Genomic DNA, 42,326 nt, shown 5'->3' with positions numbered 1-42,326 from the left:
CAAAAAGATGCTGTTGGGTTGTCTGAACAAAGTTATGGGTTGGTTTCAGGCTTTCTTTAAAATATGTATGGGCTATCTTGTTGTAATTTATTGAATTACAGTGTTGGAGTGTTGTTTTTGTTATGGGTAACCGCCTTAAAAATTAATCTTTGAATCTGTATGGATTTTTTTTTCTAAAAAACTTTATATTATTCAATCCTTGTAAAATATTTTAATTACACTTCTTCATATTTAGCAAAAAATCGAAAAAATTACGGATCGCAATACAAATAATAAGGCATATACCCGAAAAAGCCGTAAATTCGAAAATCGAATTCAAAATAAATTAATAGATATCCGCAGTATGCTTGATAATAAGAACCCATATAAAACTTCAATTTCAGAATATGGTGAATTTGGACTGATCGAACATCTTACTCAAAATTTCAAACCCAAACATCCCTCTACTCTACAAGGAGTTGGAGACGATGCCGCCGTGTTGGATCCAAAAGATAAAAAGGTGTTAGTTTCTACCGATATGCTATTGGAAAATATTCATTTCAATTTGGCTTATACCCCTTTAAAACATCTAGGTTATAAGTCAGTAGTTATCGGACTCAGCGATTTAGTTGCCATGAACGCCGTTCCGGAACAAATACTGATTTCCATAGCCGTTTCTAATCGTTTTCCGGTAGAAGCATTGGAAGAAATATACACCGGAATCCACCTGGCGTGTAAACACTATTCTATAGATTTAGTCGGAGGAGATACCACTTCATCCAACCTGGGATTGGTAATAAATATTTCTACCGTGGGATATGCTCATAAAGACGAGATTGTCTACCGAAAAGGAGCAAAACCCAATGACCTTTTGGTTGTCAGCGGTGATTTGGGCGGTGCTTACTTCGGATTACAAGTATTGGAACGTGAAAATTCTGTTTTTAAAGTTAACCCAAACCTTCAACCGGATTTATCGGGGTATACTTATATTTTGGAAAGGCAATTAAAACCTGAAGCACGTACGGAAATTAAAGCCTTACTTAAAGAAATGGACGTACATCCTACTTCTATGATTGATATTTCCGACGGGTTGGCCTCTGAAATCATTCATCTTTCCCAACAAAGTAACGTTGGCTTCTCCATTTATGAAGAAAAAATCCCGATGGACAGCCAGGTAATTACTACAGCGGAAGAATTCGGTATCAATCCCGTAACAGGGGTACTAAACGGGGGAGAAGATTATGAAATTTTATTTACCATTCCTATTGAAGATCATGATAAGATCAAACATAATCCTAACTTCACCATTATCGGTCATGCTACCGAAACGGTTGAAAATGTTTTGATAACCAAAGGAAATACACAGCGCATTCCGTTGAATGCTCAAGGCTGGGATGCTCATTTTTCCAAGAAAAACTAAGAGTATAAAACGATAATTTGTACGCAAAAATTTGCAGCAATAGTAAAACAAGTAGTATATTTGCAAACTTAACTAATAACGGGACGGGATCCCAAAATAAAAAATTATGGCAGTAAAAATTAGATTACAAAGACACGGTAAAAAAGGAAAACCGGTTTTTCACATTGTTGTAGCAGATTCTAGAGCTAAAAGAGATGGTAAAAACATCGAAAAATTAGGAATTTACGTTCCTACGACCAACCCTGCAACCATTGAATTAAATGTTGACAGAGCAGTGAGCTGGTTAGAAAAAGGAGCTCAACCATCAGATACAGCAAAATCTATCCTTTCTTACAAAGGTGCTTTATTAAAAAAGCATTTGAACGGAGGGGTTAAAAAAGGAGCTTTTTCGGCTGAAGAAGCAGAGAAAAAATTCCAAGCTTGGTTGGAAGACAAAGAAAAAGCTATTCAAGCGAAAAAAGACAAATTGGCTTCTTCTAAGCAACAAGCGAAAAAAGAAAAGCTTGAAGCTGAAAGAAAAGTAAATGAAAGCCGTATCGCTGCTCAACAAAAAGCAGAAGAAGCAGAAGCTAACGATGCAGAAGAAGTAGTAGAAGCAATCATCGCAGAAGATGAAGCAGCTACTGATGCTCAGGCTGAAACTAATGAAGAACCTAAAGCCTAATTAGATTCATGCAATTAGAAGATTGTTACTACCTAGGCACAATCACTAAAACTCATGGTTTGAAAGGTCATCTGATTGTTAAACTAGACACAGATGAACCGGAGGCTTACAATAATTTGGAATCGGTATTTATTAATATCAATGAAATGCCGGTTCCTTTTTTTCTAAATGAATGTCAACTCTATAATAAAGATTCATTACGTGTAAAATTTGAAGATACTTCTATCAATTCACAAGACTTAATAGGAACGCAGCTGTACCTTCCTTTAAATACATTACCTAAATTAAAAGGAAAACAATTTTATTATCATGAAGTTATACACTTTTCTTTAGTAGACGAAAACCTACAAAAGATTGGAGAAATTACTGAAATAAACGATAACAGCGCACAAGCTCTTTTTATTATAAAACTATCTAAAAATGATAAATTTATTTACATTCCTATTATTAATGATTGGATTATTGAAGTAAACAGAAATGATCATTACATTTCAATGACTTTACCTGAAGGAATTTTGGATTTATAATTCATTGGAAATTTATTTTTGAAAATACCATTTCTAAGTAGTTTCAAAAATGAGAATTTAATTTGATTTATTTAAAAGTTAGTATATTTAGTCACTAATACTCATAAAATGGAATATTTAGATTTTGAATTGCCTATAAAAGAATTAGAAGACCAGCTTAAAAAATGGATCGAGCTTGGTAAAGAAAGCGGAGTAGATATCAATTCTACTTGCAAAGAAATCGAAAAGAAAATCGAACAAACCAAACATCAAATATACGATAACCTTACCCCTTGGCAAACCGTTCAATTATCCAGACATCCCTCTCGTCCTTATTCGTTAGACTATTGCAGTGCCATCACTGATAATACATTTATTGAATTACACGGAGACCGCAACTATGGCGATGACAAAGCCATGATTGGAGGATTGGGAAGAATTGACGGTAAAACTTTTATGATTATCGGTCAACAAAAAGGTAAAAATACCAAAGAAAGACAATACCGTCGTTTTGGTATGCCCAATCCAGACGGCTACCGAAAAGCGTTACGCTTGATGAGGGTTGCTGAAAAGTTTAACATTCCTATTCTAACCTTAATAGACACTCCGGGAGCCTATCCTGGACTAGATGCCGAAGAAAGAGGGCAAGGAGAAGCCATCGCGTATAATATCGCTCAGATGTGCCAAATTAAAGTTCCGATTATTTGCGTAGTTATTGGTGAAGGTGCCAGTGGCGGTGCGTTGGGAATCGGTGTAGGAAATAAGGTTTACATGATGGAAAATACCTGGTATTCCGTAATTTCCCCGGAAAGTTGTTCCTCAATTTTATTCAGAAGCTGGGAATACAAAGAAGTTGCTGCCGAAAATCTTCGTTTAACCCCTAAAAATTCTTTGGAATTAGGCATTATTGACGGAATAATTAAGGAGCCGCTTGGCGGTGCTCATTACAACCCGGAAGGAGCCTTTATGTCTTTAAAAAATCAAGTTTTAGAGGCCTATAATGAGCTTTCTAAAATGTCTCCTGATGAGTTGGTGGAACACAGACAAAATAAATTTATAAATATGGGTGTATATAGCGAATAGTTATCTACTTACATTTACCATATTAAAAATAATACAAGCCCCTGTTTTTTATAAAGGGGCTTTTTCTTTTTTATCCTTCCATTTCAATACTTTCAATTGAAGTGGAAAAGTCCAATTCAATATCTTTATACCTCTCTAATATAATAAAAGGGCTGTTAAATTTTTGAACTTATATTTATATAATTCTTATTAAAATTCTATATTTAAGCATGGAATTAGACCAATCAATATTAATCATTCGTGGTTATATAAAAAATAAACATTCTTCGGATAAAAGTGGACATGATTATTGGCATATAGAGCGAGTAGTAACCAACGCCCAAAATATTCTCCTTCACGAAAAGGCTGATCGTTCTAAAGTTTTATTGGCAGCCTGGCTTCACGATGTCGGAGATTATAAACTCCATAATGGAACGGACCGTACTGAAGAACTCGTATTTCCATTACTGTCTTCTTTATCATATCCGAAAAGTTTCGTTGAAGATATCATTAAAATTATTAACGAAGTTTCGTATAAGGGTGGACATAATCCTCCTCCTACTTCACTTGAAGCAAAAATTGTTCAAGATGCCGATCGATTGGATGCAATAGGTGCTGTAGGAATAGCTCGAGCATTTGCTTATGGTGGTACCAAAGGTCGAGATTTGTTTGATCCGAACGAAAAACCGACCGAATATACGGAAAGTGCTTCTTATCAAAAAAGTACCTCATGTACGATCAATCATTTTTATGAAAAGCTATTGAAGCTGAAAGACTTGATGAATACCGATATTGCTAAAGAAATGGCTGAAGAAAGGCATTTATTTATGCTGAAATTTTTGGAAGAATTTTATAAAGAAATCGGATATCCTAGATAACAAAACCGAATTAATAAATACACACTATACTGAAAAACCACCGGGCACGAAGATCGTTACTTTGCCATATAATCGGCGAATAGAATAAATATTTAGTTTATGTTTAGTTTAAATTAGTTTAAACAATCAGAACTGCCACAGTGGTTATTTCAGTATATATATTTTTAGACTCTAAGATCGGAATTTATTCCTAGTAGATGTTCATATTTTAGTAAAATAGGATTTACTTCCTGATCTAAAAACTCTTCTGTTTGTTCCGGAGCAAATCCGATGAAATTGGATGGATTAATCAATTTCATCAATTTTTCTTTGTCTATATTTATTTTTTCATCTTTGATAATTCGTTCGATTAAATCATTAGGCTTTCCTTCCATTTTTACTTTTTTGGCTGCTTCCATAGAATGTTGACGAATGATTTCATGAAGTTCCTGTCGGTCTCCTCCGTTTTTAACTCCTTCCATAATGATGTATTCGGTTGCCATAAAGGGCAGTTCTTCATTAATATGCTTTTCAATCATTTTAGGATATACGACCAATCCGTCCAAGATATTATTCCAGATTAATAAGATGGCATCTATGGCTAAAAATGCTTGAGGTATGCTCAACCTTTTATTTGCGGAATCGTCTAATGTTCTTTCAAACCATTGAGTGGACGCAACCATTGCAGGAGAAGTTGCTAAAGAGATTACGAATTTAGCTAATGAAGCAATTCTTTCAGATCGCATCGGATTACGCTTATAAGCCATGGCGCTGGAACCTATCTGATTCTTTTCAAACGGTTCTTCTATTTCTTTTAAGCTTTGCAACAAGCGCAAATCGTTCGTAAACTTATGTGCAGATTGTGCAATATTGGAAAGTACTTCTAGTGCCTGAGCATCTATCTTTCGGTCATAAGTTTGTCCACTTACTTTAAAAACTTTTTTAAAGCCGAAACGTTCTGATAATTTCCGGTCCAATTCCTTGACTTTTGAAAAGTCCCCGTCAAACAATTCTTTAAAACTGGCAGCCGTTCCGGTAGTACCTTTAACTCCTCTGAAGCGCAACGTTTCCAAACGATATTCTAAATCTTCCAAATCTAATAAAACCGATTGCAACCAAAGAGTAGCTCGTTTACCAATCGTTGTTAATTGCGCCGGTTGAAAATGAGTAAACCCTAAGGTAGGATGGTCTTTATACTTAAGTGCAAACGAATGCAATCCTTTAATTACATTAATCAATTTTTTCTTCACCAGTTCGAAACCGTCACGTATTTGAATAAGATCCGTATTATCCCCTACAAAGGCAGAAGTTGCCCCTAAATGAATAATGGGACGTGCAGCCGGTGCTGCATCTCCATATGCATGTACATGGGCCATAACATCATGACGAAATTTTTTTTCATATTCGTCTGCTTTCTTAAAATCTATTTTCGATACTTGCTCTCTAAGCTCTTTTATTTGCTCATCCGAAATATCTAAACCAAGCTCTTTTTGTATTTCTGCCAGGGCTAACCATAATTTTCTCCAAGTAGTAAATTTTTTTTCAGGAGAAAAATTGTACAACATTTCATCACTGCAATAGCGGCTTTCCAACGGATTTTGATACGTATTCATTTTATCTTCTTGGTTAAATGGATTAAATCAGCTCAAAAATAAGGATTTAATTAAGATGCTCCTTTAAAAATTTTAAATTATGAAAGTTTACTAACTCACTTTGCTTTTTGTAATTATTAAAAATATCATTTTTTGGAAAGATTCTATTGTTAAAAAATGAAAAGGTGAATTACTTAAAATTCACCTTTTCCAGCTAAGTGAATTAGTATTTAAATGATACTAATTTTACTTAACAATAAACAGCTAAAACAAATATGAGTGTAAATTTACTCCTGATTCATGCCGAAAAAAGTTAAGGTAATTTTAGTTCCTTTGTTTTCTTCGGATTCTATGGTATATTCTATATGGTTTTTTTCTAAAATACGAAGGGCAATGGAAAGCCCTATCCCCGATCCAGATACTTTTTCAGCATTTGGGGCTCGATAAAACGGACGACTTATTTCGCTTAATTGCATTTTGGGAATTCCAATCCCATGATCTTGTATCAAAAGATGTAATTTTCCTTCACGTTCATACAGTTGAATACGTACTAATTTTCTTTGTGAGAATTTAACCGCATTTTCAATTAGATTGAATAAGGCTATAAATAATTGTGTTTTATCTATATTAATGTAAAGCAACTCTATATTTTCCGAAGTAACATCTAAAGTATAATCTATGATCTCACTGCAGTCGGAATATTTATCTGAAACTCGTTTAATAATTTCAAATATGAGTTCGTCAATACGTATTTGTTCTGAAATGTCTGTATTTTTTCGCAAATCGGAAACAATGAGTAAAATATCTAATATTTCTTGAAGCCGGTCTATTTCCTCCATCAATGTTTGGGCTAGGGCTTGATATTCTTCGGGTGAACGGTTTTTCATGGAAAATACCTCCAAATTTCCTTGAATCGCTGCCAAAGGTGTCTTGAATTCATGTGAAACATAGCTCACAAAATTTTGTTGTATTTTAATTGAATCGGAAATTTTTTTTAGCAATTCATTAAAGGTTTCAGTAAGATCGTACAATTCGTCTTTAACTGTATTTCGGCTCGTCTTCAATTCCATGGAATCGCCCGGAGTCATTTGTTTTACTTGATTGATTGCTTCTCTTATGGGACGATAGGCTATATGGGCTATCCAACGGTTTAGCAATATGGTAGCCAATAACCCGACAATAAAGGCGGATACTAATATTCCTATAAGGGGATTGATGTATTGATACACATCCTGTTTATTTTCCTTTGCAATGATTACGAAATTGCCTTCGTTGTCATTATAATACATTCCATAACATAAAAAGTTATCGGTGGTAAAGGATAATTTCTTTTGATAGCGTATTTCATTAATTACCGATTCGGGAACATCTTGTATATTTCCATATTTTAATTGATTCAGATCGTCGTAAATTTCAAAATAGGGATTGTTTATTTTTTCGTATTGCTTTTTTATTTTTTGAAATTCTTTTGCGCTTATTTCATCTTCTTCAAAAAAATAATAGCCGATAATTTGAGCGGTCTTTTGTAAATTCCTGTAAACGGAGTTTTCAATGCTCCTTTTGTAGAAGCTGAATATCAGAAGCGCTACGGCTATAAAGACAATTCCCCAAAAACCGGAGCTTAGTAAACTTAATCTTGTCTGTATTTTCATTATTCAGCTAATAAAGATTTAATACGATATCCCCTTCCTTTTATGGTTTCAATAATTTTTGTTTCAAACTCGCCATCAATTTTATTTCGTAAGTAAGAAATATATACTTCTACTATATTGGTATTTATATCATGGTTAATTCCCCAAACACTGGTTAGAATTTGGGTTCTTGAAACAACTTTATTTTTATTTTCCATTAAGAATTTTAATAATTTAAATTCAAGATGGGTTAGAACTATTTCAATATCTCCTCTAAGAATTTTATGCTCATCCAAATACATTTTTAAATCTCCGCATACCAATACATTGGAAGAAGAATCATAATTCATTTTCCTTCTTCTGTCCAATGCATGAATTCGTGCTACCAATTCTTTAAAATGAAAAGGCTTGGTCAGATAATCATCTGCACCGTAACTAAGGGCTTTCACTTTATCATCGGGATCTCCTAAAGCACTGATTACTAAAACAGGAGTGGTTATTTTTTTATAGCGGATATACTGCAACAACTCCATTCCGTCAATATCAGGCAGCATAATATCCAATAAGATCATATTCCAATTAGTATCATTTAAACGACTTCTCGCATCCACACCATTCTCAACCAAAGTGACTGAAAAACCGCTTTCTTCTAATCCTTTGATCATGAACTCACTGATTTTTTTATTATCTTCTACCAATAACAACTCCATATTTTACTTTTTGCTTTATAAAGTTACTATTTTATGATTTAATTTTTCTTTTCTTGCGGTAAGCAAAGTAAAAAACTTGCGGTAAAATAGTAAATGATAAAAGCATACAGGTGATTATACCCCCAACTATCATAATTGCTAAAGGCTTTTGAACTTCAGAACCCATTCCATTGGACATGGCGGCCGGTAATAATCCCATCGATCCCATAAGGGCTATCATGAGCACCGGACGTATCCTGCTTTTAACTGCACTATCTATGGCTAATCTTAAATTTCCGGTTGAATTCATCTTTTTCTTCATCAAAGCAATCAACAAAATGCTGTCAATAGCGGTAATTCCAAATAGTATAATAAATCCTATTCCTGCAGAAATTCCAAAAGTGGTACCGGTTATCCACAGGGAAATAAAACCACCGATAAAGGCATAAGGCATGGCACTTGCTGCAATTAAAGTGTCTTTGATGGTCCTGAAATTCATATAGAGTAAAAATAAGATCAATAATAAGGCACAAGGAACAATAATCATCAATCGTTGTGTTGCTCTTTGTTGGCTTTCAAATTCTCCTGCCCATACCATGCGATTTCCTCGACCTAGTTTAACCTCTTTATTTACTTTTTCTTGAGCTTCTTTAATAGTAGACCCTAAATCACGGTCGCGAACACTAAACCCAACTCCGATGTATCTGCTGCTTCCATCTCTATAGATAAACGTCGGGCCGGTTACAAATTTGATATCGGCAATTTCTTTTAACGGAACATGTTTTCCATCCATGGTAGGTATTAGAATTTCTCCGATCTTATCTTCATTATCTCTGTATTCTTTTTGAAATCGTACTCTGACATCAAATATTTTTTCGCCTTCATAAAATTGGGTGGCAGCTTTACCTCCTATTGCCATTTCCACTACTGCTTGAGCATCTGCCATAGATACCGCATAACGGGCCATACGATCTTCGGATAAACGGATTTGTAATTCAGGTAAACCGATACTTCGGAACACATTTACATCTTCTACTCCTTTCACTTTTTGTATGATAGAAGCTGCATGATCTGCCATTTGTTCCAACTTTTGTAGATCATCTCCGTATATTTTAATTACTAAGGAACTTTTTACTCCTGCTACATATTCTTCTACATTATCTTGTATGGGTTGGCTAAAGCCGAAAACTGTTCCGGGATAAATGTCTAAAGAATCTTTCATTTCTCGGATAAGCTCTTCTTTTTTAACTTTTTTCTTCCATTGATTTTCCGGCTTCAACTGGGCATGGAATTCTATGTTAAAAAACCCGGTTGGATCTGTTCCGTCATTCGGACGTCCGGTCTGTGACAATACAAATTGTACTTCATCAAAACTCCTCAACTTCTTTTTCATTTGTTGAGTGATTTTTACTGATTCGTCCAAATTAATGCTGTTAGGTAAGGTAGCACGTATATAAATTGCTCCTTCGTTCATACTGGGTATAAATTCCGTACCCCAAAAACTAAATCTTGCGATGCAAAGCAGTAAGAGTATACAGAAGGTTATAATACTTCCTTTACGATGACGGGATGCAAATAGAAAAATTTTATATAAATGGGAGGAAAAGAATCTGCTTATTGCATTTGATTTTTCTTTAACCGGTTTGGTAAGCAAAATTTTACACATAACCGGCACATAGGTAAGAGATAAAATTAATGATCCCATTAATGCATATCCTAAAGTAAATGCCAACGGGGAAAACATTTTACCTTCCACTTTTTGAAATGAAAAGATAGGAAATAAGGCAACGACCAAAATAATCTGAGCAAAAAATATGTGAGAAGCAACTCCTCCGGCACTTTTTTTAATTAATCCCCCTTTAGACGATTTTATAAATCGTTCTCCTCCCAACTCTTCCGTTCTCTTTACCATCGAGACAAATATGATTTCAACGATAACCAATGTTCCCTCGAGCAACAATCCAAAGTCTAGCGCTCCCATTGAAATAAGGTTCGCCGGAAGTCCTTGTATTCGAAGCATAATAATGGCAAATAAGAAAGAAAGCGGGATAACCGTAGCCACAATCAAGGTGGTTCTCCAGTTAAACAGGAAAATAAATACTACAATGGAAACCAACACAATACCCTCGATCAGGTTTTTCATTACGGTATGGACAGTAGCATCTACTAAGGTTGTTCGATCTAAAAAAGGTACGATTTTTACGTTTTCTGGTAATATACGATCATTTAAATCGGCTATTTTAACCTTTAAATTTTTAATCACGTCTCCCGGATTTTGTCCTCTAAGCATTACCACAATTCCCTGTACAACATCATCTCTATCATCTAACCCTACTTGTCCCAAACGTGGTTTTGAAGAAACAGAAACGTTGGCAACTTGTTTTACTCGTATAGGTGTGCTACCTTTTACTTCAATAAGTATATTTTCAATATCTTTAATATTGTCCAATAAGCCAACTCCGCGTACTACATAGGCTTGACTTCCTTTTTGTATGACATCTCCGCCTACATTTATATTACTTTTTGAAATAGCTTCGTAAACCTCCAAAGGCGAAAGTCCGTAATTTGCTAATTCTGTAGGATTTACTTTTATTTCATAGCATTTTTCTTCTCCACCGAAACTTACAATACTGGCTACTCCGGGAACCGATAAGAGCTCACGCTCTACTACCCATTCGTTAAGAGCAGATATTTCGCGAACAGGAAGGTCACTTTTAATAGTATAACGGTATATTTCACCGGTAGCACCGGAAGGCGGTTCTATCGATGGATCGGCTCCTTCCGGAAGATCCATATCCTGCATACGATTTGAAGCATATTGCTGAGCAAAGAAATCATCTACTCCATCTTCAAAAATTACGGTTACCACCGAAAGACCAAAGAGAGAAGTAGAACGTACTTCCGTTTTTCTGGGAATGGTATTCATTTCCTTCATTATAGGAAGTGTAACAAATTTTTCAATTTCTTCCGCACTTCTTCCCGGCCATTGGGTTATAATTCGTACTCTTGTGTTAGTTACGTCGGGATAGGCCTCAATAGGTGTGTTTAGATAACATACAATTCCGCCGATAAATAAGAGTACGCTAAGAAATAGTATTAGTATGTGATTCCTTAATGAAAAGGCAATACATTTTTCAACAAACTTATGCATGTTTTGTTATTTGTTTTTTAAAGCTGAATAAATTAGTAATTGATTGTTAACCACAACATTTTCTCCTTCGGAAAGACCGGAAAGGATATATGCGGTTTCTTCGTTGTGACCTTGAAGTTGAACTTCTTTTACTTTGAAATTTTCTTTGGATTCTTCAACGATTACATAATATTTATCGTCATCGAAAATGAGTGCGTTTACCGGAATTGACACATGGGTATTTTCTGTATTGTTTTTTAGTTTGATGGTCATGGACATTTCGGGCTTAAATTTCAAATCTGCATTTTCCATAACTATTCTTGCTTTCAAAACTCTTTCTTCAGAATCAAAAACTTGAGAAATGGATTGTATGGTTCCGTTAAATATTTCACCCGGATAGGATAAAGAACTCATTTCTACGGGCATTCCTACTTTTACAAATTGTAAATTACTCGCGTATACATTGGCTATCACCCATACTTTACTTAGGTCTGCAACCGTAAATATAGACTCAGCATCCGGAGATATGGTACTGCCTGATGTTATATTTTTGTTTATAATATACCCGGTCATAGGAGAAACGATGGAAGAGCTGCCGCTTCCGTTGGATCCTACCACAGACATATCCGTATGTACCCTTGCTAAAGAAGCCTCAGCTTGTTTTACTTTAGCTCTTGCTTCAACTAATTCGCTTTCGGATAGCATGTTGTCTTTATACATGGATTCCGCACTTTTTAGTTCTCTTCTAGCGACTTCCAATTCAGATTGTAACCCGGATTTTTCGGAATGTAAAGAGTTTACTTCTAAACTTCGAACATTTGCTAATACTTGTCCTTGTTTTACTTGGTCTCCTAATGAAAAATAGGTTTTTGTTACCACCCCATTAATTAACGGAACATAATTAACGATCTTATCCGGATCATATTCTACTTTACCTGTAAGTGTTAACTCCTCTTCTTGTGGCTTTAATTCCGCTTTTATGGTTTTTACATGTTTAAAAAACGACTGGTTTATTACAGCTTCTTCCTGAGTTTTTGATTGGTTATCTTTTACATGGGTGCAAGATAGGGCAAGTGCCAGAACGGAAAGTATGTATATATTTTTTTTCATGGGATTTATCTTATTTATTTTCCAACAGTATATTGTAACTCTTCAAATTGTGTATAAAGATTTTTTTGGGTATTTAATAGGGTCTCTTTATTGGTTTTATAGGCATCCATGAAATCTATAAATTCCAACATGCTTATGTTTCTTTTCATCAGGTTTCTGGTATAAGCATCTAACATATAGTCCAAATCTTCGGAAATATTTTCTTTTTGTATATCTTTAAACAGGTGGTAGGTGTTGGAATAGTTAGTATAAGCTTCGGTAATTTCATGCTGTGCGGTAGTTACTGCTTGTTTTGCTTGATATTTGCTTTGCTCTTTGTTAACTTGGGCTAACTTTATATTTCCTTGATTTCTATTGAAAAAGGGCAAATCAAAGCTTACGCCGAACCCTATAAAATCTTTCCATGGGGCACTTATACGATCATAATTGACAGCAAAGGTTAAATCGGGTACTTTTTGTGCTTTTTCATATAATAAATCTTTATCAAAATAATCAATTTGAAGGTTAGCAATTTTGATATCAGGTCTGCTTTCAGATGCTTCTTCTAAAATTTTTGGTAATAAGATATCATCCGGATTTTTTACTTCATTATCTTCTTCGAGTATTTCAACCGTATTCAGGGGAGGAATATTCAATAAAGATTTTATAATTTTCTGTTGTTCGTTATAATTATTTTTAACCTCGTATATTTCTCCATTAAGCTCTAGTTGTGAGGATTGCAAACGAATTAAATCTTTTTTTGCTATATTTCCTTCGGCAACCTGATTTTTGTAGGCCGTAATCAGCTTTGAAAGCGCTTCTTGCTGGTGATTTAATATTTTTTGATAGGATTGTAAATAGATGAGCTCTTGCAGCGATTTTCGTACTTCTAGTTTTAAGCCCCGTAATGTCTCCTCAAATTCCTGAACAGCGATTTCTTTCGATACCTTTTCTCTATTTATTAGTTTACCTCTTTTTCTGGCTGTTTTAACCATTTGGCTAAGTTCCATCGTAAACTCCGTATTTTTAGCAAACTTTCCAAAGAGTGCCGGAATTTGCTCTTGTTCTCGTTGAGATTTCGTACTCCATAAATTAACATCACCTAACGAAAAGTTAGGATTGTCCCATAGTTTTGCTTGTACAACAGCAGCTTCGGCAGCATCTATATTCATTTTTTCTGCCAACAGCTGTAAATTTTGTTTGAGAAACAAACCTTCTGCTTGTTCTTTTGTTAATTGAATTACTTCTGCTTTTTGTGCAAAAACCAGACTTGTAAGGAAGGTACAAACCAGTAAAAAAACGTATTTACGCATTATATAAGCATTATTTTTTGTCTTAAGACAAATTTATTTACCAAATATTAGATTGAAATTTGACCTGCGTTATTTTTATATTAAAGGGACATTAGAATTATATTAGAAAAAACTATTGAATTTTTAAATAGTAAATTTTAAATTCAGATTAGATGTTTACTTAGCAATACGTACAGCAAACCTATTACTATACTAGGATGTGAATATTAGTTTTAGCATAAAAATAATTTATGCCAACTATCAACTATTTTAAAAAATTATATAATTATTAAAATTATAATGCTAAATTTAAAATAAATATTTACATTTGTATTCAATATTATTATAACATAATAGATACTACTTTCACTAAAAAACTTATGTAAACACTTTTAGAATTATATTTTAAAATAAATTCTAAAATAAATGTTTAACATTATTTAAAATAACCTTATAACAAGTAAGATCTCTTCTAAATACATATTTATTAATATACTAATCATTAAAAACAACTTAATTTATGAAAACTAAGTTTATTTTTTTAGGGATGTTATTAGTTCCCATATTATCATTTAGCCAAATTGGCGTAAATACAAATAACCCACAAGGTACCTTTCATATTGACGGTATGAAAGATAATTCGGAATTAGGTATGCCTACCCCGTTTCAAGGAGCGAACGATTTTATTGTAACTTCGGATGGTAGTGTAGGTGTTGGTACCGCGGATCCAGATGCTTCTTCCATCTTGGAATTAAATGTAGAAGGACTTAGTTCCGGCAGTAAAAAAGGTTTTTTAGGACCACGTGTATCTTTAACATCAAATATAGACACTCTCACAATTCCGGAACCCGCTGTAGGTTTATTAGTTTATAATTTGGGAGATAATCCCAACTTCGTTTTTAATGGATATGTTTTTTGGAATGGAAAACAATGGAAGACATTAGATGGTCGTCCCATTATTCCGGGGATCATCCAAAATTTGACCTGTAATGCCGCTATGGCTGTTCCAAGTTTTTATACTGCTAACGAAAGGTATCATGGAGTTATGACGGTTCCTTATACCGGTGGTGACGGTGGTACCTATCCTGCTCAATCAATTGGACCTGTAAACGGTCTTACAGCAACACTTGATGCCGGACAATTTAATGTTGGAAACGGTGCTTTACGTTATGTGATAGATGGAATTCCAACGGTTTCAAGTCCTCAGACAACAACATTTCCGCTTAGCGTAGCTATGCAAAACTGTGATGCTACCATTGGTGCGGGTTTAGGGCTTGCACCCGGGGAACGTGTTTACTATCAATCTCCGTATGTTAATGCCGGTTTTGGTGATTTAATAACTAATCCATTTAATAATATTCCCGAATATTGGTTAAGCAAATACGTTAGTGATCTACCCATTTTAGGTGGCAAACTGAGATTAGATGCTTATTTATTGAATGGGGCTAATACATTAGCTACTGTTTCCTATAATCCCAGATTAGTAAACATCACCTCTTCCCCTGTTAAATTATGGTTTGGAGCGACAGCTAGTGCAACGTTTAAAAGTAATGCCAACATAATTTTAGCTCCCAGGGGAGGGTATGTGAGTTTAGATGACGGTATTTGGGCTAACTTGGGTGAAAATATGGTCATGGCTAGTGGAGGAAATTTAAGTATTACTCCTAACTATAATCAGACTGAGATATTAACCGCAGATGTTTCTCTGGATGATAAATGGTATAAAATTTATTTTTTTGGATTTATAGATAATATGGATACCAGTACTGTTTCAGATAACCTAAGAAGGTTTTATATTTCAATTCAAAGATTATATTAAATCGTATATGTTGAATTACTAATAATTTTTTACTAAAGATATTTAAAAGTTAAACTTTTATATAGTAGGGAATTCTTTTCAAATTGAAAAGAATTCCTTTTTTTTAACCCTATTAATTATTTCACTGAAGCAGTTTTTTCTTTTCCGGCTTCCCAAATTTTGTATTTCACAATATATCCCTTTGGGGTATAAATTACTATAGGAAGTTTACTGTTATATGTAATAATGATTGATTCAGAAGAAATAAATTTTTCTTTATTTACTATCTGTGGACAAGCCATTCGGGTAGAAATAGTCTTTCCTTCTGAAGAAAACTCGTAAAAGTTATATCCCCAACCTTCCAACACTTTTTCTTCTGTTTTCCCTAGTAAAGTATGTTTATTGCAATCCACTTTCATTATTTTTCCGGGAATAAGTTCTACTTTATAAAATTCTTCATTATTTTTCTTATCTAAAATAATCACATGACGCATCATACCGGGTTTTGCCTCTGGAAAATTTACTAATTCTTTTCCGGGATCATTTTCTACTTCTTTTTGATGCATTGATTCTCCACTTAATTGAGTAAAAGATACTAAAATACTACCTAAAATAATTCCTGTTAAAATTTTTCTAATTGTTTTCATTATATTATTTTTCAATTTTTGATTTATTCTTATAGATGTTTTTCTTATTATTTTTCCATAAAAAATTTTAAAATTTTTTTTTAATAAATTATCTAATTAAATTTAAACACTTTATACTTATATAAAACAAACAAATGTAGCCTCAAGTACTATTTCAATCTCCAATTTTAAGTTAAGTTTTTAGAAAACATTGTTATATTAAATTTAATAAATTTATTAAATAGTAAATTTTAGGTTGCTTTCTCAAAGTTAGATATTTATATTTCTGTTATATTAAAATTCAATCATTTTAAAACCTCTTTAAATTTTTAGATTCCTTCAATATATCTGCTTTATTATTTCATGATTTCTTAGTATTTTTACTTTGTTGGATTTAAATTATATTTCCTCTTTATAAAATTTTATGTAATGAAAAGATTATCTTTATTAGTACTTTTCGAAGCGATAGTATCCGTTTCCATTGGCATATTAATGTCTAAAATGTCTTGGATTGGTCGAATGGGAATTAATTTATTTCGAGGTGAATATAAAATATTAAAAATATGGTGGAAAACCGCTCTTCTTGTTTTTAGTATTTTATTCATACTAATGCTTGTTCAATACCTCATCAAGCGTATATGCAATTTGACGGTCTCTCGGCTTTTCTTTTTTTTATTTTTATTACTCGGTTGTTTAGGACTTGCCTATACATATCATGATTTTTCAACGGTTTATGAACATAAAATCATGAAAGAACGTTTTCATTTAGGTGGTTATTTATTTTGGATCGGTTGGATTGCTTCTAATTTATACTTTCTTGTAACTCCCTATCAAAAATCAGTTCAAGTCAACGAATAATTATATTCATAAATGACTAACTATTCTTCCTAATATTTAACAATTATATTAAATATTTTAATCCGCTATCTATTTCGATTGAAAATTATATACTTAGGCTACAAAAATTTAACTTTACATTGCTTAAGTGTTTTATTTTATTTGATAGCTATTTTTTTATTTAAAATGATTTGAGAGATAGCTATTTTGCGAAAATATGTATATAATGAAATCTCTCCATGATCCTAAAATAAAACCATTTCATTTTATAAATACTTGAAATTATATCTGTTAAAAGGCAAGTAATTTTATAACTTAAACTTTTAAATACATTGCTTTTTTCAATAGGTTTAGGTTCGAATAAAATCTGTAACTTTGTTTCTGCTAAAAATATTTATAGGAGTGATTAAAGATATAAATTCTACTATCTCAGATGCTAATTTAAGCTTCCAAGAATTTAAAAAAGAAGTATTAAATGATTATAGATTGTGCTTAATCAGCCGTTATTCCAGTTTACTGGCAAGAAAGGAAGTTCTTTCGGGAAAAGCAAAATTTGCCATTTTAGGAGACGGAAAAGAACTTCCGCAAATAGCCATGTCTAAAGTTTTTAAGAATGGAGATTTTCGTTCGGGGTATTATCGCGATCAAACCCTAGCATTTGCAGTAGGTGAAATTACTATTGAAAATTATTTTGCACAATTATATGCTGATACCGATGACCAAAGAGAACCGGAATCAGGGGGCAGAATGATGAATTGTCACTATGCTACTCATTTAATTGATGAAGAAGGTAATTGGAAAGTTCTTACGGAACAAAAAAATAATGCTGCAGATTTATCACCCACAGCCGGGCAAATTCCACGTTTATTCGGATTAGCTTACGCTTCTAAAATTTACAGAAATTGTACCGGACTTGAAGATAAAATACAATTTTCCCATCAAGGCAATGAAATAGCCTTTGGTACTATCGGGGATGCGAGTACATCAGAAGGACATTTTTGGGAAGCATTAAATGCTGCTTGTGCTTTGCAAATCCCTATGGTTCTTTCCATCTGGGATGACGGTTATGGCATCTCCGTTGAATCGTCTAAACAAAGAGCCAAAGACGATTTTTCTGAGCTTTTGGAAGGATTTAAAAGAACCAAGGAAAAAAATTCCAGAGGATGTGAAATCATTACGGCGCGCGGATGGGATTATGCCGAATTAATTGAAGCCTATGCGCGTGCAGAAAAAATAGCTCGTGAAAAACATATCCCCGTTATTATACACGTAAGTGAACTTACTCAACCTCAAGGACATTCCAGTTCGGGGTCTCATGAAAGATATAAATCTGCCGAACGTTTGGAATGGGAAAAAGAACACGATTGTATTAAGAAATTCAGAGAATGGATCATTGATTATGAAGCGTACGACCAAACGAACAATCAAAAGATACAAGTTGCAACCGAAGAAGAATTATTGAGTTTAGAAAAAGAAATTAAACAATTGGTTAAGGAACATCAAAAAAATGAATGGAATAAATTCCGTACAGATATGGATGCTCTAAGTAATCAAACGGTTTCTTTAATCTCCGCCCTAGCTGATGAAAGTGTTAAAAAGGCTTTTATAAATTTGGAAAAAGAAAACTTTCAACAGCTGTCTTTGCCTTATAAAAAAGATATTTTCCATTTTATACGTAAAGTTCTTCGAATAGTCAGAGAAGAAAATACACAGGCCAAAACGAATTTGCTTACTTGGTATAATCAAATTTCTGATAATGAGAGCCTTAATTACAATTCCAAATTATATACAGATACCCGATATTCAGCACTTCATGTTCCGTATATTGCCCCTGTTTATGGTGAAAATCCGGAATCAGTGGATGGAAGAATAGTAATTAGAGACAATTTCGATAAACTTTTTGAAAAATATCCTGAAATAATAGCCTTTGGTGAAGATGTAGGAAAGATTGGCGATGTGAATCAAGGATTTGAAGGATTGCAAGATAAATACGGATCCTACCGAATATCCGATACCGGAATACGAGAAAGTACCATTATAGGTCAAGGATTGGGAATGGCTATGAGAGGACTGCGTCCTATTGCTGAAATTCAATATCTGGATTATGTGCTGTATGGTATTCAAACTTTAAGCGATGATCTGGCTTCTTTGAGTTATCGTACGAAAGGAAGGCAAAAAGCTCCGTTAATTATCCGTACTCGAGGACACAGATTGGAAGGCATTTGGCATTCGGGATCTCCTATGGGCGGAATCATTAATTATATACGGGGTATTTATGTTTTGGTTCCCAGAAATTTTGTGCAGGCAGCCGGATTTTACAACACCATGCTACAAGCTGATGAACCGTGCTTGATTATTGAATGTTTAAACGGTTATCGACTGAAAGAAAACTTGCCGATTAATTTAGGTGAATTTACAACTCCGGTCGGAAAGATTGAAATTACAAGAGAAGGTAAAGATATCACTTTGGTGACCTATGGAGCAACATGGAAAATTGTTTCGGAAGCTGCCAAAGAATTACAGACATTAGGCATAGATATTGAAATTATTGATATTCAATCTTTAATACCCTTTGACCTAAGCCATGAAATTGTGGAAAGTCTTAAAAAAACTAACCGTTTGGTTATTGCTGATGAAGACGTTTCCGGAGGGGCAAGTTCGTATATTTTGCAAAAAATAATTGAAGAACAAAACGGTTTTCAATATTTAGACTCAGCTCCTAAAACTATCACGGCTAAGGATCATCGACCGGCTTACGGTTCTGACGGAGATTATTTTTCAAAACCTTCTGTAGATGATGTAGTTGAAAAAATATATGAGGTTATGCATGAAGTAAATCCCACCGAATATCCGAAAATAAGTTAATCCATACATGTATCTAAAAAATCTTAGATTATTTAATTTTAAAAACTTTTCTGAAAAAAATTTCACTTTTTCCGAAAAAATAAATTGTTTTGTAGGAAATAACGGAGTTGGAAAAACGAATTTATTAGACGCTATTCATTATCTTTCATTGACTAAAAGTTACTTAAACTATTCAGATCAAAACAATATACGTTTTCATGAAAACTTTTTTTCGGTGGAGGGCAATTTTTCGGATGAAAAAACAGAAGATTCGATCAGGATTGTAGTTCAAGCGGGACAAAAAAAAGTTATTAAAAGGAATTCTAAGACGTACGAAAAGCTTTCCGATCATATTGGTAAATATCCTTGTGTGATGATTTCCCCCTATGATCGAAACTTAATTAGTGAAGGAAGTGAGTTTAGACGAAAATTTATGGATGGAATGATCAGTCAAATTAACCCTGATTATCTCCATCTGATTCTTAGGTATCAAAAAGCTCTAGCCCAAAGAAATGCTTTATTAAAATTATTTTCAGCAAACAATTATTTTGATGCCATCAGCTTAGAAATGTATGATTCCGAATTGATTGAACACGGAACAAAAATACATCAAATCAGAAAAGAATTTATCTCGTCTTATGTGCCTAAATTTTGTAGTTTTTACTCTGCACTTTCCCAAGGTGAAGAGGATGTAACCATTGACTATACATCGGATTTAGAACAAAAAGAATTAGGCAGTCTCTTAAAAGAAAATTTAGACAAAGATCGAGCTGCTGCTTATACTACTCGAGGGATACACAAAGATGACCTCATTTTTAAATTATTTCAATACCCTATAAAAAAATTTGGATCTCAAGGGCAACAAAAATCTTTTTTAGTTGCATTAAAATTAGCACAATTACAAACTATCAAAGAATATTCGTCTAAAAGTCCGGTTTTATTAATGGATGACATATTCGATAAATTGGATGATCATCGAGTGGCGCAATTGGTAAAATTGGCTCATGAAGAACAATTTGGACAAATATTTCTTTCCGATACGCATAAAGACCGAACGGAAAAAATAGTCCGACAAATCAGCTCGGATTATCTGATTTTTGAACTGTAATTTTTCTAACCAACAATCCTATATATATGAGTCTTAGAAGAAAAGAGCAAACGAGCAATTCTGCCATTAAAAACCTCATAAAAAAATTAGGAATGGAAGAAAAACTTCTTATTCTTGAAATGGAAGAAAAATGGAGAACGATGATGGGTAACCCTATCGCTAAGCATACTCAACGAATTTTTATAGACAATGAAACTTTATACATACAACTGGACTCGTCTGCTTTACGACATGAGTTAAATTACAGTCAAAACAAAATTATTGCTGAATTAACTAAAGATTGTTCACAAACTTTTTTTACTAAAATTAAATTTATCTAGTCTTTTTATCTTATTTTTCAACTATAACAAGCCTCTACACATACTTTTTAATTTTTTAGAAGTAAGATTATGAGGGATCTTTATTTAAAAATTAACAAGTGGATAGTAGTTATTGTAGAAAATCTTAAAGTTCCAACCTTCACTTTTTTTAAGAACATATAAAATTTCGCCAACGTACTTAATTGATAAGTATTAATACTTTCTTAACTTAACTTATTAAGATAATTAGTTAAATTAGCCGATAGTATTTTTTATCATACTTATAAAATTCCTTTAATGGGATAGAAACATAGGGTTCGAATAAAAATTCAGATTTTTCTTACTGTATGTTTTCTTAATATATAATTAATTTAAATAAATTTTAATGAAAAAAGGTATTATTATTCTGATTTCCATTCTAACCATTGGTTATACTAGAGCTCAGGATTATTCAACGTATCATCCTTCTGCTACTATGGTTAATGATTTAGTTCATACGAAGCTTAAAGTAGGTTTTGACATTCCCAACGAAAAGCTATTCGGTGAAGCCTGGATAACTTTAAAACCTCACTTCTACCCTACCGACTCTTTGACTTTAGATGCAAAAGGTATGGAAATTTCCTCGCTAACTTTAAATGGAACTAAAGCATTAAAGTATACGTATACTAACGATCAGTTAAAAATAAAATTAGACAAAAGTTACACTAAAAACGAAAATTACACGGTTTACATTAAATACGTAGCCATTCCCGGTTCTATTAAACAAAAAGGAAGTGAAGCAATTCAAGATGCCAGAGGTCTGTATTTTATTAATCCGCGAGGAGAAAACAAAGACAAGCCCACACAAATTTGGACACAAGGTGAAACTGAATCCAACAGTTGTTGGTTTCCAACTATAGATAAACCCAATCAGAAAACTTCAGAAGAAATATATATTACGGTTCCTGATAAATACGTGACTTTATCCAATGGAACTTTAAAAAATCAAACCAAAAATAATGACGGTACTCGTACCGATTATTGGAAATTTGATAAAAAACATGCCCCTTATTTATTTTTTATGGGTATTGGAGAATTTTCTATTGTTAAAGACAAATGGAAAAATATACCGGTAGACTATTATGTAGATAAGGAATATGAGCCCTATGCAAAGCAAATTTTTGGAGATACTCCTTCGATGCTTGAATATTTTTCAACCCTGTTACAATATCCATATCCGTGGGAAAAATACAGTCAAATGGTGGCAAGAGATTATATAAGCGGTGCCATGGAAAATACCACTTGTACGCTTCATGAGGAAAGTGCCTTACAAAAACCCGGACAGCTTGTAGATAAAAACATCTGGGAACCTGTTATCGCCCACGAATTATTTCATCATTGGTTTGGAGATTTGGCTACTACAGAAAGTTGGTCTAACCTTCCGGTAAATGAATCCTTTGCGAATTATTCGGAATATTTATGGCTGGAACATAAATACGGAAAAGATTATGCGGAAGAACACAGGGATAATGAAAGAGACGGATATATGTATGGTGGTGAAAATTTTGACAAGGATTTAATTCGCTTTAAATATAAAGATCGAGAAGATATGATGGATGCCGTAAGTTATAACAAAGGAGGATTAATTTTACATATGCTGAGAAATTATTTGGGCGATGATGCATTTTTTGCCGGTATGAGCTTATATCTTAAAACCAATGAATACAAGGCAACCGAGGCCCACCAACTCCGTTTGGCATGGGAAGAAGTTAGCGGAAAAGATCTCAACTGGTTTTTCAACCAATGGTTTTTTGGCAATGGACATCCTAAGTTAAAAGCAGCCTATGCGTACAATGAAGCTAAAAAAACCGTAACTGTAACTTTAACTCAAAGTCAAGAACCGAAATTTCAGTTTCCTTTGGATATTGATGTTTATGAAAACGGAAAACCTACCAGGCATCATGTTTGGGCTAAAGCTGCCGAAACTAATTCTTTTGAGCTTCCTTATAAATCTAAACCTCAATTGATAAATATAAATCCTGATAAAATTCTACTCTGCGAGTTAAATGACGATAAAACTACTGAACAATATATAGTTCAATATAAATATGCTCCTGAATACAGTTCAAGAAAAGAAGCTGTAAGTAAATTAGCGGATGCTCAAACTTCAAATGCTGAAGCGTTGGAAACATTATTGAAAGCGGCTTCTTCTGATAAATTTGAAGGATTGCGAACATTTGCCATTTCAAAATTGGATGAAACTAATCCAACGGTTAAGCAAAAGTCGGCATCAGTACTGGAAAAAATTGCAACTTCAGACGCAAAGACATTAGTTCAGGCTAAAGCTATTAAACAGTTAGCATCAATTGATGCTTCAAAATATAAGGACTTATTTATAAAATCTTTTAATAGTCCCTCTTATGGTGTGAAAGCGGCCTCCATACTTGGAGTTTTAAAAGTGGATAAAAACGCGGCATCTGAGTTGGTTTCCAAAATAGATGACAAAAACCCAGGTAGTGATTTATCCCTAGCTATTGCCAAAACAGCAATTGTAACAAAAGATAATTCTAAATTATCCGTTATTTCAAAAAATTTCCTGAATCTTTTACTTTCGGCTGAGTCTCAAGATGAAGCAGACACTTATTTTGAAGGTCTGCAAACTATTATGATGGGAGATTATCCTAATGAAACACAAACTGTTGTTGATTCTATTTTAAAAATTTACCCGCAAGCTAAAAAATACAGCTTTGGTGAAGTGATGCTTCAAATTATGCAAGGTTCTTTACAAATGAAACAACAGGCTTCGAATGCATCACCTCTTAATAAAAGTCTTAAAGATCAAGTAAACTATATTACCAACGGATTGAATAAAATGAAATAAACAACCATTTTAAAGTTGCATGAAAAAAGAGTAAAGATTTCACCTTTACTCTTTTTTTTATATATTTAAATTTCATTTAACATCCATTTACATGACAATTATTGCAGCTCTAGATGAAAATAACGCGATAGGAAATAACAATCAATTACTTTGGCATCTTCCCTTGGATTTAAAAAGATTTAAATCACTCACACAAAATCATGTGATCCTTATGGGTAGGAAGACTTTTGAATCGTTAGGACGGCCTCTTCCCAATCGTCAAAATATGGTAATATCTTCTAAAGCAGATTACCAGGTTCCGGACAACGTATATTTGTTTTCTTCTTTACCTGAAGCCATTGAAGCTGCACTTAGTAAAGATTCCAATCCGTATATTATTGGAGGTGGAACGATCTATTCACAAGCTTTAAAATATGCCGATACGTTAGAACTTACGTTAGTACATACACAAATAGATAAGGCCGATACTTATTTTCCTGAAATCGACTTTTCAGAATGGAATAAAACTTTTGATGAATTTCATCCAAAAGATGATAAACACCTGTATGATTTCCGCTTTGTAACTTACCAAAGGAAAATATAAGTTATTTACTTTTAGTAACTATCCAACCTTTATCTTTTTTATAATTTAAATTAAACGTTTTTACTATAAAATCGGTATGAGGATTTTTATCATATCCCAATATGGAAAAGTCATTTGCTACCTTTTTAAGGGTAATTATAGCTTTAGCTGTTTTTTTACCGGTCAATTCAATTCGAGCTTGTTCTTTGTCTCCTAATTGATATTCCAAAGACTTTACTTCAACTGTTTCTTTTTTTTGTTTTAGCACAAAAGGACGAGCTTTTTCGGTAAGCTTCACTTCATAGGTAAAGACACTGTCTTTACTGAGGAATTTCTTTTTTTGTTTAACCAAACTCAGGTTTACATATCCTTTTTCTTCTAACTCTTTATAGGCCTTGAGGTCGTTTTTATCTTTTTTAAGACTAAATTTTACTTCCCCTATGTTTATCTCCACTGTTTCATAAATGGGATTGGATTTTAAATAGGCTTCAATTGAATTTAAAGCGACATCTTCTGATAAGCTTGCTTTATCTCCACAAGCTGTAAAACTCAAACTTATTATAAAAAGGAAAGCAGCTTTCCATAATAAATTTTTTAAATTAATATACGTGGTATTCATACTGATTTTAACAATAAAATGAATAATCAATCAAAAATCATGCATTTCACAGTTAGCTTATGTCATTGTTGGAATTTTTGTCCAAAGATATTATAAATAGCCCCCGATAAGATACCGAGCCAAAAGACTATACCTGCAATAATTGTCCAAATACAAAGAATGCGTGTAATGATGGATGATCGTCTTGCTTTATCATACATTTTTTGTTCCCAATATTGATTAACCCGCAAAGAATAAAATAAGGCAAATATACCTACGGGAGCAAAACAAGCTACAGTACAAATAATAGCAAATGCCAGATAGTTATCCGGAGCATCCTCTTTTAAAACTTCATCCTCTTCTTGGTCTATGGTTTCATTACTCATAACCTATTAATTTTGGCATATAGAATAATCGTGTAAAAAAAATTTAATTCTGCTTTTTCCATGCCCAAAATTTTTCATTCAAATTAATTCTAATTCTATTTTTTACCTTCTATTTGTCTCATCACTTCCAAAGCTACTCGTAAAGCCTCTCTACCTTGCATTAAAGTTACCTTGATCGGCTGTTTATTTTCAATGGAATCGGCTAAAGATTCTAATTCATCCAAAATAGAATTATTGCTTTCAATTTCAGGATATTGAAATATAATTTGTTTTTTTTCGCCTTCAGCATTTTCAATAATCATATCAAAAGGTTGTATTTTTTCCGGTATTTCCTTGATTCTTATAATTTCGGATTTTTTCTCTAAAAAATCTATTGAAATGTAGGCATCTTTCTGGAAAAACCTACTTTTCCTCATATTTTTCATGGAAATTCTGCTGGTTGTAACATTGGCTACACATCCATTTTCAAATTCAATCCGAGCATTGGCAATATCCGGTGTATTGCTGACAACGGCTACTCCACTGGCATGAATCTCTTTTACTTTTGATTCAACTATGGATAAAACAATATCTAAGTCATGGATCATTAAGTCTAATACTACCGGAACATCTGTACCCCTCGGATTGAACTCTGCCAAGCGATGTATCTCCAAAAACATGGGATTTACTATATAGGGTTTAGCCGCTGTGAAAGCAGGATTAAAACGTTCCACGTGTCCAACTTGCCCCTGCACGTTATGTTCTTGGGCTAACCGAATTATTTCATCTGCTTCTTGTAATGTACCCGCGATAGGCTTTTCAATAAAAAAATGCTTACCTGCTTGTATGGCTTTTTTAGCATATTCAAAATGTGCAAAAGTGGGCGTTACTATATCCAATAAATCAATCTGATGTAATAATTCATCAAAATTTGTAAAAAATTTATATCCAAATTCTTTCTCTAATTTTTTCCCGTTTTCTTCATCACTATCGTAAAAACCAATTAGATTATATTTTTCAGATTGTTGTAATAATTTTAAATGTATTTTTCCTAAATGTCCGGCTCCGACTAAACCTGCTTTTAGCATAATATCTTAGTATTAAATTATCTATTTCTTTTTTCCAACATTATTTACGGATAACTTATTAAATCAATTCATCAGATGATAGGTAAGAATCCGTTATATTAATTTACAATAGTAAAAATTGAAACATCGTTGTTGTTTAATTTCAACAATCTATTTTTTTATAGTTTCCTATTGGAAAATCAAATGATGGAACAACTACAATTATTTATAAGCTTTTAGTTAAAAAAACTTAGCTGTACTTGTATTCTTTATCATATTTACTTAACAAATGTAGTATATTTTAATGATAGAATCGACCATTATTTGTAAATCAAAGACTAATTATCTAAAAAAATCGGAAATAATTTTTTATGAAAAAACAGGTGAGAAAACAGGCGATTATATTAATAGATTCATCATGCAACTTAATTTATCTTTATTGAACATTATTCGGCATTTTAACTATTAATTACTATTGATTGACTATAACCTTTCTAAGATGTAAGCAAAAATGCCGGAATTTCAATTTTATTTAATCGTTTTTAATAAGCTTTTAAAGATCTTTAAAAAAAGATATTATTGCCATTTCTCAGGCAAATCCCTGATGATTTTCAATGCATTAATTGCAAGCGGAAATCCAATATAAGGCAATGTCTGAATGATAGCTGCTACAATCAGTTCTTTATTATTGCCTTGTTTAAGATTTGCAAAGTAATGAGAAGTAAGTTGATCTTCCGCTCCCAGTGAAACTAACACGCAATAACTTAATAACTCACGTATGGCAAGGTCAAGTCCTTTTCTTGTATAAAAATCTCCAAAATAAACTTCAGTAAGAAATTTGGCAACCTCTTCACCCATACCATCCGGCAAAGCAGACATTAACTCTTTCATATGATTTCCATATAGAGAAATCTGAATTTTTTGTCCTTCTTCGAATCTGGTTTCCTCTTGTACGGCACTTTGTTTTTCTAAAGGGAGAGAGATATTATTTTCGGTAAAAGCTTCATTCATACTAGCAATAGCATTTAGAGTTTTTGGAAAACCAATAATCGGAGCACATTGATAAATAGCTTCTCTTAATTCTATCGGAGTTACCTGAACGTTCAATGCGGCATGTACATGAGATTTTAATTGAGGCAATTGCTGCAACGATGCAAGAACTACACAAGTTATCAATTCTCGGGTTTTTATACTTAATTTTCCAACCGTAAAAACTTGACCAAAAATGAATTTTTGAAGAATTTCCATCATTTCGGGATCATTGCCTTCGCCATTTAAGGCATTTCCTTTAAACAGCTTTTTAAAGTTATCTTTACAAATCTCTGTTCTATTCATATGATTGATTTTTACTTATCAATTGCCTTAACATCTTAGGATAGATGATGTTTCATTTTAAAATCTAAAATAAATCGTACGGTTTCATGGTCGTTATGTGAAAAGAACAAGGATTTTTCTTGATCTAACGATTCTAACGAATGGATATCTTCCTCTGAAAGTTTAAAATCAAAAACATTAAAATTTTCAATCATGCGTTCTTTATGTGTAGACTTTGGAATTACAATTACCTGTTGCTGTATTAAAAATCTGAGTGCAATTTGTGCGGGTGTTTTATTGTATTTTTTACTGATTGAAACTAAAGTTTCATTCGTAAAGAAATTATTTTTTCCTTCTGCGAACGGACCCCAGGATTCAATTTGAGTGCCGTATTCTTTCATTACTTCTTTAGCTATTTTCTGTTGATTGAAAATATGGGTTTCAACCTGATTTACTGCCGGTTTTATTTCTACATGTTCGCAAAGGTCTACCAATCTATCCGGATAAAAATTACTCACCCCGATAGCTTTTGCTTTTCCTGATTTGTACATTTCTTCCAGGGCTCGATACGTTCCGTAATAGTCTCCAAAAGGTTGATGTATTAACAAAAGGTCCACGTATTCGGTTTGCAATTTTTTCAATGATTCTTCAAATGATTTTTTAGCTCTTTCATATCCTGCATTTGAAACCCAAATTTTTGTGGTTATGAAAAATTTAGAGCGATCTATATTACTGGATTTTACCGCCTTACCCACTTCTTCTTCATTATAATAGGCTTGTGCAGTATCTATGGAGCGATACCCCACCTCTATGGCTTCTGAAACCACTCGTTCGCAATCTTGAGGGGGTATTTGATAAACTCCAAACCCTAAGATTGGCATATCATTTCCGTTGTTTAATTTAATATAATCCATTTGAATATGATTTTTTATTTATATATAAAGTTGTTATTTATTTCAGATTAATTGCTTGTTCTGAGGCCGTATGATATTCTTCGTCTGATACCGGCTCCAACCAAGTATTTTTATTGGTTTGAGGATTACAGGTAATAGCTAAATGAGAAAACCAATCATCAGGTGCTGCACCGTGCCAATGCTTAACATTAGAGTCTATTTCAATAACATCTCCCGGTTTCATTCGTATGGCTTTTTTGCCTTCTTCCTGATATAATCCAACACCACCTACAGCAATTAGTATTTGGCCTCCGGAATGCGTATGCCAATTGTTTCTACAACCGGGTTCAAATGTAACGTTGAATAAGGGAACATTTAATTCCTTATGGTTGGTAAGAGGTTGCAGCCATGATTTTCCGGAAAAATATTGTTGAAATTCTTTATTTTCATTTCCAATTGGAAATTCACTGATTTTAGGTATTTCTGAATTATTCATTTGTTAACTAGTTATTTTGTTTAAATATTAATTTATTGGCTTATTCGCTGAAAATCAAACATGCTCGTACTTCATACACCGTGTAGAAATTAGTAGGTATTAATTTGGATAATGAACTACTATAATTCTTTTATATAGAACTAATTATCCGACAAATGATTAACTAAAAAATAATTTTTATTTAAATTTTATAAAATTTGCAATAAACTAGAATCTTTTGTCGGATAAATAGTTTAAAAAATTAAATTTTTATATTTTCTCTGAAATTTTTTATTACAATAAATTAGAGAGATTGCTTAGTAGGACGAACTATAACTTCACTTACAGATACATGTTGTGGAGTGTTTATCGCATAAACTACTGCTTCTGCTATATCTTCCGGATTCAAACCATAACCCTCTGTATCCTGCATTTTACGTTGATCTTCTAATAATTTTTCATCTTTCATTGTTTTGTACAGATCTGTACGAACAGCACCCGGAGAAACCATGGAAGATTTTATGTTATTTTCTCTCTGCTCTTGACGTAGCCCTTCCATTACAGCACGGATGGCTGATTTAGTAGCACAATATACTACAGACCCCGGATATACATAATGTCCTGCAACGGAATCGGTAGTGATGATATGACCGGATTTTTGTTTTACAAAATGAGGAAGAACCGCGGCTATTCCATGTAAAACGCCCAATACATTTACATGAAGCATATCATGCCAATCTTGAAGTTTACAATCTATAAGATAGGATGAAGGCATGGTTCCGGCATTATTGTAGATAACATCTATTTTTCCAAACTTGCTTATAGCTAAATCTACTACCGCTTTCACTTCTTCGAATTTGGCAACATCGGCTACTTTATACTCAATTTGAGCATTTGGAAGAGAATCTTTAATTGCTTTTAATTTTTCTTCTCTTCTGGCAGAAATAACCAATTTAGCTCCCCTTTCGGCAATTTTCCTTACGGTAGCTTCACCAATTCCACTGGAAGCCCCCATCACAACTATTACTTTTTCTTTCATAACTTTTTAAATTAAGATTTTTTAAGTTTATAGTCATTTATAAACAAAGTTAATGCCAGTTCAATATTGGGCTTTTGTCGGGAAGATCAATTTTTTTTGTTCTGAGGAACGGTCACAGTTCTTCCGAAGGAGAAAATCCGTATAATTTTTTAAAAGCTGTATAAAAATGAGATATGTTTTTAAAACCTACTTCCCAACAAACATCTTTTACTTTCCACTTTTTTCTGTCTTTCAGCATTTCAAAGGCAACTTCGAGTCGTTTACGTATTAACCATTTTTGGGGAGGTATATCGCTGATTTTTGCAAAGTCTCGTTTGAAAGTTGCTAAACTTCTTCCGGTATAAGCAGCTATTTCATTCATGGAAAGGTCATACATATAATTTTCATTGAGAAAATCAAGAATGTCGATTTTCCAAGGTTCTGTAAAATCGAAAAGTATCGAATAAAAATTCTTATTGATGTTTAACAATGCTAGTACGGCTTCTTGTTCTTTTAATTTAATGATTTCATCAGAAGGTTGTAGCGTTGTGTCGAAATAGGGATTTAAGGATTGAAAAAGACTTACAATTTCAGGACGTAAAGGTAAAGTAAAAACATTTTCTTTGGGAAGTCTAACCTCTTCAGGTTTCTCTTTACTTACCTTTGTATAATAAAAATCTCTTAAAAATGAACGTTTCAACGTCATGGTTATTCCTTTATATTGCTGATCGCCGGAATAAAATTTAGTCATTTTTATATTATGATTTCTCCGTACAAATGCACAAGTTCCTGCTTTTAATACTTTTTCTTTTTTTCCTTTTTCTTCAATGATTAATTTCCCTGAATATATATAGATCAAACAGTGGTCTTGAGCGGAATGTACACAACTGGTATTGTTATTGGCATAATAGGTTAGAAAAATTCCTGAATAATTTATCGTTTTCGAAGTGTCCATAGTTGGATATTCATTTTAAGACAGACAAGATAAGAATTTTCTTATGTATTAGTTATTAGTTATCTTAATTTAATTCTTAGGATTATTGATCAATCTTTAGCCATAAGATTTATTTATCATTTCTTGTTACATAATTCTTCTATAAAATAGTGATGAACTTTAACAGAATCCGTTAATTCCGGATGAAAAGATGTAACTAGCATGTTTTTTTCTTGAGCTGCAACTATGTGACCGTTCACACGGGATAAAATTTTAACATTTTCTACTACTTCTGTTATATAGGGAGCTCGTATAAATGTCATGGGAATAGAGCCGATTCCTTCAAAATTTTCTTCAATTGAAAAGCTGCCTAACTGCCGACCATATGCATTTCTTTTTGCGGTAATATCCATAACTCCCAGATGTACCGTACCTTCTTCTACCCGTTTAGCCATTAAAATTAATCCGGCACACGTCCCGAATACCGGTAATCCTGTTTGTATTTTGTTTCTGATTATCTCGAGTAAGTCTAAATCTCGCAAAAGTTTACCTATGGCGGTACTCTCCCCTCCCGGAATGATTAATCCATCCATAGATTGATCCATGTCTTTTTTTTGTCTTATTTCAAAGGTTTCTACCTTCAATTCTTGTAGTTTTCGAATATGCTCTATAAATGCTCCTTGTACTGCTAATACCCCTATTTTCATATTACTCTATATTTAGAATTAAAAAAGTCATTTGGAGAGTTTACACTCTCCAAATGACCTTATATTCGTTTGTTTTTTTATAAAAAAATTATTTTCCTCTTTCTGCCATTAGTAATTCAATTTCGGCTTCATTTATTCCAACCATCGCTTCTCCTAAGTCTTCAGATACTTCCAATAAAATAGTAGGATCGTTAAAATTAGTAACTGCTTTAACAATGGCCTGAGCTCTCTTTATCGGATCACCGGATTTGAAAATACCTGACCCTACAAAAACTCCTTCTGCTCCCAATTGCATCATTAATGCCGCATCGGCAGGAGTTGCCACACCTCCGGCCGCAAAATTAACTACCGGTAATTTTCCGTTTTCGTGTACATATTTTACTAATTCATAAGGTACTCGAAGCTCCTTTGCCTCGTTGAAAAGCTCATCTTCCTGCATACCTTGTATCTTACGTATGGCTTCATTCATTGCGCGTAAATGTCTTACGGCTTGAACTACATCACCGGTTCCCGGTTCACCTTTGGAGCGAATCATGGATGCCCCTTCTTGGATTCTTCGCAGGGCTTCACCTAAATTCTTAGCCCCGCATACAAAAGGAACTTTAAATTTGGTTTTATTTACATGATAGGTATCATCGGCGGGTGTTAAAACTTCGCTTTCATCAATATAATCGATTTCTAAGGCTTCCAGTATTTGTGCTTCTACAAAATGTCCGATTCTGATTTTAGCCATAACCGGTATACTTACTGCCGATTGTATTCCTTTAATCATTTTGGGATCACTCATCCGCGAAACACCTCCTACAGCGCGTATATCAGCTGGAATCCTCTCCAAGGCCATTACTGCAACAGCTCCTGCTGCTTCAGCTATTTCTGCTTGTTCCGGAGTGGAAACATCCATAATGACTCCTCCTTTCAACATTTGCGCTAAATTTTTATTTAATTCGTATCTGTTGTTTTCCATACTCAAATTTTATCTTAATTATACGTACAAAAATAGCATAATATACGGTTACATACCCTAAGTTTCCTTTTTTATTTTCAACCCTTTTTTTTCAAGAAATTGATATATTATTTTCTTATTTTAAAAAATCTCAAATATTTTGCTAAAAAAAATGATACTTCCTCGTGAAAATAGTAAAATTTTAATAAAATGATTAACAATTTTATGACGCAGAAATCGTAATAAACAGTAATTTTGCTGTACATGTAATTTAAATATTAAAAAATGCATAATTCAGAAAATAAAGAGTTTATAGCTCAGAATTTTAATCAAAAAAATTGGAATGAAATAAAAACGCGGGACAGTTGGATGCTTTTTAAACTTATGGCTGAGTTTACCAACGGTTTTGAAACAATGACTAAAATAGGCCCTTGTGTATCCATATTCGGTTCTGCTCGAACTAATCCTGAAAATAAATATTACCAATTAACGGAAGAAATTTCTTATAAGCTTACTAAAATAGGTTTTGGTATTATTACGGGAGGAGGACCCGGAATTATGGAAGCGGGAAATAAAGGAGCACAGGCTGCGGGAGGAAAATCAATTGGTTTAAATATAGAATTACCTTTTGAAACAGGAAGTAATCCGTATGTTGATCATAAATTAAGTATGAATTTCAATTATTTTTTTGTCAGGAAAGTTATGTTTCTAAAATATTCGCAAGGTTTTATTGTTATGCCCGGCGGTTTGGGTACCATGGATGAGCTGTTTGAAGCGTTAACTTTAATTCAAACAAAAAAAACTAGTAAGTTCCCGATTGTATTGGTGGGTACGGACTATTGGACCGGATTATTGGAATGGATGCGAAAGTCTATGCTTGAAGATAATTATATTAAGGAAATTGATTTTAGTTTGTTCCGACTTGTTGATACTGCTGATGAAGCTGTAGGACACATCCATGCTTTTTACAATAAATACAGTATTAAACAAAATTTTTAAAACTATTTGGCATTAAATTTGTTTGCAGTTGCAGAATGAGTGATAATATAATTCAACCTATAATGAAAAAGTTTATTCTTTTTTTTGTTTTATCTTTTATATGTTTAGGTTTCTATAATTTTTATTCTTCGGATTTTTTTACTTCGATAACTAAAGTGGAATATGTTTCCAGCAGCAAAACATTAAAAGTTTCTTCAAAAGTTAACCTTGAACATATTGAACAAACCATTGGTAAAAAAGTAAATTCCAACGATTTTGATATTGCACTTAATAAATATCTTCAAAATAACGTTAAAATAAGTATAGATGATACTCCCGTAAATTTTACTTTTTCTTCTAAAAATCCGGATGGAAATGTAGTTTGGATTTATTATGAGGTTTCGGGTATCAATTCGGTTTCATCAATCACTATAAAGAATTCTTTGTTATTGGATAAATTTCCTGATCAGCAGAATTTTATAAATTTTATCGTTAATGGACAAAAGAAATCTTTAGTGTGTAAAAAAGGTTCTGAAAGCGGAAAGCTAACGTTTTAATCGTTTGATTTAACTACGTTTTTTAAATGATAATTATAAATTAAAATAAATTTCTTTTATGAAAAAATTAATGATTTTAGGAATTTTGAGCATGTTTATTTTTTATTCTTGCTCTTCTTCAAATTCTGTTGCTCTGGACAGATCTTCTCAAAGAGATGTAAGAGGTACATGGAATCTTGACCGCGTTTCATATTCTGAAAACATGGTAAAAGTTAAAGCTTTTGATGAATATGATGCTCAGTGTTTAAAAAACAGTGTATGGTATTTTATAGCTAATAATAACAGAGGTAATTTTACGTTGCAGGGAGGCAATACTTGCCCGGCTTTAACTCAAAACTTTACTTGGTATATCGACAAACAAAATATGCTTGTATTAAAATTGCTTAATGAAGGTGATAAAGCAAGAAAAGTAACTACAGGAACTACGTATTTATATGAAATTCTTTCTGAAAATGAATTTAAATTAAGTCAGGTTATCAGCGGTGTTACTATTACTTATCATTTCAGTAAATTATCATCCGTTAAATTAAAATAATAACTTGAAATACACTATATAATTATAATTATGAAATCAATATTTACAAGATTAACTTTAATCTTATTATCTGTTAGCATTCTAATGTCTTGTAACACCAACGACACCCAAAAAGGTGCCGGTTTAGGAGCTGTTGCAGGAGGTGTTTTAGGTGCTGTAATTGGAAATAATGTAGGAAATAAAAACAATGCTGCTTTAGGAGCCGTTATCGGTGCTGCCGTAGGTGGAACCACCGGAGGTTTAATTGGACACAAAATGGATCAACAAGCACGTCAAATACAAGAAAGTGTACCGGGTGCTTCCGTTGAACGTGTAGGGGAAGGAATTAAAGTTGTACTTAATGAAAATGCTATTCGTTTTGATTTTGATAAAGCTACTTTAACTCCAACTGCTCAACAAAATTTAGATAAAATAGTATCTGTTTTTAAACAATACCCGGATACTAATATTGGTATTTTCGGATATACTGACGCAAAAGGTGCAGATCAATATAATTTAAATTTATCTGAAAACAGAGCAAAAAGTGTTGCTAATTATTTATCCAGTAACGGTATCAGCTCCAGCCGATTTACTATTAAAGGTTTTGGTAAAGCGGATCCAATTGGAGATAACAGCACTGAAGCCGGTAGAGCTTTAAATAGAAGAGTTGAATTTTCTATTACAGCAAACGAAAAAATGATTCGTGATGCAAAAGCTGAATCCAACTAATTAATATATTTTATACTTTATATAATTTTGAATAGAAAGACAGACGAAAGTTTGTCTTTTTTTATTTTAAATATCCAGTAATTGTTCATCCATGAAATATTGGATGATCGCTTTTTTCATAAGCAAAGTTTGCTCATTGGGCTTTAAATCGGGCAGCTTTTCAATTAATTTATAATGCGGCCAGTTGTCTTTATCATATCCATCGAGTTTATAATATCCGAAAGGTTCCAATAACCTGCATACGGCTATATGTATCAGGTTCATTTTTTCGTCTTTTTTGTACTTTTTATATCCTAATCCTAATTCTTGCAAACCAATTAAAAATATCATCGTATTTAAATCGGGAATATCCTCATGTGCAAACTTCTCTTTGAAAAATTGTTCAATTTTACTCCAAAGTTGGGCCTCGTTCATTTTCAAGTCAAATTTTTATTCACGTAAATTTATAATAAAATTTAATATTTGTTTACAATTGTTGTAACTATGCTATGGATGGGGATTTTAAAAATAGAGTTATTAAGCTATTTGTTGTAAAAAGGAGGTAAAATTTATTTTATTACTTAGAAGAAAAGTACTCACGACCGGATTCGAACCGGCACATCCTATGGACACCACCCCCTCAAGATGGCGTGTCTACCAATTCCACCACGTGAGTTTAAAAGTTGTTTATTTTTAGCTTTGCAAATATACTAATATTAGTATTTCACCTCTAAGGTAATTTTAAATTTTTCCACATTTAGATAAGCAATTTTTTTTTAGTCTAATTTTTCGATAGTTACTTATCTTCCCGTTTGAAAAAATCTTTTTCGATATTCATTGGGTGTGCAATTTTTAATTTTCTTAAAAATTCTATTGTAATAAGGCACATCCTTGAAACCTGAATAATAACATACTTCTGCAATGGTCATATTGGTTTTTTGAATCATTTGACAGGAAGATTCTACCCTAAATTCATTTAAGTAAGTCATCAAAGATTTACCCATCATCTTTTTAAAGAAAATACAAAATGACGATTTATTCATATTCACTAATTGGGACATTTCCTCTAAAGTAATGGTATTTTGATAATTGTTCATTATATAGAGTTGTATTTTTTGCAACCGGAGGATTTGTTTATCTTCCTCTATTCGGTTACCTGCTAATATTCTATGATCGGAATTACCTAGTAGTGTTAATATTTGAATGAAAGATGAAATCCTTTCAATCTCCGATTGATCAATCATCTGTTTCAAAATTTTTTGAAGTTTCGCCAGATGAGCTCCTATAAATGATATTGCTTGTTTATAATTTTGTATTTTTTGGATGTATGGGTGCAATTCGTTAAAAGTTAATTTACAATTATCAAGAAATCGATCAGAAAATGTAAGGGTAATGTTCTCTATCTTACCTTCTGCATCATAATCGGATTCTTCAAAAAGCCAACAATGAGGGATATGAGGGGGGATAAGAACGATTTCGTTGCATTGAAAGGGTTCGAGCCGATCCCCCATTTTTCTGGTTCCACTGCCGGTTATTATGTAGGATAATTCCCATGTTTTTTGTTCATGGAAAGTTACCTGTTCATTCCAATATATTTTTACATGATCAAATCGAAAAGATTGATTTTCAAATGTTGGCAAGTGAATGTATTTGATGTTTTTATACACTTACTAATATTACGCATTATTTGTATACAAATATAAGACAATAATAATAGAATATATTTCAATAGTTCAACTAATCATTAGTTTACTTTTGTTATTCAAATAAGAAATCAATATCTTCCAATGATGAAAAATATAACGGATTTAAAAGCTTCCAAGCCACATTATGTAATTCTTGACGGTTTACGAGGAGTTGCTGCTATTATGGTGGTTTTATTCCATGTTCTTGAAATTTATACGGGCGGTGATCACAGCTTACAAATTATAAATCATGGATACTTGGCTGTAGATTTTTTCTTTATGTTATCCGGATTTGTCTTGGGATATGCATACGATGATCGGTGGGGAAGCATGACTTTAAAAGATTTTTTTAAACGCCGTATCATTCGACTTCATCCTATGATTATTGCCGGGATGCTTTTAGGGGCTTTATTATATTATTTCCAGGATGCTCCTTCATTGGGATGGAAAGCTACTTCTGATGTTTCTCTTTTGAAATTAGTTCTATTGATGATTATCGGCATGTTTTTAATTCCTGTCGGAAAAGGCTTAGACATTCGCGGTTGGAATGAAATGTATCCTCTGAACGGTCCTGCCTGGTCTCTATTTCTTGAATATATAGCCAATATCATTTATGCCCTTATTTTACGAAGAATCAGCAAATTAATGCTTTTTATTTTGGTACTTGTTGCTGCCGGAGTTACGATTCAATATGCGTTTACAAATCCTATAGGTGACATCATCGGGGGATGGTCTATTGATGACCCTATTCAGTTAAGAATCGGTTTTACCCGTTTAGCTTTTCCTTTTTTAGCCGGATTATTGTTAGCCAGGATTGGAAAACTTCGTTTTATTAATCATGCTTTTTTGATAACTTCTCTTTTGTTGATCATACTTCTATCCGTACCTCATTTAGGAGGTGAAAATAACTTATGGAATCGCTGGTATGAATGCATATGTTTAATGATTTTCTTTCCTTTGATTATATGGTTGGGCGCAGGAGGAAAAATAAAAAATCCGAGAGCCATGACAGTATGTAAATTTCTGGGAGACATCTCCTACCCTATTTATATTACCCATTTTCCATTTATTAATATTTATATGGCTTATATTGCCAATCATCAACTTTCCTTGGAGCAATCATGGCAATATGGATTGCTGGTGGTTTTAATTTCCATCATTGTTGCTTATTTGTCCATGAAATTTTATGATATGCCGATTCGAGAATGGCTACGTAAACGATTTTTAAATTATAAAAAATAATCAATTAGTATTTCGAAACATAGATATTTTTTATGCAAAAGCATAAACAGTATCATAAAAATGTGTATAAAATAATGCGTTGTTTATATGACTTTGATTTTTTTATCTTTGTATAAAATTTTCTTTTGATATCTTATACCTTTAATGAACTTTTACCTTTTGGTTTTGAAATAAAAAATCTGACTCAGATGAATCAAAGGGCATGTTCTATAACCAGTAAGCCGCATAGAACAAATTTTTATCAAATTATACGGATTACAAGCGGTAAAACAATTCAAAAAGTAGATTTTAGTCCGATTGAAGTCAAGGAAGGACAAATTTTATTTATCGGTAAAGATCAAGTTTTATCTTTTGATGTGGAATCTACCTATACGGGTGAAATTATTTTGTTTACCGATGATTTTTATATTCGCAATGAATACGAAAGACGTTTGATTAAACAATCAGAGCTTTTCAACCCTTTTACCAAAAATATTCCCATTGCAACGCATGAATATTTAGATTCAATTTGGGAATTGATGAAAAAAATCTATTCTCCTGAAGAAGATTCTTATATTCCCGATATTTTACATCATTTACTGAGTAGTTTTCTTATTTATTCAAAAAAAATTACTAGTCATTCGTTAAATATTCTTTCTTCTTCGTGTTATTCTGTTACTTTAGAGTTTTCACTCGCAGTAGAAAAAAATTACAAGATCCTGCGAAAAGTAAACGATTATATCTCCAGTTTGGGTATATCGCCCAAAGTTTTATCAAAAGCTCTTAAAAACATTGTCGGTAAAAGTCCCAAAGAATATATTGATGAACGAATTTTATTAGAAGCAAAAAGACTTTTGGTTTACAGTGAACTCAATATAAAGGAAATTTCATTTGAACTGGGATTTGACGAACCCACCAATTTCAGCAAATTTTTTAGAAAGTGGGTAGGTATTAGCCCTATCGATTTTAAAAAGCAACACCTGTCCTAAATTTATCAGCTTTGGCATACTTTTTATCATTACACTCATAAAATCCACACTTACCTTTACACGAATAAAATTCTTACAACAGTTGAAAAACACTGAATACGCCTGTTTTTATAAACATAATAAATTAAAAATACCTATAAGTGAATTGATGAATAATAAATAATAAATTTTTAATAATATGAAAAAAATAAGTTATCTAGCAGCGGTAGTCGGAATAGCTTTGTTGGCAGTTTCTTGTAACCAAACTAAAAAAGAACCTGTTGAAGCTACGGATCAAACGAACACTGAAAAGGTGGAAGATTCTACCGCGGAAAACGAAGAACCCTCTAATAAAGAAAAAGTTAGGGAGTTACTTTCTTCATTTAGTACAGGAAATGAAGCACCGTTAAAATACATTAACCCAAATAAGTATATTCAACACAATTTGGAAGCGGCTGACGGTGTTGAAGGGTTTAAGACCCTTGTGAAAAGTTTATCAGCCTCTAAACCGAGTGTTAACATTGTACGTATGTTGAGTGACGGGGATTATGTTGTTGCCCAAACGGAATATGGGTATAAAACTCCAACCGTTGGATTTGATATTTTCCGTTTTGAAAACGGATTAATTGTAGAACATTGGGACAATTTACAAGCTGAAAAACCGAAAAATCCAAGCGGACATACATTGATAGATGGTGATACTACTATCAAAGAAACCGATGAGGCCGGATTGAAAGCAAACAAAGCAGTAGCCGAAGGTTTTGTAACGGATGTATTGATGGGTAAAAATCCTTCCAACTTGGAAAATTATTTTAACGGAAATAATTACATTCAACACCACCCACTCATTGGTGACGGGTTAGACGGATTAAAAGCCGGCTTAGAGAAATTGAATAAAATGGGACTTACTTTCAAATATACTCAAATTCATAAAATTCTAGGAGAAGGAAATTTTGTATTAGTAGTTTCTGAAGGCGTTATGGCCAATAAACCCACTTCATTCTATGATTTATTCAGAATTGAAAATGGCAAAATTGCTGAACATTGGGATATTGTGGAAACCATACCTGCAAATGCTGAACATAAAAATAAAAACGGTAAATTCTAAATTTATTCATTGAGTAAAAAGGATTTTAAACAGTAGTATAAGTTATCTATTATATAGTTTTAAATAATATTTCAAAATATAAAAACCTGCACTTGATGCAGGTTTTTTTACATTTTTTAAATTATTTTTTTATGATTTTCTTAGTTACTATACCTTGATCGGTTGTAAGTGTTACTATGTATATTCCCGGAGCCAGGTCTTGCACATTTATTTCGTTGTTTTTAAGAGATGGAAAAGTTTTTACTAATTTTCCGGAATAATTATATACATCAACCGATAAAGTTTTAAAAGGTGAAGTGATATTTACAATATCAGTAACCGGATTAGGATATAGTTTAATTGACTCTACCCAATTCACAGAAGGATTTTCTGATTTAATTTCTTCAATAGCAAACGCATTCGTATTATTTTCAACAAATCTTGCTGAATTGGCTATGGTTACTTCGTACTTTAAAGTTAAATTGGTAATTAAATCATTTTTCATTTCACAAATTAATGTTTTTCCTGCATTTTTTCGACTTGCGTAAAACTTACCTCTACTTCCATTCACTTTTACCTCTTTTTGGGTGGCTTTATCATACCAAACATAGGTTGTTTTCTTTCCTCGGAAATTATATTCAGAAGAAAGATCCAATATGTCTAAGTAACCCTTTGTACCTCCTTGTAGAGTTGATTGAGGAGTAAATCCGATAAATTCTATTTTAGCGAAATCACCTTTAAGAGTTGAAATTTTAAATTGATTATTATTTGCAATTAATACAAATAATTTATTAGCCGTTAAGTCTAATGAGCCTAATTGATTATAGTTACAAGTGAGTATACTTAATTTACTATTTTTAGATGTATTTAAAGAAGTAAGCTTATTTAAACTGCAATCTAATTCTTTTAGCTCTGTACTATTTGATACATCTAAATTAGTTAGTTTATTTTCAGAACAATTTAAATTTTTTAAATTAATAGCATTGGAAACATTTAAAGTTATTAGTTCATTTTTATAACAGAATAAATATTCAAGTTTATTATTCGATACATCTAAAGTATTTAATTTATTTTTAGAACAATTTAATTCTTTTAATTTAAAATTATTTGATAAATCCAATGATGTTAATTGATTATTATCACAGTATAATTCTTCTAATTCCACATTTTGTGATAAATCTAAAGTGATAAGTTGATTATTAGAACCACACAAATTTACTAATTCCACATTTTTTGATACATCTAAAGTGGTAAATTGATTATATGAACAATTCAAACTTACTAAATTCACATTTTGTGATAAGTCCAATTTATTTAGTGAATTCTGGCTACAATCTAAAAATTTTAAATTAATATACTTAGATACATCTAAAGTGGTAAATTGATTATATGAACAATTCAAACTTACTAAATTCACATTTTGTGATAAGTCCAATTTATTTAGTGAAT

39 protein-coding genes and 1 tRNA gene are annotated in these 42,326 nt (G+C 32.6%); 19 read left to right on the top strand and 21 right to left on the bottom strand.

Annotated elements, in window-relative coordinates; translation table 11 throughout:
- Positions 1-343 precede the first annotated feature (343 nt).
- The 5 genes from thiL (at position 344) to J3U20_RS10015 (ending at position 4,509) form a co-directional block, all read left to right on the top strand.
- Positions 344-1,399 (top strand): thiamine-phosphate kinase, encoded by a 1,056-nt coding sequence (thiL, locus tag J3U20_RS10035; protein WP_160543367.1) that lies wholly within the window; start codon positions 344-346, stop codon positions 1,397-1,399.
- 106 nt (positions 1,400-1,505) lie between these two features.
- Positions 1,506-2,063, top strand: a complete 558-nt coding sequence (locus J3U20_RS10030) for a 30S ribosomal protein S16 (RefSeq protein ID WP_105297868.1) — start codon at positions 1,506-1,508, stop codon at positions 2,061-2,063.
- Between the two features lie 8 nt (positions 2,064-2,071).
- The gene (gene rimM, locus J3U20_RS10025; protein ID WP_160543366.1) at positions 2,072-2,590 is read left to right on the top strand and encodes a ribosome maturation factor RimM; all 519 of its coding nucleotides are present in this window, start codon (positions 2,072-2,074) and stop codon (positions 2,588-2,590) included.
- A 108-nt stretch (positions 2,591-2,698) separates the two neighbouring features.
- Positions 2,699-3,652, top strand: coding sequence for an acetyl-CoA carboxylase carboxyltransferase subunit alpha (locus J3U20_RS10020; protein WP_105297870.1), 954 nt, complete (start codon positions 2,699-2,701; stop codon positions 3,650-3,652).
- A gap of 209 nt (positions 3,653-3,861) precedes the next feature.
- Complete coding sequence (locus J3U20_RS10015) at positions 3,862-4,509, top strand: HD domain-containing protein (RefSeq protein WP_160543365.1); 648 nt, start codon at positions 3,862-3,864, stop codon at positions 4,507-4,509.
- A gap of 164 nt (positions 4,510-4,673) precedes the next feature.
- Here the strand turns inward: J3U20_RS10015 and purB are convergent, their stop codons facing one another.
- The 6 genes from purB to J3U20_RS09985 all read right to left on the bottom strand — a co-directional run bounded on the left by purB (position 4,674) and on the right by J3U20_RS09985 (position 13,932).
- On the bottom strand, positions 4,674-6,101 hold the full coding sequence (gene purB / locus J3U20_RS10010) for an adenylosuccinate lyase (RefSeq protein ID WP_160543364.1): 1,428 nt from the start codon (positions 6,099-6,101) through the stop codon (positions 4,674-4,676).
- Between the two features lie 266 nt (positions 6,102-6,367).
- Positions 6,368-7,732 carry a sensor histidine kinase gene (locus J3U20_RS10005; protein WP_160543363.1) on the bottom strand — a complete coding sequence of 455 codons (1,365 nt, stop codon included), beginning with the start codon at positions 7,730-7,732 and terminating at the stop codon, positions 6,368-6,370.
- Positions 7,732-8,421 (bottom strand): response regulator transcription factor, encoded by a 690-nt coding sequence (locus tag J3U20_RS10000; RefSeq protein ID WP_160543362.1) that lies wholly within the window; start codon positions 8,419-8,421, stop codon positions 7,732-7,734. The genes J3U20_RS10005 and J3U20_RS10000 overlap by 1 nt, the downstream gene beginning before the upstream one ends.
- 31 nt (positions 8,422-8,452) lie before the next feature.
- On the bottom strand, positions 8,453-11,551 hold the full coding sequence (locus J3U20_RS09995) for an efflux RND transporter permease subunit (RefSeq protein ID WP_160543361.1): 3,099 nt from the start codon (positions 11,549-11,551) through the stop codon (positions 8,453-8,455).
- A 6-nt stretch (positions 11,552-11,557) separates the two neighbouring features.
- On the bottom strand, positions 11,558-12,640 hold the full coding sequence (locus J3U20_RS09990; RefSeq protein WP_160543360.1) for an efflux RND transporter periplasmic adaptor subunit: 1,083 nt from the start codon (positions 12,638-12,640) through the stop codon (positions 11,558-11,560).
- 14 nt (positions 12,641-12,654) lie between these two features.
- On the bottom strand, positions 12,655-13,932 hold the full coding sequence (locus J3U20_RS09985; RefSeq protein ID WP_160543359.1) for a TolC family protein: 1,278 nt from the start codon (positions 13,930-13,932) through the stop codon (positions 12,655-12,657).
- A gap of 499 nt (positions 13,933-14,431) precedes the next feature.
- On the opposite strand from J3U20_RS09985, the gene J3U20_RS09980 reads away from it, so the two are divergent.
- The gene (locus J3U20_RS09980; RefSeq protein ID WP_160543358.1) at positions 14,432-15,730 is read left to right on the top strand and encodes a hypothetical protein; all 1,299 of its coding nucleotides are present in this window, start codon (positions 14,432-14,434) and stop codon (positions 15,728-15,730) included.
- Between the two features lie 116 nt (positions 15,731-15,846).
- On the opposite strand, the gene eco is transcribed toward J3U20_RS09980, so the two are convergent.
- On the bottom strand, positions 15,847-16,356 hold the full coding sequence (gene eco / locus J3U20_RS09975; protein WP_160543357.1) for a serine protease inhibitor ecotin: 510 nt from the start codon (positions 16,354-16,356) through the stop codon (positions 15,847-15,849).
- 408 nt (positions 16,357-16,764) lie between these two features.
- Between eco and J3U20_RS09970 the strand changes: the two genes are divergently transcribed.
- The 6 genes from J3U20_RS09970 to J3U20_RS09945 all read left to right on the top strand — a co-directional run bounded on the left by J3U20_RS09970 (position 16,765) and on the right by J3U20_RS09945 (position 24,866).
- Positions 16,765-17,193, top strand: coding sequence for a hypothetical protein (locus J3U20_RS09970; protein WP_160543356.1), 429 nt, complete (start codon positions 16,765-16,767; stop codon positions 17,191-17,193).
- Between the two features lie 393 nt (positions 17,194-17,586).
- Entirely contained in the window at positions 17,587-20,037 is a 2,451-nt protein-coding gene (locus J3U20_RS09965) for an alpha-ketoacid dehydrogenase subunit alpha/beta (protein WP_160543369.1), read from the top strand.
- A 7-nt stretch (positions 20,038-20,044) separates the two neighbouring features.
- Positions 20,045-21,124: a DNA replication/repair protein RecF gene (gene recF, locus J3U20_RS09960; RefSeq protein WP_160543355.1), complete on the top strand. Its 1,080-nt coding sequence runs from the start codon at positions 20,045-20,047 to the stop codon at positions 21,122-21,124.
- Positions 21,125-21,150: 26 nt separating this feature from the next.
- Positions 21,151-21,444 (top strand): DUF721 domain-containing protein, encoded by a 294-nt coding sequence (locus J3U20_RS09955; RefSeq protein ID WP_160543354.1) that lies wholly within the window; start codon positions 21,151-21,153, stop codon positions 21,442-21,444.
- A gap of 364 nt (positions 21,445-21,808) precedes the next feature.
- Positions 21,809-24,283: a M1 family metallopeptidase gene (locus J3U20_RS09950; RefSeq protein WP_160543353.1), complete on the top strand. Its 2,475-nt coding sequence runs from the start codon at positions 21,809-21,811 to the stop codon at positions 24,281-24,283.
- 91 nt (positions 24,284-24,374) lie between these two features.
- Positions 24,375-24,866: a dihydrofolate reductase gene (locus J3U20_RS09945; RefSeq protein ID WP_160543352.1), complete on the top strand. Its 492-nt coding sequence runs from the start codon at positions 24,375-24,377 to the stop codon at positions 24,864-24,866.
- A gap of 1 nt (position 24,867) precedes the next feature.
- Here the strand turns inward: J3U20_RS09945 and J3U20_RS09940 are convergent, their stop codons facing one another.
- From J3U20_RS09940 to pdxS, 10 genes are all read right to left on the bottom strand, one after another.
- Positions 24,868-25,464 carry a hypothetical protein gene (locus J3U20_RS09940; protein ID WP_160543351.1) on the bottom strand — a complete coding sequence of 199 codons (597 nt, stop codon included), beginning with the start codon at positions 25,462-25,464 and terminating at the stop codon, positions 24,868-24,870.
- A gap of 62 nt (positions 25,465-25,526) precedes the next feature.
- Complete coding sequence (locus J3U20_RS09935; protein WP_160543350.1) at positions 25,527-25,829, bottom strand: CD225/dispanin family protein; 303 nt, start codon at positions 25,827-25,829, stop codon at positions 25,527-25,529.
- 95 nt (positions 25,830-25,924) lie between these two features.
- Positions 25,925-26,896 carry a Gfo/Idh/MocA family protein gene (locus J3U20_RS09930; RefSeq protein WP_160543349.1) on the bottom strand — a complete coding sequence of 324 codons (972 nt, stop codon included), beginning with the start codon at positions 26,894-26,896 and terminating at the stop codon, positions 25,925-25,927.
- Positions 26,897-27,451: 555 nt separating this feature from the next.
- Entirely contained in the window at positions 27,452-28,210 is a 759-nt protein-coding gene (locus tag J3U20_RS09925; RefSeq protein WP_160543348.1) for a carboxymuconolactone decarboxylase family protein, read from the bottom strand.
- A 35-nt stretch (positions 28,211-28,245) separates the two neighbouring features.
- A complete protein-coding gene (locus tag J3U20_RS09920) occupies positions 28,246-29,103 on the bottom strand; it encodes an aldo/keto reductase (protein WP_160543347.1) in 858 nt (285 codons plus the stop codon).
- 37 nt (positions 29,104-29,140) lie between these two features.
- The gene (locus J3U20_RS09915; protein WP_160543346.1) at positions 29,141-29,578 is read right to left on the bottom strand and encodes a cupin domain-containing protein; all 438 of its coding nucleotides are present in this window, start codon (positions 29,576-29,578) and stop codon (positions 29,141-29,143) included.
- A gap of 283 nt (positions 29,579-29,861) precedes the next feature.
- Positions 29,862-30,596: an SDR family oxidoreductase gene (locus tag J3U20_RS09910; protein WP_160543345.1), complete on the bottom strand. Its 735-nt coding sequence runs from the start codon at positions 30,594-30,596 to the stop codon at positions 29,862-29,864.
- 112 nt (positions 30,597-30,708) lie between these two features.
- Complete coding sequence (locus J3U20_RS09905; protein WP_160543344.1) at positions 30,709-31,530, bottom strand: helix-turn-helix domain-containing protein; 822 nt, start codon at positions 31,528-31,530, stop codon at positions 30,709-30,711.
- Positions 31,531-31,646: 116 nt separating this feature from the next.
- The gene (gene pdxT, locus J3U20_RS09900; RefSeq protein ID WP_160543343.1) at positions 31,647-32,216 is read right to left on the bottom strand and encodes a pyridoxal 5'-phosphate synthase glutaminase subunit PdxT; all 570 of its coding nucleotides are present in this window, start codon (positions 32,214-32,216) and stop codon (positions 31,647-31,649) included.
- Positions 32,217-32,304: 88 nt separating this feature from the next.
- A complete protein-coding gene (pdxS, locus tag J3U20_RS09895) occupies positions 32,305-33,180 on the bottom strand; it encodes a pyridoxal 5'-phosphate synthase lyase subunit PdxS (RefSeq protein WP_160543342.1) in 876 nt (291 codons plus the stop codon).
- A 264-nt stretch (positions 33,181-33,444) separates the two neighbouring features.
- Here pdxS and J3U20_RS09890 point away from each other — a divergent pair, with 264 nt between their 5' ends.
- The 4 genes from J3U20_RS09890 to J3U20_RS09875 all read left to right on the top strand — a co-directional run bounded on the left by J3U20_RS09890 (position 33,445) and on the right by J3U20_RS09875 (position 35,937).
- Positions 33,445-34,158: a TIGR00730 family Rossman fold protein gene (locus tag J3U20_RS09890; protein WP_160543341.1), complete on the top strand. Its 714-nt coding sequence runs from the start codon at positions 33,445-33,447 to the stop codon at positions 34,156-34,158.
- 62 nt (positions 34,159-34,220) lie between these two features.
- Positions 34,221-34,694 (top strand): DUF6702 family protein, encoded by a 474-nt coding sequence (locus tag J3U20_RS09885; protein WP_146105600.1) that lies wholly within the window; start codon positions 34,221-34,223, stop codon positions 34,692-34,694.
- A 58-nt stretch (positions 34,695-34,752) separates the two neighbouring features.
- Positions 34,753-35,229, top strand: coding sequence for a lipocalin family protein (locus J3U20_RS09880; protein ID WP_160543340.1), 477 nt, complete (start codon positions 34,753-34,755; stop codon positions 35,227-35,229).
- A 30-nt stretch (positions 35,230-35,259) separates the two neighbouring features.
- Positions 35,260-35,937: an OmpA family protein gene (locus J3U20_RS09875; RefSeq protein ID WP_105297898.1), complete on the top strand. Its 678-nt coding sequence runs from the start codon at positions 35,260-35,262 to the stop codon at positions 35,935-35,937.
- A 66-nt stretch (positions 35,938-36,003) separates the two neighbouring features.
- Here the strand turns inward: J3U20_RS09875 and J3U20_RS09870 are convergent, their stop codons facing one another.
- The 3 genes from J3U20_RS09870 to J3U20_RS09860 all read right to left on the bottom strand — a co-directional run bounded on the left by J3U20_RS09870 (position 36,004) and on the right by J3U20_RS09860 (position 37,556).
- Positions 36,004-36,351 carry a hypothetical protein gene (locus J3U20_RS09870; protein WP_160543339.1) on the bottom strand — a complete coding sequence of 116 codons (348 nt, stop codon included), beginning with the start codon at positions 36,349-36,351 and terminating at the stop codon, positions 36,004-36,006.
- A 158-nt stretch (positions 36,352-36,509) separates the two neighbouring features.
- Positions 36,510-36,592: transfer RNA gene (locus J3U20_RS09865), tRNA-Leu, on the bottom strand.
- Positions 36,593-36,716: 124 nt separating this feature from the next.
- On the bottom strand, positions 36,717-37,556 hold the full coding sequence (locus J3U20_RS09860; RefSeq protein WP_160543338.1) for a helix-turn-helix domain-containing protein: 840 nt from the start codon (positions 37,554-37,556) through the stop codon (positions 36,717-36,719).
- Between the two features lie 150 nt (positions 37,557-37,706).
- Between J3U20_RS09860 and J3U20_RS09855 the strand changes: the two genes are divergently transcribed.
- The 3 genes from J3U20_RS09855 (at position 37,707) to J3U20_RS09845 (ending at position 40,898) form a co-directional block, all read left to right on the top strand.
- Positions 37,707-38,843, top strand: a complete 1,137-nt coding sequence (locus tag J3U20_RS09855) for an acyltransferase family protein (protein ID WP_160543337.1) — start codon at positions 37,707-37,709, stop codon at positions 38,841-38,843.
- A gap of 125 nt (positions 38,844-38,968) precedes the next feature.
- On the top strand, positions 38,969-39,811 hold the full coding sequence (locus J3U20_RS09850; protein ID WP_160549998.1) for an AraC family transcriptional regulator: 843 nt from the start codon (positions 38,969-38,971) through the stop codon (positions 39,809-39,811).
- 178 nt (positions 39,812-39,989) lie between these two features.
- Positions 39,990-40,898, top strand: a complete 909-nt coding sequence (locus J3U20_RS09845; protein ID WP_185150281.1) for a nuclear transport factor 2 family protein — start codon at positions 39,990-39,992, stop codon at positions 40,896-40,898.
- Positions 40,899-41,019: 121 nt separating this feature from the next.
- Here the strand turns inward: J3U20_RS09845 and J3U20_RS09840 are convergent.
- On the bottom strand, positions 41,020-42,326 hold a 1,307-nt coding region (locus J3U20_RS09840; RefSeq protein ID WP_267435373.1), incomplete at its 5' end, for a T9SS type A sorting domain-containing protein.

It is taken from the genome of Apibacter sp. B3919 (genome assembly GCF_026537405.1).
Taxonomy (GTDB): domain Bacteria; phylum Bacteroidota; class Bacteroidia; order Flavobacteriales; family Weeksellaceae; genus Apibacter.
Note: the sequence above shows the minus strand (reverse complement) of the source record. Positions and strands in the feature narration are given on the sequence as shown.

Bases quoted from the DNA above. Each gene is read 5' to 3' on its own strand.
- thiL (WP_160543367.1), top strand. From the start codon at position 344: ATGCTTGATAATAAGAACCCATATAAAACTTCAATTTCAGAATATGGT.
- J3U20_RS10030 (WP_105297868.1), top strand. From the start codon at position 1,506: ATGGCAGTAAAAATTAGATTACAAAGACACGGTAAAAAAGGAAAACCG.
- rimM (WP_160543366.1), top strand. From the start codon at position 2,072: ATGCAATTAGAAGATTGTTACTACCTAGGCACAATCACTAAAACTCAT.
- J3U20_RS10020 (WP_105297870.1), top strand. From the start codon at position 2,699: ATGGAATATTTAGATTTTGAATTGCCTATAAAAGAATTAGAAGACCAG.
- J3U20_RS10015 (WP_160543365.1), top strand. From the start codon at position 3,862: ATGGAATTAGACCAATCAATATTAATCATTCGTGGTTATATAAAAAAT.
- purB (WP_160543364.1), bottom strand. From the start codon at position 6,101: ATGAATACGTATCAAAATCCGTTGGAAAGCCGCTATTGCAGTGATGAA.
- J3U20_RS10005 (WP_160543363.1), bottom strand. From the start codon at position 7,732: ATGAAAATACAGACAAGATTAAGTTTACTAAGCTCCGGTTTTTGGGGA.
- J3U20_RS10000 (WP_160543362.1), bottom strand. From the start codon at position 8,421: ATGGAGTTGTTATTGGTAGAAGATAATAAAAAAATCAGTGAGTTCATG.
- J3U20_RS09995 (WP_160543361.1), bottom strand. From the start codon at position 11,551: ATGCATAAGTTTGTTGAAAAATGTATTGCCTTTTCATTAAGGAATCAC.
- J3U20_RS09990 (WP_160543360.1), bottom strand. From the start codon at position 12,640: ATGAAAAAAAATATATACATACTTTCCGTTCTGGCACTTGCCCTATCT.
- J3U20_RS09985 (WP_160543359.1), bottom strand. From the start codon at position 13,932: ATGCGTAAATACGTTTTTTTACTGGTTTGTACCTTCCTTACAAGTCTG.
- J3U20_RS09980 (WP_160543358.1), top strand. From the start codon at position 14,432: ATGAAAACTAAGTTTATTTTTTTAGGGATGTTATTAGTTCCCATATTA.
- eco (WP_160543357.1), bottom strand. From the start codon at position 16,356: ATGAAAACAATTAGAAAAATTTTAACAGGAATTATTTTAGGTAGTATT.
- J3U20_RS09970 (WP_160543356.1), top strand. From the start codon at position 16,765: ATGAAAAGATTATCTTTATTAGTACTTTTCGAAGCGATAGTATCCGTT.
- recF (WP_160543355.1), top strand. From the start codon at position 20,045: ATGTATCTAAAAAATCTTAGATTATTTAATTTTAAAAACTTTTCTGAA.
- J3U20_RS09955 (WP_160543354.1), top strand. From the start codon at position 21,151: ATGAGTCTTAGAAGAAAAGAGCAAACGAGCAATTCTGCCATTAAAAAC.
- J3U20_RS09950 (WP_160543353.1), top strand. From the start codon at position 21,809: ATGAAAAAAGGTATTATTATTCTGATTTCCATTCTAACCATTGGTTAT.
- J3U20_RS09945 (WP_160543352.1), top strand. From the start codon at position 24,375: ATGACAATTATTGCAGCTCTAGATGAAAATAACGCGATAGGAAATAAC.
- J3U20_RS09940 (WP_160543351.1), bottom strand. From the start codon at position 25,464: ATGAATACCACGTATATTAATTTAAAAAATTTATTATGGAAAGCTGCT.
- J3U20_RS09935 (WP_160543350.1), bottom strand. From the start codon at position 25,829: ATGAGTAATGAAACCATAGACCAAGAAGAGGATGAAGTTTTAAAAGAG.
- J3U20_RS09930 (WP_160543349.1), bottom strand. From the start codon at position 26,896: ATGCTAAAAGCAGGTTTAGTCGGAGCCGGACATTTAGGAAAAATACAT.
- J3U20_RS09925 (WP_160543348.1), bottom strand. From the start codon at position 28,210: ATGAATAGAACAGAGATTTGTAAAGATAACTTTAAAAAGCTGTTTAAA.
- J3U20_RS09920 (WP_160543347.1), bottom strand. From the start codon at position 29,103: ATGGATTATATTAAATTAAACAACGGAAATGATATGCCAATCTTAGGG.
- J3U20_RS09915 (WP_160543346.1), bottom strand. From the start codon at position 29,578: ATGAATAATTCAGAAATACCTAAAATCAGTGAATTTCCAATTGGAAAT.
- J3U20_RS09910 (WP_160543345.1), bottom strand. From the start codon at position 30,596: ATGAAAGAAAAAGTAATAGTTGTGATGGGGGCTTCCAGTGGAATTGGT.
- J3U20_RS09905 (WP_160543344.1), bottom strand. From the start codon at position 31,530: ATGGACACTTCGAAAACGATAAATTATTCAGGAATTTTTCTAACCTAT.
- pdxT (WP_160543343.1), bottom strand. From the start codon at position 32,216: ATGAAAATAGGGGTATTAGCAGTACAAGGAGCATTTATAGAGCATATT.
- pdxS (WP_160543342.1), bottom strand. From the start codon at position 33,180: ATGGAAAACAACAGATACGAATTAAATAAAAATTTAGCGCAAATGTTG.
- J3U20_RS09890 (WP_160543341.1), top strand. From the start codon at position 33,445: ATGCATAATTCAGAAAATAAAGAGTTTATAGCTCAGAATTTTAATCAA.
- J3U20_RS09885 (WP_146105600.1), top strand. From the start codon at position 34,221: ATGAAAAAGTTTATTCTTTTTTTTGTTTTATCTTTTATATGTTTAGGT.
- J3U20_RS09880 (WP_160543340.1), top strand. From the start codon at position 34,753: ATGAAAAAATTAATGATTTTAGGAATTTTGAGCATGTTTATTTTTTAT.
- J3U20_RS09875 (WP_105297898.1), top strand. From the start codon at position 35,260: ATGAAATCAATATTTACAAGATTAACTTTAATCTTATTATCTGTTAGC.
- J3U20_RS09870 (WP_160543339.1), bottom strand. From the start codon at position 36,351: ATGAACGAGGCCCAACTTTGGAGTAAAATTGAACAATTTTTCAAAGAG.
- J3U20_RS09855 (WP_160543337.1), top strand. From the start codon at position 37,707: ATGAAAAATATAACGGATTTAAAAGCTTCCAAGCCACATTATGTAATT.
- J3U20_RS09845 (WP_185150281.1), top strand. From the start codon at position 39,990: ATGAAAAAAATAAGTTATCTAGCAGCGGTAGTCGGAATAGCTTTGTTG.